The organism is Sphingobacterium sp. NGMCC 1.201703, from assembly GCF_047784615.1.
Taxonomy (GTDB): Bacteria; Bacteroidota; Bacteroidia; order Sphingobacteriales; family Sphingobacteriaceae; genus Sphingobacterium.
In genome coordinates, this window is sequence record NZ_JBLOHD010000004.1 from 576,713 (window position 1) to 634,383 (window position 57,671).

Genomic DNA, 57,671 nt, shown 5'->3' on the forward strand with positions numbered 1-57,671 from the left:
GTTGAACGCATAATATTCCTGACCGGCCAACACATTCAGGTAATGCAAACCAAACTGTTTCTCGTAAGTCAATAAATTGTTCCAGGTCTGTGCAACAGTTCGCACATTTGAGCGATAAACATAACCGCCAGTATTGACACCATCACCCAATACTGGATTGGTATAGTCATGTGTACTCCCGTTGGTATAATCAACACTGTAGGTCGATTTTAATTTTAAATTTCTGGTAAATAATGCTTCCAAATAAGCGCGGGCAGAAAGATTCTCCCGACGAATATCATTTTTATCCAGCGGTAAAGAAGCTGCCAGATTATTACGCGGCGTTGCACCGCTTGGTCTATACTCCCCAAAATCATACACTTTATTTCCGTTGGCATCGAGCACAAAAGATCCATCCGGGTTTCGTTCATAATACGGATAAAAAGATGGAACCAGTCTCGTAAAGTTGATGATATTAGCCGTATTGCTATCCTCGGATTGAGGGTATTTTTGCTGCGTGCTGCTACCACCGATATTCACCCCTGCATTCAACCAAGATTTAACCTTACTATCAATATTAGCTCTTAAGTTATAGCGCTTAAAACCCGATTCGATCGCTATCCCTTGATCGTTCAGATAACCGCCCGAGATGTAATACGTGCTTTTCGCACTCCCACCGCTAAACCCAAGATCTGCCTGTGTACGCACACCTGTACGCTGCAATACATCTGTCCAGGGATCGTCCCAAAGTGTTTTTGCCCCTGCAACCAGCTTACCATCTTCGCCGACGGGTTGAGGATATTTACTGCCGTAGGGATTGACATTAAGATCAGTCAGCAATGTTTTACTTGCATTTGTAGCGGATTGAGCCGCAGATAATCCATTGGACAGATTTTTATTTCTTAAAGCCTCCCAATAGAGTTGAAAATACTCATCGGTCGATACCTGATCATAATCGCGAACTGCCCGGGTTGAATAACCTTGAGTAAAATTCAGATTAATTTTTGTATTATCAGAGGCGATACCTGATTTGGTCGTAATAATAATTACCCCATTAGCCCCCCTAGAACCGTAAAGTGCACTGGAGGCAGCGTCTTTTAATACCGAGATCGACTGTATATCGTTCGGATTAATGGAATTGATGTCACCGGCATAGGGGTTGCCATCCAATACGATCAAAGGTGCACTGGAGGCATTGATAGATCCAATCCCTCTGATCCGGATAGTCGCCTCGGTACCAGGTTGACCCGAAGAAGCGACCGACTGTAATCCCGGAACCTGACCTTCCAATGCTTTTGTGATATTAGAAACCTGTCTGTTCTCGATCGCTTTACTGCTCACGGTACTAACTGAACCCGTAATATTGGATCTTTTGGACGTACCATAAGCCACCACAACGACTTCCTCCAAACCTGTGCTCGATGGTTTCAGAGCCAAAGAAATATTAGCTCCGGAGGCTCTCAATTGTTGGGATTCGTAGCCTATAAATGAAAAATCCAAAAGAGGAGCATCCTTGCCCGAAGCGCTGATCGTAAACTCACCTTTAGCATCAGTAAGTGTCACCTTATTTTGATCTGATATACGTACACTTACGCCAGCTAGCGCCTGGCCGGTAGTCGCATCAGTAACTTTCCCCTGGACGGAACGTTGCTGTGCATACAATTTATTCATACTGGCACTAGACAATGCTAACGCGACAATAGGAAAGTATTTGAATGTTGAGTGCATATAGAGGGTGTTTTAATAAATTAGTTAAGCATTATACTTATATAGAAAAAATAAATAGACATAGTGTAATTATTCGAGTCAACAGCTCCCTTTTTTGTACAACTCTAAAAATCTACTAAATTGATAGATTTTATTAGAGCGCAAATATAATACAATCTATACTAATTTACTATACATTTTTTATAAAAAAATAAATTACTAAAAATCAAGATATTACAAAAACAACTCAGGACAATAAACTGATAGTAAGCAAGCTAACAGATTGCTATTGATCCAGCCAGCGTTGAAAATTTGGTGAACGCTCTTCACTAACAATAACATCAATCCCCTTTGGAGTTGGGGGAATTAATTCTAATTTAATTCTATTCCGACTTATTTTTAACATAGACTGAATGGAATCAATACGAATAAGAAATTTTCTGTTAATTTGAAAAAAAACAAATGGGTCTACCTGAGTCACCAAGTGAACAAGGCTATCTTCAATGATATAGGCCTCCCCCGACTCCTTTTCCACCGCATATAGTTCTTTATCTTCCGCCATAAAGTAAGCAATATCGGTGATCGCCAAGGACTTTAAAAAGTTACCATATTTCACCAGAAAGCGTTGCTTTAGACGCGGCTCTGTTTTGGGTAACAGTGGCTCAAGACGTTTCATTGTCTGTGCGAGCTCCTCCACATCGAAAGGTTTTAATAGATAGGCATAACCTTGATTTTGAAAAGCTTCCAATGCATATTGTTCATAAGCTGTTGTAAAAATGAGCGGCACATCAATCGATACCTGCTTAAATATTTCAAAACTCAGTCCATCCATCAGATGGATATCCATAAAGATCAGGTCAAAATGATGCTTATTGATGATCTTCACCGCTTCCTGAATCTCCTTTGCATTGGTAAAGGTCAATGCGCCATCCCCATAAAGGTCTGTCAACATCTCCTTTAAGCCTACAAAAGCCCAGTCTTCGTCTTCGACAATCAATATATTCCATCCCATGGTTTGAATGTAATAAAAAATCCATTTCCTAAGAAAGAAAATGGATTAATATATAAAGGATTAAAAAAAATTGACCTTATTTTAATAGATCTGGATTATTATTGATCGCTTCTTGTGGATAACGGATCACATAGCGCGGATCATTTTGCTGCAAGGTCACCGTTCTACCAAAACTCGCATGTGTTATTGCAGGCCTTGTTGTACGTTTTAAATCATACCAACGCAGACCTTCAAGAGCCAATTCACGTTTACGTTCCAGTAATACCGCATCCAGCAACTGTTCTTTGGACAGATTTGCGTAAGCTTTGACTTGCTGTGTATACGCATCAGCCGTAAATCTGTTTTTCTTTAACGCTGACAGATATTTTAAGGCCTCTGCAGTGTTCCCTAAACGCAAATTGCATTCTGCAATTGTCAGGTAAAGATCCGCATTTCTGAAGCTCACGTTGAAACGGTTTTCTCCTCCTTTAAGTGAGACATAATCAGCACCTCTTTTTTGGAAGTAACGTCCCTTTCTCAAGTCACCATCTGAATAAGACGACAATAAAGAGGGTGAAATAAATGAACTTGAACGTACTTCCGGAATGGATACTTTCTCCAGCGCCATAATCATCTCTTCTGACTCAAAATCATTCGGCAGCTTACTACCGGCAACGTTCAGATCGACCAACTTATTATTTATCGCCAGCGCTTTCTCAGCAGCTTCCATTGCCACCTTCCATTCACCGCGATACAAATGAATACGTGATGCCATCGCGTAAGCTCCACGCTTACTAAAGCGGTAATTCACACCTTTCGCCTGATCCTCCACCGTAAGCAATGCCGTCCCCTTTTCCATATCTGATAACACCTGTGCATACGAATCACCTATCGTTGCTGGCACAAAACGTTGCTCCAGATCGATTTTGGTGGACAGTGGAACTCCACGCAAAGCTACATTGCTTGCTGAATAAACTTCACTGTAGCAATTCAATAACTCAAAATGCGCATAGGCACGCATCAGGTAAGCCTCCCCTTTGATCTGATCGACGTTAGCGTTACTGGTCAATTTTTCGTCAATCGTACTAATGATCTGGTTACTGTAGAAAATACTCTTATAGAAGGCCAGATACGGATAAGCAGTGGTTGCTGGATCGGGATTTTGATCGTTCCAGAGATAAATATCTTTGGTCCGGGCAGCATCTGTAGAGCTTTCATCCAACAGCAGTTCGTCGGTACGTAACGACAGATACGATTTATGTGCCGGAAAACTCGTGTAGCCACTTGTCATCAAGCCTCTAAAATCACTTTCTGAGGTAGGAATGACAGTCCCCACCGGTTGTATATCTAAGTATTTATTGCAGGAAGTCAATGCGCCAATCGTCATCATCATTCCAAAATAAATTATGTTCTTCATATTATAATCAATTAAAAGAATTAAAAACTTGCCGAAAGACCAAACGCAAAAGATTTGCTGATCGGCTGCGCATAATAGCTACCGTACGTCTCTGGATCAAAATACCCTTCGTAATTCGCACCAAAAACAAATAAATTGCGTCCTTCTACGTTCACACGTAAATTGTTGGTTCCGATCTTTTTACTTAAGCTTGCAGGTAAGGTATATCCAAGACGGATGCTATTGATACGGACATAACTCATTTTCTTCGCCCAGATATCGTATTGCTTAAATGAACTGATCGGATCATTACTCTCCATCCAGCCATAGGCCATCCAACGGTCATTTAGTTCCGAACCGATGCTTCCCAATGCTGGCAGAGCTGTTTTCCCCTGTAAAGCCATCAAGAGATCCTTCGTATAGTTTTGCCCGCGATCTACCAGTGCCGGATTATAAGTAGGCGTACGGTTTACCCAACGCTCTAAATTGAATACAGCTGAAATCGCCAGATCAAAATTAGCATAACGGAAACGGTTGGTCATACCACCTACAAATTTCGGATCCTTGCTGCCTTTGTATTTAAATTTAGCACGATAATCTGCCGCTGTCATGCTCGTTTGGGAAGTATATCCCGGTAAGAAATCTGCCCAAGGATCGTATAGTCCATAGAATTCTTCGAAACTCGAAACAGAGCCATCCTGATTTCTAAACTGCATCACACCGTCTTTATCCAATCCAGCTGTTTCCAGTACATACATACCATTGATGGGACGGCCTACCTGAGTTTCTGGCGCATAGGCTTTGGGATTATTCATCACCTTCAATAATTTATTATTATTGTGGGCGATGTTAAAATCCGTTGACCAGGAGAATTTTTCGGTCTGGATCTGACGGCTTGATATAGTCAATTCCACCCCTTGATTTCTTGCCGAGGCCCAATTTACCTGGACATCCTGGAAACCATTTTCCATAGGTAAGGCACTATTTGCAATCAGGTCTTTACTTGTTCTATTGTAATAATCAACTGTAATATTCAACCTATTTTTCCAAAGCCCCAAATCAATTCCTGCGTTATAAGATTGTGTGCGTTCCCAACGTAATTTGTCATTGGCAGGCATATCTACCACGACTGTTCCTTCTGGATAGCCAGGTAGTATCGTTGAATTGTCATAGTTTCCAACAATAAACGGATAGGTATTGCGATCCACATTGCCCTGAATACCATAGGAAGCACGGACACGGAGATCAGATAAGGCTGTCCTGCCTTTGATAAATTCTTCTTCCAGCACATTCCATGATCCGGACAAGGACCAAATCGGCAAAAAACGGTATTGCGGATCTACCCCGAACATATTGGAACCATCATAACGAATGCTACCATAGACATTATATTTACGGTCAAAGGTGTAGGTCGCGTTTCCATAAAAAGAGGCATATGAATTCTCTATAAACCCTTTTTTATAGGGATCAAATCGCTGATCGTCTTGATAGTTGCTATTCGGAAAAACAATATTTTGTGTGGTCAAAGTTGACGGATTATACCCGAAACCTTTGGTTGAAACCATTGTATTCTTACTTCGTCTCAGTTCTGTTCCACCCATGAGCTCCAGCTCATGCTTTTCGTTCCAGGTTTTGTTGTATTTTAAGTAAGTTTTCCAGTTGTATTGAAAAATGCTATTATGGTTATTTTCAATTTTACCACCCGTAGGTAAAAAATATTTATACGTTTTACTCGCAGAATCGTAATACCGCGTTGCTGCACGCAATTTACGGGTATTGTAACTTTCCTGATCGGCAAATCGCTCCATGCTATTTTCATCAAACTGCAAGCCAAATTCGGTACGTAAAGCCAATTTCGGGATAATGGTATACTCCAGGTAACCAATCGCTTTTAACGCCCTATTTGTTAATGCATATTTGGTATTTTCCCGTTCTTCGATGGCATTGAACGGAATGTAAGTATCTTTTTCATAGCCTTCAATATCCGGATCGTAGTTATACTTCCCAGCTTGATCGCGTACAGTCAGATACGGATTGACCAAGCGCATGTAATTACTCGGGTTGGTAAATGCATCGTCATCCTGAATCGGATTTCGTCTGTTTGAAACAGAGCCTAGTAAATTGATTCCCGCTTTAAAGCGGTCATTTATATTGAAATCATTGTTTAATGTCAATGAATAACGACGTAGATCTGCTCCTTTAGTTGCTCCTTTTTCGTCGTAAAAGCCGCTGGACAGATAGTAACGATGCGCGTCGTTACCACCTGATATCGAGGCCGAATATTGTTGATTGAGTGCCTGACGATACAGTTCTTTTCCCCAGTCTGTCTGCTGAAGGCGCAATTGATTAATGGACTGCTGCACCTCTGGCGAAAGAGCAGCTAAACCGCCTGAACGGTAGGCTTCCAGTGCATTCGCTTTATCCAGGATACGCATAACTGCCCCCTTGCCTGTGCGATAATTTAAATCAGTACGGTTAGCCATCAATAGCTCAAAATCCACCTTCTCATTGGCATTCATCAAGTTGAGTTTACCAAAGTCCGGACGTTCAGTGACAAACGTATTTGCCGAAACCTGTAGTTTTGCTGGGCCTGACTTACCTCTTTTTGTGGTGATCACTATAACGCCGTTAGCAGCACGCGCACCATAGATCGAAGTTGCTGCCGCATCTTTTAATACCGTGATATCTGCAATATCATCGGGATTGATTCCTGCGATCGGAAGATTATTCAGACTATTCAGGTTATCCTTATCAATCCGATTCGGCAATTCTGTTCCTTCTATAGGTAATCCATCAATAACCCACAATGGATCCTGTGTACCATTGAGTGATACCGTACCGCGGATGCGGATCTGTGGTGCACTATTGGGACCACCATTAAAATTGCTCAATTGTAGACCAGCTACCTGACCAGCAAGCATTTCATCAATAGATGCAACGCCTGTCTGCTTGATATCAGCTACATTGATTTTATTATATGCAGTTGTATTTTTACGTTTTTTGATGTCGGTGTACCCTGTTACGATTACTTCATCCAGTGATTCACCACTAGGTTGTAGCAAAATCGTCCTGTGGTCCTGAAATACCGGAACCTGAATACGTTGGTATCCCACATAACTAATGGTGACGTATTTTAAGTTTCCTGGAACTTTTAGGCGAAATTCGCCCGAAGCATCAGTCAATGATCCCAATGCAGATTGTTGTACCTGATTGGGTACGCCAATGTCTTCCGCTACTGCCGAACTTTCGACAACAACCGTCGCCCCCACGACTGGCTTTAATGTGACCGCATCCAGTACCTTTCCTTTCAGCTCCTTGGATTCCTGTGCATGCGCCATTTGCACACACATAAAGGTCAGCGGTATTAAAAACTTATTCATTTTGGTAGATGTTGATATAATAGATGTTAATATATTAGTTCAATTCCAGGGTATTTGCAATACGCAATTGCAGATCCATATAATGCGCCTTTGTTGTGGCATCCCCTGTCCGTTGTTTCTGTTTCAACAATTGGTAGATCTCATACAGTTCGGCCCTTTTATAGGTCAGCATATCCGATGTACGAATCATTCCGGTGACATGTACATTACGTAAACCTGTTTGAGCAGAAGCTGCATGATGTTGATGCAAGCACAGATTAGGCTGAGTTCCTTCGATCAATTGTTCGACCCCAGCTAATTTCTTGGCATTTAATTTCTCCATGGACTTATTCGTAGAGACCATCAGTACATCCACGTAATTCTGCTGCAACATGCGTGTTTTAAGATCCAATGCCTGTGCACTGAGCGTTTTTGCGAAGATCTCTTTGCGTACCGATGATAAAAATGATGGTGCACTCCATGCCTTCTTGTCGCCAAAGAGGTTTTCCATTTCGACCATGCGCAATAGGCGTTCATCGTTGACCAATTTATAGAGCATGGCATATTGAAACTCACGCTGCAGATTATAAGGTGCATATTCAAACGGTCCCATAGGTGAATCTCTTAAAGGGAAAGTTTTCGCCATCAACTCCGGAACAAATAGCCACTCCGGCATGTAGAACACATGTTTCTTTAAATATTCCAGTGCAGCTACCTGCTTCTCTTTGGGTACTGGACTATATGCATTTTTTTGGTCGCCCAAAACAGCATTTTCAAGATAAATACCACCAATATTATTGAGCACATGATCAGCGTAGGCATACCATTGACCAACGATGCCCATATATAATTTACCGGCACGATAATAGTCATCCCCCGTATTTGTGGTCCAGTTGATGATATTCGGCATCATGCGACGCAAATTTTTCATCCCATATTCACCAGCTTTCATGGCATCGTCACCTAGATCTTCGGACTGTGCCCTTGGGTCAACAATATTTTTTGAATCCTGTTGTTCGCCGTAATGATATATCGGGTCATGCACATGGGCATCAATTTCTTTGCGCAACAACGGTATTTCACCCCAAGGCTGTGCTTTGCCGTACCAACGGTAAGCCCATCCAATAGCATATTTGTCATAGGCTCCGATCACGGGTGTAATCTGTTCAACAGCATCTTCAGGCTGCGCCACATAGTTGAAGCGCGCATAATCCATAATCGATGGTGCCGTACCGCCCATTTTTGCGGTAAAGCTTTTACTACGAAGTGAATCTACCGGAAAACTTGCCGACGACCCCATATTGTGCATTAGCCCTAAGGTATGTCCAATCTCATGTGAAGAAACAAAACGAATGGCATGGGCCATTTTTTCATCCGAGAATACATTTGATCGCACAGAAGTATCTACGATACCTGTTTGTATCCGCATCCAGCTATTTAGGATCGTCATTACGTTATGCCACCAGATCACATCCGCCTCCAAAATTTCACCTGAACGTGGATCCACTACCGATGGTCCCATCGCATTGGCCTGCGCTGACGCAGCGTAAACAATAGAAGATACATTGGCATCATCCGGATCAAACTTGACACTATCCGCTTGCTGTTTCGCCAAAATCGCATTCTTAAAACCGGCAGCCTCAAATGCTTCCTGCCAGTCGTGAACGCCATCGATGATGGCCTGTCGCCATTGTTTTGGCGTGGCCGGATCCAGATAAAAAACAATAGGCTTTTTCGGTTCTACCAGTTCACCTTTCAGGTAACGGGCTTTGTCCTCATCTTTCGGCTCAAGACGCCAGCGGTTAACCAGATTTTTTTTATCCAGTTCCTGTTGTTTATCGTTAAAATACCAGCGTGGCGAAGTAAAGAAGCCAATACGGGGGTCCGCAAAACGTGCCACCATCGGCGTTTCAGGTAGTTCATAAAGGTTACTTGTAACCTCCAGTGAAACCGGCACCGATTCATTTCCCTCCGTCACTTTTGTCGACAGGACCGATTTCACAACAATATTATTGGGATACGATTTTATTTCTTCGATCGTGGATATGCTGGTTTTAGGCGAAGTACCTAAACCCAAAGCGGTGAAAACATCCGTAAAGCTCTTTTCCGATCCGTCAAACACTTTATTGACTTTGATCACCACGGCACTGGAATCTTTTGAATAACTCTCCACCTTGAACGATTCAATATAAGAAGGACGATAATTATCATAGACCGATGCAGCAATCGCATCCCCTTTAGGCACTTCTACCTGCGGTTTAATTTCCGAAACCCATACCTCTTTCTTCTCTTTGCGCAGGGTAAACCGAATAACCTTATTTTCATAGTTCATTCCCTTATTTACACCTGCTTCATTCAACGCCAAAGGAACGGAAGACAATTTTTGGATCAGGAGAATGTCCTGTCCCATTTTTTTCAATGGAATTTCAAAGTAATAATTATTTTCCTTCCGGATCACAGCAAACATGCCGCTATCCACGCGTGCATCTTTAAACAGTTTGTCATAGGCAATCGTCGTATCTTTCTTGGCGGTAGAATCTTTCGCAGAGGTAACAGTCTCTTTTTTTCGTAAACCTACAGTTTGCAATACAGAACAAGATTGCATGAGGCCTGCCGAAAATAAGAGGCTTAGGGCTAGCTTGGTATAAGTGTTGTTCATTTAGAATAATTATTTCTGAGTGCTGTTTTTCAATAGCATCCATGCATTTGTTGCACCCGCTTTGTTTTTCAATGGCATTGAAGCGACCAGCTGCGCATGATAGGTCTCTTATCAAGCGCTATTGAGCTGAAGATCATTTCATCCGAATAAGATTAGGTTAATCTTGCAATTAAATTCCTAGATCAGGAGCCAAATTTGTTAAAAATATTGTACAGAATCACTTCAAAAGGGACGAGCGCGTATTTCATACGTATGAACACGCGCTTCAAAACTATGAACACGTATCCAGCAGAACTATTCCTGTACTAATCTAACGATCCAATAGGGGTAAATTGACAAAAAAACAGCCCTTTTCTGTTCCATAACCAAAGCCATCCAGTGTATAATGGGAATACATAGACGCTAGGTAATTAAGTCCATATCCCTCCCCTTCCGTTTCAGTCCCTTGCCGCGGCTGCCAATTGTTGCTTACTTGGATGATATTGACCTCCGATAGATAAACAATATGGATCTGAAGTGGATTTTCCGTTGAAATACGTGTATGCTTAATCGCGTTTTCCACCAGCATCTGCAAGGCCAGACGTGGTAGCCGCGCACCCATCACATCCATTGGAATGGAAATTTCCATATCTTTCAACGCTGTTCCAAAACGCACCTGCTGCAAAAAGAAATAAGCTTTTGCCAGTTCCAGTTCCTCCTGTACCGAAGACCAGTCCGACTCGTCCGTACGCAGCATTTTACGATAGACCTTGGTCATCTTACCGACGAATGACTTGGCCAGATCATTATCCTTGCCGATCAGATATTGGAGTGAGCCAAAGGTATTGAACAAAAAATGTGGATTGATCTGCTGCTGCAGTTGAACCAGACGCATCTGCGTATATTCATTTTCCTGTTGCAGCGCCATTAATTTGAGCTGCTGAGTCTTGCGGCGCTCCAGTACATTAAAATAGATAAGCGCTATGGCTACGAGCATCAGGCCTACGCCAAGTAATATACTATAGGTCATGACCCCCTGAACTTCCTCCTCAATTGTCAACAGCAGGGTACTTATTCGAATTTCACCTCCTACAAAAATAATGGAACAGGGATAGGAGGTAACCATCACATCCAGCTTTAGGTAATCCGATTTGACGATCTTGCCCTGAGTAATAATATCCCCGTCTTTCGGACGCCCCCATTTTCGGTTTTCAGGTGAAACGACACAGATCCCTTTATCACTATATATTTCAAAATAAGCTCTTCTTCCAAAATACCGATTGGCGAAATAGGCGTTTAATTTTTCAATATCGACATAGACATGGTATAAGCGATGTTGTATTGTACGCGTTTTGAGCAGTACCCACATCTTATTGTCGACACGGTTCAAGTGACTGGCCGGAATGAGGATAAGTAAGGAATCACGACGGATATCCGCTGATGGTACGGCATCAACCAATCTTTTCTCAGACGTGTATAGCTCCTGTTGTAACAATTCGAGTTGCTTATTCACCAGCAACATATTTTCATCGGCAAAATCTACCAATATTCTTTTATTCAGTCGATCTATTTTATAGTGGATAATACCGAGCAGCCCCCCACCTATCAATAGCAACAAAAGCAAACAGAAAATGAGGATGGTACTATTTTTCTGTTCCGCATTTTTAAATCGAAATTTCACCCCGCAAAAATACAGGAAAATTTCCGAGCTATGCAAAACTACCTGATAAGAAAGGACTTTGCCAGACCATTTGTCAATGAAACTTGACATATTTCAGCAGTAGCCCTAAAATAAATCGGTCAATCAATGGACTTTAACAATAAATTTCGGACTTTTGTGCCACAAAAAAACAGCACTGTGTCAAAAGCAACATTTCTAAAGCTTGCCAAACGAATCTCTATCGGGTTAGTAAGCTTCATAACACTATTCATTCTTTGTATATTATCCATTCCCTATATCTTCGAAAAAGAAGTAAACGACAAAGTCAAGTCGTTGGCAAACGAACATATCAATGGGGAGCTCAATTATACAAAGGTCAGATTGACCTTCTTTGATCAATTCCCACTATTGACAGCGTCAATGGATGACGTGTTGTTAAAGGGCGCTGAGCCATTCAAAAAAGACACCCTGCTTGCCGCCAAACAAGTAAGCTTTGGAATTGACCTCATGAGCCTGCTCAAATCAAAAATCATTATTGACAAGTTTATCGTTAACCAGGGGAAGATCAATATTTTGGTCGATTCCTTAGGTAATGCAAACTACAGCATCTATAAGTCCAAAGCAACGGATTCCACAAAGGCAAAAGATAATTCTGATGGCGGTGCGCTGGCCTTTCAGCTGATTAAATTTGAAAAGACCAACTTGCATTACGAAGACCAGTCTATTCCACTGTGGATTGACGCAAAAGATCTGGACTATGAGGGTAAAGGTGACCTAATGTCGAATATCTTTGATTTGAATACCAGAGCCAAGATTGCCGCGTTTTCTTTTTCTTTTGACAATGAACTCTATGTTGATAAAAAATCAATTGATGCCAATTTATTGACGCGTATCAACACCGACAACCTATCATTTATCTTTGAACGCAATGATATCAAGATTAACCAGTTACCAGTAAGATTCCGGGGATTATTGTCCTTTATATCGCACGGTTATCATCTAGACTTCAAGTTAAAATCACAGGAGAGTACCCTGAGTGAATTGCTGTCACTGGTTCCCAATAGTTACGCATCATGGATAAAAGATCTATCCGTCAAAGGCACTTCCGAAGTTTTTGTAAATTTAATCGGTGATTATATTGTTGACAATAATGAGATGCCCGATTTATCTCTGGGACTGACCATCAACAACGGATATATGGCTTATAAACAATCCAATAATCCATTGACAGACTGGAACGCAAAATTAAAGATTGATCTTCCGGCATTAAATCCCGACTCGCTCCGGATTGACCTGAAACAATTTGACTTTAAAGTCGCATCAGGTTACTTCAACGCAAAAGGACAAATCGCAGGACTGCATCCTGTGACAGTACACGCTGATATGAAAAGCGACCTCGACCTTGGTATACTCTATTCTTCCCTGCAATTTCCGGGCTTCTCCTTGGGTGGACGATGGAATCTTGACGCAAAGATCGACGGAACCTATGCCCGGGCAACACGCAAAGTCGGACTTCAAAAACGTGAGGAGGAATACATCGCTTCCATACCGACATTTGATATCAAAAACACCCTAACAGAAGGCCATTTCAAACTAGCTGATCTCCCTAAAGGTCTTGACAAGATCGCTTATCGTCTGGAAGCAAAAGATCCGGATGGCAAAATGAAAAGCGCTTCCATTTCTATTCACGATATCTCGGTTCAGGCACTCAATAACTATATTAAAGGTTATGTTTCGATAACAGATTTCAACAAAATTGCCGTACAGTCTGATCTGAAAGCCTTATTCAATTTGGCCGATATCAAAAGCTTCTATCCGGTCAAAGATATCGAACTGGCAGGGCTGATCGATGTCAACCTCAATGCAAAAGGTTATGTCGATCTCAAACGGAATATTTTTCCGGAAACCAATACCTCCATTGTGATGAAAAATGGGTTTATCAAATCCAAGGAGTACCCTATTCCAATGGAAAACATACATGTCGAAGCTTTTGTGAATAGCGAGAAGGGATCATTACGTGATTTGAGTGTAAAAATACTACCTGTATCATTCACATTTGCCGGAGAACCTTTTTTCCTGCATGCAGATCTGCGCAATTTCAATAACATCAACTATAATATTCAATCCAAAGGAAAACTCAACCTTGGTCCCATCTATAAGTTTTTCGCCCTTGACGGAACCAATGTCGATGGCTTTATCCACACAGATTTTAGCCTCAAAGGTCTGCAAAGTGATGCCACCAGCGGCCGTTATGCCAGACTCCACAATAGTGGACGCATCAACATCGGCAAGATCCAAGTACAGACCGACCTACTCCCGCAACCTATTGCAATCAAAAGTGGTGACTTTAGCTTCCATCAGGAGAAAATGAACTTTGACCGGTTCCTTGTCAACTATGGTCAAAATTCCATCTCCATAAAGGGTTACATGAACAATATCATCAACTACCTGACGAATAACAATGCCGCTTTACAGGGACAGTTCACACTCAATAGTAAAAAAATCACCGTTGATGACTTCATGGTTTTTGCAGATACTCCTTCAACAGCATCCTCTTCTTCTGAGACAGGTGTGGTCCTTTTGCCTAAAAATCTTGATGTTCAGGTGCTAGGTTTGGTCAACAATGTTTCTTACAACAACATGAACATCAGAGATTTCAAGGGAGATCTACAGATCAAAGAAGGCAAACTGGCGCTCAACAACACCACTTTTGAACTAGCGGGATTAAAAGCAGCTATGAATGGAAATTATAGACCAATAAATCCCCGCAGAGCTGCATTCGACTACGCTGTAAAAGCGGACAGCTTTGATATCCAACGTGCCTATAAGGAAATTCCGATGTTCAGAGAGATGGTGACTGCTGCCAAAAATGCGCATGGCCTTGTATCGCTGGATTATAAATTAGGAGGTTTACTGAACGGTAATATGCAGCCTGTGATGCCTTCCATTGTCGGTGAGGGTAGCCTGACCCTGAACCAAATTAAGTTCAGAGGTTTCAAATTACTGAATGGCATCAGCGAATCCACCTCAAAAGAAAAATTGAAAGACGGTGAGGTAAAAAAGGTTGTCATCAAATCGCATATCAAGAACAATGTCATGACCATTGAACGTACCAAAATGAAGATGATGGGATTCAGGCCACGGTTTGAAGGTCAAGTTACACTGGATGGGCGGATGAATCTTGGGTTCAGACTCGGACTGCCTCCATTCGGAATCTTCGGAATCCCGATGCGCATCACCGGTACGGCTGATAATTTTCAACTCAAAATGGGAAAATACAAAGAGGAGGATCTCGACATGGACATGGACGATGAGGACAGCAAAGTGTACAAAGAAGCGCAAAAAGAAAAAACAGAAACTACAAAATAAAATATCTTAAAGATAAATACAACCCCATCGCATCGGTGCCATTTCATGAAACAATGACATCCATGCGATGGGGTTTTCGGTAGAATACAGCCGGTAAAAACAGAAAAGCACAAAGGTAATACAGATTTAATATTGGGATTACTCAACTATACGTTGAATCATTTAGTTTCGTAATCAGCTTGCAAACCATTTGCAATGTGGATTGTATATGATTACATAAACCTTACAACGATGATTCAAAAACGGACACTTGGACTGATTTTTATGCTTGCCATAGCGAGCATCGGCTGTCAGAAAAATGAACTGGCTCCACCGCCCACTGAAAATGAAACAGCGTCAAAACTCAAAGCAAGTTCAAGCACTGCAGCGGTGAGCGTCAACAGTTATGTCAATACCAGTAACTACATCAATTCAGGATTCAGTTTTCTAAACCCAGCCCAGGTAAACAAAAACCGTCAGGCCATCGGCGGGAGCGCTTACACCGAGGTATATGGATTCAATATTCCCGAAGAAAATCGGGTGCGCGGGATTCGCTGGAACAGCGATGATGAAACCACGGCAATCTGGCGTCCTCAGGGCATTGCTGGTTTTACAAAAAACGGCGTGCGTTATCTCTTAGTTAGCTGGTACGCCCGCAATAGTGCCGAACATAAAGGCTCACGAATTACGTTGATCGACATTAGTCCAAGTTCAAGTACTTACCTGACTTACCGCCATATCCTCCTTGTGCAACCTGATATCCCAAGTAGTACGACAACCCATACACAATATGGCACTTATGCCCCACTCAAAGTACATGCAGGTGGAATTGCTTACTTCAAGGGCAAAATCTACCTGAGCAGCACGAATCTGGGACTCAGAGTTTTTGACCTTGACAAAATTATTGAAGTCAGCACCGGCGACGATACGAGTGAAAAATGCGGAAAAGATAGCAATGGTAATTTATTTGCATTCAACTATCGATATATACTACCGCAGATAGGTTATCAAAAAATCAATAACGCCAGTCCCTTTTCAACCGTTCAGGTCAATGATGAAGGCACCCAATTATGGACAGGCCAATATTACGCCGGCAGCGCTGATGCCGCTATCGTACCCCAGGTTTTTGGATTTCCTATCAATACGGAAGGGCAGCTCCAAAATTCAGGCATTATTACCGTCACTCCTAAGAATAGTCTATTTACAGATAACCATGCACACGGAATCCAGGGTGTATTCCGCAAGGGAAATCGGACATGGCTGTCCTGCACAGGATCTCCGAGCAACTCTTATGGCTCCAATGCTCGCTTGGCGCGCTACACGGATGGAGCAGATGATACCGTCCGTTATAGATGGCCTTATGGTGCCGAATCCCTGTATTACGAAGCAACTTACGGTTACCTATGGAGCTTGACCGAATTCGAACCCAACGCGGGGGCACAGAATGGCAGTCAAGTCAATCGCTGTATATTTGCCGTAGATTTTTCTAAGTATGAATAGTCCCTCTTAACAGGTTGATGAGCAAAATATAAATATCGTAATTTAAGAATATAACGAGATTTATTATCTTTAATACTGTATTTAGATCAATCGAAGCTATGCGTTATTTAACAAATATACTATTTGCATTACTGGCCATCTGTAGCTGGTCAAGTTTTAATACCCCCCAAGACCAGAAAAATCCATTATATGGAAAAATATTTCGGGAGATTAATGAAATTCCTGGACTGGCCAGCTATGCCCATGCATCAGGTGCAGTAATAGACGCAAACAAAAGTGCGACTGGTGACTATCGCTTTGCGGCTGGCTATTATACCAGCGATAAAAACGGGATCTGTATTTTAAATGAACTGCTTGATGACAAGGAGAAGGGAAATGGTCAAGTGAAATATAAGATCCTGGATACAATCAATATTCGTAAACTCAAAGCCAACGAACAACTTAGCCTTTGCAACTGTAGGGTAGGCGACAAATTTGACAGTGAGATCGTTGCTATTAGTGTTGTCGAGGAAGACAAAGAATATTTCAATAAGACCCTTCAAGCTTGGCGGCTGAACACCAGGACCGGAAAAATAGACCCCATACAAAATACCAAAACCATCAATTGTGCAAACGAGGGCTATGGTATCTAAGTATAGTTATCGTCCTTAACTTAAATCAAGCCATCGGTTTTCAATTTATCAAAGACATGCAATACACCGATCACCTGAATAGGTTCGCGTAAATAATCTTCATGGGAGAAGTACTTCACTTCTCCTATTTCGTTACTTGGTTGTATCGTTTCCGTAAGTGGATACAGAAAACAGTCCTGTTCCATAATCACTTCGGGCACCATCCCATAAGCCGGAGCAGTAATATGACAGTAATAGGAAATCTTTTGGGGATCAAGGTCGATGTTCAGTTCCTCCGAAATCTCGCGACGGAGTGATTGTAATGAATCCTCCCCGGCATCTATTTTACCTCCTGGCAGGTACCAGGCTTTTTTATTATTGCTGTAGGCCAGTAATATTTTGTGATCCGCTATACTAATCAATCCGGCTGTTGGTAAACCTTTCGTAATTGTCGACATCTGTTTCCGTGTATCTATCTAATTAAAGTATCCTGTTGTGTTGAAGTACCTGTTGTGAAATTACTTTTTTAATAGCATTAATACAAGAAAAACGCTAAACTCTCCAATTCCAAAAGCGATCCAGCTCAGATACGATTTATCAATAAAACACCGCACAGGACGGCTAGATACTGTCTTCACAATACTGCTCTTCACGAATTAAAACTGATAGGTCATTTTTTTTTCGCATAGAAGACAGCAGTGCACAATTTTCCGCTAACTATCCCATGTGACAAAAATGATTTTGGAAATAGTGAGTATCCGTCCCTATCAATTTTTTAAGGCTCTTTAAAAAAGTCTGTGCATGCTCCATCGTAAAGCTTAACGGCGGCAGCAGCCTTAAAGTATAAGCACCGGCATATCCAGTAAAGATATTCTCGTCAAACAGCAGTTCCTGTCGCAGTTGTTGTATATCGTAATCAAACTCCACTCCGATCATCAACCCTTTTCCCCTCACGTCAGATACCGCCGTTAGATGTCTTAATTCATTCATTAAAAAAGCACCTACCCGCGCCGCATTATCAATCAGCTTCTCATCCCGGATAACCTCCAATACCGCTATTGCAGTGGCGCAGGCCAGATGGTTACCCCCAAAGGTCGTCCCCAATTGCTCCATGAGTGGATTGATAGTCGGGGAAATAATGGTCGCCGCCATGGGGAAACCATTGGCGATACCTTTCGCTACAGTAACTAGATCCCCTTTTATTCCGGCATGCTGGTGTGCGAAAAATTTCCCGGTACGGCCATACCCCGACTGGATTTCATCGAGAATAAGCAAGGTGCCTGTTTTTGTACAGATCGCTCTGACTTCCTGTAGAAATTCATCTGTGGCTAGCTGAATTCCGCCTACCCCCTGAATCGGTTCCACAATCACGGCACAATATACCTCCGTTTCGAGCTGTTTTCTCAAACTGGACAACTCATTGAAGGGGCTGAAAAAGTAATGATCATTATCATTTACAGCAGCACGCAGGTTCGTGTTATCGGTCGCTGATACGACACCAGAGGTTCTGCCATGAAAAGCATTAGATAAGGATAGAACCTTTTTTCTTCCTGTAAAAAACGAAGCCAGTTTCAAGGCATTTTCATTTGCCTCCGCACCTGAATTCGAAAAAAACACCGAATAGTCAGCATATCCACTCATCAGGCCCAATTGTTGTGCCAGTTGATGCTGCAAATCATTGTATACTGTATTCGAATAGAAACCAATATTGTTCAACTGCTGCAAGGTGCTTTCGACAACATGCGGATGCGTATGTCCCACAGCGACAACAGCATGTCCGCCATACAAATCCAAATAGGCCTTTTGCTGATGGTCATATACGAAACAGCCAGCTGCACATTCTATCTGGATATCCAATTTTTCAAATACAGGAAATGGTTTCATCAAATGGTCGAGATTTAGTTAAGCCCAAAAATCGGATTAAATTCTACCTCACAGGTAGTCCAAGATCAATTTAAAACAAATAGTCCAGATACAATCCGTGAAAGTAAACAGCTCATCTCAAACCAAATACCCAGACAGCAGATCGAATCGAATCATTGTAGAGCGTTTCAATCCAAAAGAACAATTGTATCTTTGGGTGAATTACCCGATAAAATTGACCCATGCTCAGACCCTGGAATTTGACAATGGAGATAGACCGATCTTCCACAAAGGCGATTTATTTACAACTGGCAGATAGTATTGCTGCTGATATACAATCAGGCAGACTAGCTCCTGGCACAGCTTTACCGAGCAGCAGAGCTCTCGCCACACAGTTGAAACTAAACCGCAATACGGTTGTTGATGCTATCCAACAGCTCCTAAGTGAAGGATGGGTCGTGAGTCAACAGCGCCGTGGAATTTTTGTGGCCCAGCAACTCCCATCTTTGCTTTCCAACGCTGAAAGTGCCACCCGAAACAAATCCGTATCAACTCATCAGGCACCGTTACGCATTATCTTCGATGATGGAAATCCAGACAGCAAGATTGCTCCGATCGACCAGCTCGGACGTGCGTACCGACAGATTTTCAAACGAAGTGCCCGATGGAAGATGATGGGCTACGCTGATCCGAGGGGACATATTGATTTTAGGCAAGCCATAGCGGACATGCTCAATCAGGAACGCAATATGAATATCACGCTAGATAACCTATGCATCAGTCGTGGCAGCCAAATGGCCATGTACCTCGTTGCCCAATGTTTATTGAAAAAGGACGATTACATCTTCGTGGAGTCTCCGGGCTATCATTCTGCCTGGAAGATCTTTGAGCATACCGGAGCGAAACTTATACAGATACCTGTTGATGCGGAGGGTATCCTTGTCGAAGAAATGATCCCCTACCTAAAGGACAAAAAAAATATCAAAGCGGCGTACCTTACACCGCATCGACAATACCCGACAACAGCTACGTTAAGCCCCCACCGCAGATCAGAGCTTATCCAATTATCCAATGCATATGGATTCACGATTATCGAGGACGACTATGACTACGAATTTCATTTCGACCATACTCCATACCACCCGCTGGCCTCGGCTGCCGAATTACAACATTCGGTCTACATCGGCACATTGAGCAAAGTCGTAGCCCCTGCCCTTCGCATAGGTTATCTTGTCAGCAAAAATGAACATTTATTAAAAGCTATTGCTCAACTACGTTACCTCATCGATATACAAGGCGACAATATCATGGAACAGGCGGTTTTGGAGCTTATTCAGGACGGTACCGTGAGAAGGCATATCCGCAAAGCGACCAACTATTACCGAGGCAAGCGTGACTTTATGATCAAGCAACTGGATCTCCATTTATCAGATCATGTAAGTTACCATTGTCCACAAGGTGGACTAGCCGTCTGGCTGGCATTCAAACATCAGGTAGACTGGACATTACTCTTCAAAAAGCTGAAAGAAAAATCCATTCATATTCCCCATCCCGACAACTATCATAAAGACGACAGGTACGGCGGCCTGCGTCTAGGCTATGGATCTCTTTCGGAAGAACTGATCGAAGAGGGAATCAGGAACTTAGCGGAGCTATTCAAACTTGCCCGGATTTCTGGATAAGTGCGTTAACGCTAAAAATTGCTAGACCGTTTTGACCTTTTGAAAAGATGAAAACGTCAAAAATTTCGACAAACATAACACTAACAGCATATAATTTCGCCTCTTAAAGACCAATTAAAAGAATAGTATAGCCAAAAGGTTAAAAACAGTTAATTTTACTCGAAAACGTAATTATTTTGTCAAAAACCTACTTTTTCACCCTTGAGTTGGACAAATTAACTGTAGTTTTACGGCGCAAAATCACAAATGACTAATTTGTAAGATTTGGCTGTAGAAAAAGAGAGAAAAGAGTACATTATTTTATGACTGAAAGAATACCGAGCAGGCCGTATGCAGCAATAACTGGGGTTGGAGGATATATCCCACCAAAAAGAAGATCAAATACCGACTTAGAACAGTTTTGCGAGACTTCCGATGAATGGATTATCAAACGTACAGGAATTAAGGAGCGAAGGATATTGGATGAAAATCTTGCCACATCGGACATGGCCGTCAAAGCCATTCAGGATCTAGCAAAACAATATAACAAAGATCTGCGGGATGTAGATGCCCTTATTGTAGCAACATCTACACCAGACATGCCTATGCCAGCAACGGCTAATATTATTCTCGAAAAATTGGGGCTGACCAACGTATGGGCATTTGATGTCAATGCCGCTTGTTCAGGTTTCCTTTATGCGTTGGATATGGCTTCGTCGCTCGTGGAGACACAACGTTACAAAAATGTGCTTGTTGTAGGTGCGGATAATATCAGTACCTATGTCGATCTAAAAGATCGCTCCACCAATATTCTTTTCGGCGATGGCGCCGGTGTCATATGGTTGGAACCATCGCTTGAAGGTGGCGTTATGGACGCCTACTTGCGTAGCAATGGTGCTGGACGTGAATTTTTGAAGATCGAAGCCGGTGGCTCCCTCTACCCGATCGATAGCAACCTTCCAGTAAATGACAACCGTTTTCTCAAACAAGATGGCAAAACTGTCTTCAAACATGCTGTTCAATCGATGAGCGATGCCTGTAATACCGTTTTACAGCGCAACAACTTACAAATTGAAGATATCAACTGGTTAATTCCGCATCAAGCCAACCAGCGTATTATCGATGCCGTTGGCCGTAGTCTAAATATCCCCGAAGATAGAGCACTTAGTAACATCGAATACCTAGGCAATACCATTGCCGCAACTATTCCTTTGTGTATCTGGCAAAATATCAAAAAACTGAATACCGGAGATTTGGTTATGCTAACTGCTTTCGGAGCAGGCTTCTCTTGGGGCGCGAGCATCTTTAAGTGGATGATTTAAACCATCAAAACGCACGCTGTTTAAAAAACCGGAACAACATAAAGAAAGCGCCAGAAACTGACAATTTCTGGCGCTTTTTGTTTAGCTCTTTTGTGCCGAATAGTCAACAATGACATAAATGATCGGCTTTTGCTCGTTCTTATCTATGTAAATTTAAAATGTACATAAATTTGTTCGTGGCTCAAATCTACGACAGCCTGCTGGCGAAAATGGGGTAAAATCGGCCAACTTTTCGGCGGAACACGACTTTCTGCTGCCGATTTTGCCCCCTTCATTGGAAAATAGACCAAAAATCATAGCCTGTTGCCCATCAAAGCCGCATTTTAGTGGTAAGCAAACACTTACTGTTGGGATCCTGCTTTTTGTCAAACGCATTCAGCTTTTCATCAAATGATATAGCTGATGGGCAAAATGATATTGGTGATGAGTAAAATGATATCAGCGATGAACCAAATGATATCAGCGATGGACCAAATGAGTTCAGACCTGACAAGATTTTGATCTCGTTTGGACAAAAAGTTAATCCATTTGGATGTTCGCTGATCTCAAATGCACCAAAGCAGATCTGTTTTGAAGGAAATGTGATCAAGGTTAAGACAAACGATCTTACTGTTTGCTCAAATGAAGACAGTGTCGAGCTGAAGTTAAACTCGTTTGAACAAAAGATGAACTCATCTCGATCATCACAGATCTCGTTTACAACGACAGCATCTTCATTTGAAGTATCCCTGCTTACATTTAACACAAATCAACTCAGGAATTGGAGGGATTTGGCTAGTAATTCAACGACAATCCTACACCAAATCCCATATCGCTATCGTAATGCGTTCTGAATGCCATATTCTTCGTGATGATATAATTCAGTCCAGCCATGTATTCTAGGTCCGAGTTGACCATAAAATCAGCTCGTACTCTTCGTGAGATTGGGATATCCTCACGCATCATCTGCAATCGGACAATACCATCATGGTACACTTCAGCCTGAAAATTCACCAGCATCGGCAGTGTATACATAAAACCCAGACTCACCGCTTTACGGCTATCTTTTTTATTCGCCTGACCGAAGATGTTCTTTTCATGTTCATCATCGCCCATTCGGCGGTAACGGTAATCAAAACCTACAAAAGGCATAAACCACTGCATTTTTCCGAAAAACCGGCCCAAGTGTGTCTCCACCTCATAACCATGCATGTCGTTGTAACCCAATCGCCATTCCGATCCCAGTTGCCAGCGCGCATTCTGGAACATTGCCTGACCATCATTTCCGTTGGTCGCAAAGTCATTCTGCGCCATAAAATGCGTCATATTGCTTTCATGTTGCAACTCCTTATAAGCCTTGGCTTTGTCCGGTAAATAGGGATTTTTGTAGTCATCCACGGCAAATACACGGTTCATTCCGGCCATCATGTGGTATAAGATATGGCAGTGGAAAAACCAATCTCCTTCTTCGTTTGCCAAAAATTCGATGGTATCTGTTTCCATGGGCATGATATCGACCACATTTTTCAATGGAGCTTTGGCTCCCTTACCATTCAGCAGTCTAAAGTCAAAACCATGCAGATGGATTGGGTGGCGCATCATGGAGTTGTTGTAGATGTTAATCCGCAGTACTTCCCCTTTCTTCACCGGAATCTTATCCGTTTCTGAAAGGATTTTATTATCCATGCTCCACACATAGCGGCTCATGTTTCCCGTAAGGGTAAATTTAAGATCCCGCACAGGAGCATTCTTCGGCAATTCGGTCTCATGGGGAGATTCCAGCATCGCATAATTCAATGTGACAATATCACCCAGTGCATTCGCATTGTAACGGTTCGGATCCTCATCCGCCTTCATCTTACCATGATCCATACCACTATGTTTGCTGTGATCTTCTTTTTTCTTTCCATCTCCGGTAATTTCCGAATACATGACCACATTCATATCCATCTGATTCAGGCTCATATTCATGCCCATATCATTCAGATTACCATCCATCTTCATCATGTCATTCATCATCTTCATTCCCTCAAAATATTTGAGACGAGGGAGTGGTGAAATCAACTGCTTGATGCCATTACCGACAAAATAACTTGCCGATTGCGTCCGATCCTCCGTTGTCGCCATAAACTCGTAGGCCGTCCCTTCATTCGGGATCGTCACGACCACATCGTAGGTCTCCGATACAGCGATCATCAATCTGTCCACCTCTACAGGTACCACATCATTCCCGTCGTTTGCAACTACGGTAATTTTCCCACCCGCATAGCGCAACCAGAAATAAGACGAAGCACCGCCGTTGGAAATCCGCAAACGTATCTTATCCCCCGCTTTTAATTTCTTTCCATCTACTTCCTTTAGATCCGTAGAATGGGCACCATTCAGCAGGATCTTGTCGTAGTACACATCGCTTACATCCATGGCGAGCTGACGCTTCCATTCATTGGTAATTTTCGTTCCAAACTTGCCCGCTTTGATCGCCTCCGCGTAAGATTGGGTAGCCCCTTTCTTAATAGCTGCCCAGTCATTTCCTGTATGGAGCATCCGCTGGATATTATCTGGATTATAATTTGTCCATTCACTTATGATTAATGGAATAGTCGGTAAATCATCTATCCCTTTGCGAAAAGTCTTATCATCCGCACGCTTGTTCAAAATAAGGCTACCATACATACCGATCTGTTCCTGCAAACCCGAATGCGAATGATACCAGTGCGTTCCGTGTTGAATAATCGGGAAACGATAGATATAAGTTGAATTCGGCTTAATCGGCTCCTGCGTTAGATGCGGTACACCATCTTCTTTGTTTGGCAAAAAGATACCATGCCAGTGCAGCGATGTACTTTCTTTCAACTCGTTGTGAACCACAATTTCCGCGGTATCCCCCTCAGTAAATGTCAAGGTCGGCATAGGGATCTGCCCATTTACGGAAATGGCCCGTTTTGCTTTGCCCGCATAATTCACGATGGTGTCCCGAACATACAGTTCGTGACGTACCACCTTCTGTGCAAACACAGCAGCCTGTGTCATCAATAGTAAAACAATTATTAATATATTTCTCTTATTACTCATTTTCATGCAATTACTTAATTAAAACTCCATTACTTTTAGGTCCCACACCATACTGATAGACCAGCCGTGCGCCATGGTGTCCCGCGATAAATAGTGTCACAGACAAACTTATCAACAAAATCACGATCAAATAGTTTGTCCAGATGACTTTACGCCATCGCAATGCCACGAAGCGTACAACTGTGGTTATCCCCGCCAGCCAGAAGCTGATCCAGGCATAACGTTGGTGGGTATCAAACACGGCAAAGGCTTCTTCATCCGCATCTCCCGAAATATGGGATGCTGTCTGGATTGCTGCAAAAGCCCCTATTGTTCCCAAAAGCAATAGGACAAAAGTCACTATATTTAACTCCTGCCGATAGCGGCTATAGCTTACAGCCACCGCCTGACTGAGCAAAGCTAATAGCAGCAGCACTATAGGGAAATGAACCACCAAGGGGTGCAAGCTGGGAAACCCTTCAAACAATTTCTCCATCACGCTATTGAATTGTTTCTACAGTAGATCCACAGGTCGGCATTGATTTGCCCAAATAAGGATTGTCAATTGCCTTTTGTTTGCTCAACCAATGCGCGCCTTTACCCTCATTATACATTGGACAGTGTTGATAATAGACCGGAGCATCAGGCTTTACTACTTTTAGCAATGCGTACATATTTTTGGATAGCGTCACAAAATGCTCACGTTGATGTCCATTTTCATCAATCCCGGCGATATGTTCTGTATCAAAGGCCAATTTCCGTTGATACTGTTTCCAAGCAGCTGCGGTAGCGGTCTCCAGCTTGGCGGCATCAATTTTTGCAACCACAGCCTGCATCTTTTTGGCAGCCTGCTGTGCCACCTGCCCATTATCTCTTGCCAGCGCATCTTTTAATTCAAAGTAAGCACTGTACACCTCATCAAGAGATCTATCCTTTGCGACCGGAGCATCGGCTTTTGTATTAGCAGCGGTTTCAGTAACCTCCGCTTTTGATGCTGTATCGGCTACCCCAGCTGTATCTGCTTTCGTTTCATGCGTAGCTGCGCTTGTCTCCTCATCTTCCTTCGCCGTATGTGCAGCATGCGTATGATTCGGTTTTGAGTTGTTGCAGGCAGCAAGTGTCATTGCTGCAACTACAATCAGTATTATTCTTTTCATTTTAAGTCTATTTATTGGTTTATATTTTCAACGTATTTCCGATAATTTTCTTCGTTTTCAAAGTAGGAAACCTCACCCTGATCACCCGTTATGGCAATCGCTGCATTGGCCTTATCAACCTCTTTCTTGGACAAGGGATCAATAGCAACACGAACGGCGGCCTCTTTAGGGATTCGTTCCTTACACATTTCACAGCAGCCATAATAAGCCCTGCCCTCATGTTTGACCAGCAGTTGTTTCTTGGCCATAAAAGCATCGTTGACCATACATACCTCTTCAGTAGGTACGAGATCCCCTTTTTTGTACTGCTTTGCAGCGGTTGTTACCTGCATCGTTGTATCTTTTTCAGAACTTTTATGCGCTGCTTTCGATTTGCTTTGCGGATTGGTGCATGCCGTCAATGTGAGGACAAACACTGCTATAATAGCAACTAGATATTTCATGGGGTCAGCTATTAGTTAAGCGTTTCAACTGTGCTTCCACAAGTGATCATTTGCGCTCCGTAGAATGGATTTTTAACGGCCTTTTCCTTGCTCAACCAATTTGCACCTTTCCCCTCGTTAAACATCGGACAATGTTGATAGTAGACAGGGCTCCCGAAAGAACTCACTTTGGCCAGTTCATAGAGCTTCGTCGAAAGTGAGGCAAATGCAACACGTTGTTTGGTCACATCCTTGCTTTTCGCAATGGTTGCAGCATCAGCAGTCAGATTGTTCATCACCTTCATCCAGACAGTATGTTCAGCGGATGCAAGCTTATTCATATCCACGGCCTTGATTGCTTCCTGCAATGCAGCTGCCTTGGTAGCTGCCGTCTGGGCATCCGTCTTGACCAGCACATCTTTTAAAGCAAAGTATTGATCGACCACATTTGTCAGCGGCGTTACTTTTCCGGTTACCGCAGCTGCTGCCGTAGTATTTTGGTGAGCTGAATGATCTGTTTGCCCCGACTGATGTTGTCCACTAGGTTCTGTAGCTGTTGCAGTATGCGATTTTGATACTGGTTTTAATGTCCGTGTGTATTGATCTGCTTTGGGCAACTTGGCATAAGCATCGTCTGGTGCCAGAAACTTCTCACTGTCAAATCCTGCCAAGGCAATACGTTTTAAAACCTCATCTTCATTGGTTTTTGAAGCATCATAGGTGATGGTTGCAATTTTAGTTTCCTGGTTCCAGTCTACTTGGGCGGTCTTTCCGGCCCTGCCTTCCTGCTCGATGACAGTTTTTGCGGCCGGGGTATTTCCAAAGACTTTTACCGTTGCTGTTTTCGCATTTTTGATCTGTGCCTGTATCGTGTTATTGGTCAGTAATACTAGGGTTACTAAGCCAATTATTGAAATGGTTTTCATCTGTAAATATTTATTTATTCGTGTTTATTTTAATTGTATTCATACACATACAACGTTCGATTATTGATAGTGTTTGTTTTCATTGGTCTCAATGAACTCGTTACACTTGGATTGTATTGTAATAACGATGGGATATCCCCCAAAAATTTGATTCATATTTATGCTTTTCAAATAAGAGTACCTGATGGCGCATAAATTTCTGATGAATAACTATGAAAACTCCGCTAACAGCTAGCCAGTGAAAGCTAGATACTGTAGACAATCAACGGATCATATGATCCAATGGGTATTTTTATTTCATACATTAAGAGGGATTTGGGTCGCGGACGGCGATCCAACAAGACGTAGCATGGGCTACGATCGATTACTAGACTAGCTTAGGCGGCTGCCAGATCGAAAAATAAGCATCCGGGCAAAAAGGTTGCTTATACAGTGTATACAATTTGAGCTGATCGTTATCTGACATCAATATAGAATCTGCTTCTTCGAAAGAGATCAAGGGATTACATTGCATCGAAGTACGGCATGATTTTTCGGCACAGTGTTTCCCACAGTCATCCGCCTGATCTCCTGAACTCCCCGAGTCTTGCTTTTTGTCTTTACAGCAATCTTTGGACGCTCTATCCTTTACATCTTGCGTCTTGCCAGTAGGATTTGGCTCCTGAGCTTTCTCAATATGTTTTAGATCTCGGACCTGCTCGCTTTCTTTTACATCCTGACTTTTTTCGGAGCAACAGGACTTTTGCTCTTGCTTCGGCTTTTCCGGCAATGAATGGCAAGCAAAACCCAGACTTGGCGCTAAGAATAGCCCCAAAATACTGATGACCAACAAGATGTTGACTTTTGCCCACATAAGATTCAAATTTTATATTTTTTAAGCTATAATACCTTCTTTACCAAAGAGAACTCCGATTGCTGATATTACGGAATAAAGATCGTCACTATTTTCTAAATAATGGTTGTAATATTTTTTAATTTATTTATAATATTTCAGTTCAGCTTTTCCTGGGCATTTGGGGTAATTATATTTCCATTTTCCCACTAATTGGACCTAACAGGGCAGCAGTAAGGCAATCGGAACATAGTCAGCAGCCTGATTATTGCGCCGCTACTTTTCTAATTCCTTTATCCAGTTCAGCAATAACAGGCATCCCGGTGCGTAAACAGCCCCATGATCAAAGCCCTGCAATTGATATAAAGACGTTTTCGCATGGCCGACCTGTTTTAATATGGCTGCAAGGTGTGCATTTTCTTCATACCGGGCAGGCAGTTCCAATCGGGCATCGCCTGTAATCAGTACAATAGGCGGTGCATCCTTCCGTGCGAAAGAAATAGGTGCGTACTGATCGATCTGTGGAATTATCATGGACTGCCCGCGTTCCTTTTTGATGGTATAATGTGTATTGGTCTGACCACTGATCGGTGCGAGTCCTTTTATACTATTCGCGTTGATACCCTCTTTTTGCAGATAGCTGCTATCAAGCCCTACCATAAAAGCCAGATATCCGCCAGCAGAATGCCCCGATACATAGATTTTCGCTGGATCGCCGCCATAAGAAGCGATGTTGGAAAAGGCCCAGGCAACCGCTTCCGCGGCGTCTTCAATGTAACCTGGAGCTTTTACCTTGGGACTTAGCCTATAATTGACCGCAACCACGGCCACACCTTTATCCTTCAATTCTAAAGGAATAAATTTGTTCCCCTCTTCGAGTCCACCACCATGAAACCACACAATCGTCGAGAAATGCTTTCGGTCGGTCGGCACGTACAGATCGAGCTTGCAACGTTCCTTTTTATATGCATCGGTATCAGTAATTTTACAATAGCTAATATCCGCTATTGTACGGTATTTTTGAGCAAAAGTGAGGTTGGATGAAATGAATAAAAAGAATGCGACAAGGAACTTTGGGGACATAATAAATGAGTTTAAGGATTCACATTCATAAAGTTAGCAAAAACCCTTCAGATCCCCATCTTTCGAAACAAAATTGTTGCCGCAATGCCATCAAGCAACAGGCCAACAGCCTCAGCTTATTTTTTTCAGGAAAAACCAGGGATTATATCAGGGACGACATAACAAAAGATAAATTTTCCTGTTATAAGTAAGGGAACTATAATTACTTTAGAAAAAATTATTAACGCAATATGGAGCAGATAAAAATACAAGCGCATATCGATGTGCGCGTAGAGATCATCTGGAACGCCTATACCTCAGCCGAAGACATTATGCAATGGAATCAAGCGTCAGATGATTGGCATTGTACGGATGCGATCAACGATTTGCGCATTGGTGGAACATTCAAAAATCGTATGGAAGCCAAGGACGGATCCATGGGTTTTGATTTCACAGGAACCTATACGGCACTCGAACCTTTCAAAAAAATAGCCTATGTGATGCCTGATGGCCGTCAGGTCTCGATTACTTTCAATGAGAAAAAATCGGGAACTGATGTTATCGTTATTTTTGACGCGGAATCCGAAAACCCGATAGAAATGCAACGTCAGGGCTGGCAGGCTATTTTGGATAACTTCAAAGCGTATGTAGAAAATACCTATGGCAGCTTATCCTAACGGAAAAACCATTCCATATGCAGTTGCGGGTTATTCAGCTGAAGATAATCACCTCTAATAGTAGATATATAAATAAGAGACATACTTGGATTGCCAACGACAATGGTTATCTTTAGGCAAAATTTGATATCCCCGTATGTAACCGACGGAGCAAATTCCAACGAAAAGCGATAAAGACATAACATATGACAATAATTAACAATTATGAAGAGTACAAGGCCTTTGAAGGAAAGTCATTAGGCGAATCTCAATGGCATACGATTGACCAAAAACAGATTAACCAGTTTGCCGACGCAACCTTAGATCACCAATGGATCCATCTTGACAGTGAAAAAGCAAAAACAGAAAGTCCATTTAAATCGACCATTGCACACGGCTATCTGACGCTATCCCTTATTCCTTATCTATGGAAACAGATTGCAGAAGTACGGAATGTCAAAATGGAAATCAATTATGGTATCGAAAACCTGCGCTTTGCACAACCGGTCCTGGTCGATAATCAAGTGCAGCTGCATACACATGTAAAATCGGTTACAAACCTTCGGGGGGTTATCAAAGTGACCATTGAAGCAACATTAAAAATTAAGGATAGTGCCAAACCAGCCTATGTTGGAGATGTTATCTTTTTATACCACTTCAATTAAATCGAATTCAATTCGAGCAGTATTCATGTTAACAGATTCAGATAAACTACTTTCATGTTAGCTGAGATCGAAATACAACAGATCACAAATCATAAGGACTATCCTTATGATTTGTTGCTTCTGGCCGACGAGACTGTCGCTGCCATCAATAAATATGTTTTTGACTCCATGGTCTTTGTTGTGCAAGAAAAACAACGGCCTATTGCGGTATTTTGTCTATACCCCATTGACAGCAATACACTGGAGATCAAAAATATTGCTGTCGCTGCTTCACATCAAAATAGAGGACTTGGGAGCAAAATATTACAATACATCCAGGAGACTTATTGCACACAATATCCGAATCTGATTGTTGGAACCGCCGATTGTGGTTTCGATCAGATCCGATTTTATGAACGTAATGGCTTTGTTCAATACGGCGTCCGCGCGAATTTTTTTATAGAGAATTACGAACAGCCCATTTATGAAAACGGTCAGCTGTTAAAAGATATGGTTCTGCTAAAATATCAGTCCCAACAGTCCTAACGACAATCATTCGTCAATGGCTATTTGATAGATGCTGTCTTTGTTAAAGAAAGTAGTAAATATAGAGTAATACGGGAACGGCAAGACATAACCACAATAGCAGTCCCTGCAGAATCGCCTTATAGCCTACCGACAGTATTACATCCTTTGAGAGGCTAGCTCCGATTAAAAAGAGCGTCAATGTAAGCCCGATCTTGGAGATGTGGACCACATGGGTACCTATTTCCTGAAAAAATGGAATATAACTATTCAAAATAATAGCCAGTATAAATAACCCGATAAAATAAGGAATCTTTATCCCTGCTCCCTTGGTATTGAAAGCAAAAGCACTCAATAGAGCTATAGGAATAATCCACAATGCCCGCGTTAATTTAACAGTCGTTGCCACCTGTAGGGCTTCGGTTCCATACTTACTTGCCGCACCGACTACCGAACTGGTATCCTGTATTGCAACCGCGCACCAAAGACCAAATTGAGTCTGCGAGAGATCCAACGCACGACCGATAACCGGGAAAACAAACAAAGCAATTGCATTCAGTACAAAGATAGTTCCCAAGGCCACACTAATCTGTTTTTCATTGGCTTTTACTGCCGGTGATACAGCTGCAATGGCACTGCCTCCGCAAATAGCTGTTCCCACAGTAATAAGATAAGCAGTCAGTTTTTCGAGTTTTAAGAATTTGGCCAATACAAAGCCCAGCAGCAATGTCCCGATAATGGAAATAACAGTCAGCAAAAATCCGTCTCTACCTGTCTGGATAGCGGAGTCAATATGCATACCGAAGCCTAAGCCAACAACAGAAAACTGCAAAAGAATTTGCGTGGCTTTGTGGTTAACAGCCAAAAAAGGATGCCCGATCCATTGGGCAACAAGAATACCCAGTAACAGGGCCAAAGGAGCTGACACCATCGGTGTCAGGCATAAGATAAAAAGGAGGATAAAAAGGATTTCCCTGACGGAAACCTTCCTGTTAAGTAAATAGTTATAGCGCGCCGTGAAGCCAGCTTTTTTATACATGATTTTGTGTTTTGATCTGCCACAAATTTGAATAACTTTTACTTATTACTAAAACTACAAAAACAAATAAGTCATAACCACACGTTATACAAAACCTCATAATCCTCACCTCTTGGTAATTATAAAATTACCCCTACAACATACCTCCCTTAGAGATCTTTAAGTACTTAGGCGAAAAAATAGGATTTACAGCTAGGCTAGAATAAAAATAAACCCTTATATTTCAGCAAGATTCAAATAAAAAGCAATACTTGAAAAAATGAAACTAACTACAATACATCCAAAATTACCCATGCGTAATAAGGCCATTACCAAGGATTTTTATGTCGGTCAACTTGGCTTTGTGGCCTGTGGGGCCGCAGACTATGAAGATTATCTGATGATCAAAAAAGATCAGGTCGAAATCCATTTCTTTTCTTTTAAAGAACTGCTGCCTCAAGAAAACTACGGCATGGTTTATATTCGTACCGATGATATTGATCAACTCTATCAGTCTTTTTTAGAAAATAATATTGCTATCCATCCCAATGGTAAATTGATGACCAAACCTTGGGGACAGCGGGAGTTTTCCATACTCGACCCGGATAATAACCTATTAACCTTTGGAGCCGGGGAATAGCATCGAAAAATGGTCTAATCTAACCTGGTGGTGTAGTTCAGCCCAGGTATAGCGCAGTTCCTGCCCCTTGGCCGGAAACTGTTTTTATTGGATCGATATCCTGAGTTAAACGTCGGGCTATCTGACGGAAAACAATACCACTGATAATGTGGACAATCCGCATTGACAAAAATAGATACAATAAGAGAAAAAAGAAGCCAGTCTTTATTACGCTTTGTTTTCGGGTAATAAAGATTGGCAATATTATTTAATTAGCAATCCTTTAAGCGGGACTAACCAAATAAGTCTGAGCTCAGGTAGCGATCGCCCCGATCGCAAGCGATAAAGACAATAATACCTGCCTCAATTTCATTGGCAATTTTAAGGGCTCCGGCAAATGCTCCACCCGTACTCATACCGGCAAATACCCCCTCACGTTTAACCAGCTCGCGTGCCAGTTCGGTCGCTTCCTGTTGTGAGATATCGATCACGCGGTCCACACGGCTTGGATCAAATATTTTGGGCAAGTAGGCTTCTGGCCAGCGTCTGATTCCAGGAATAGATGACTCGGGCGTAGGTTGACAACCGACAATCTGAATGGCTGGGTTTTTATCTTTGAGGTAAATAGAATTCCCCATGATCGTTCCCGTGGTCCCCATTGCGCTCACAAAGTGGGTAATTTTTCCATCTGTATCACGCCATATTTCTGGTCCCGTCGTTTTGATGTGGGCTTTATAGTTATCCGGATTGGCAAATTGGTTTAAGATAAAATAGCCTTCCTTTAACGCTTTTTCTTCGGCATAGTCCCGGCATATTTCCATCGATTCCAACAGTGTGACCTTAGCACCATAAGCTTCCATCGTAAGTGTCCGCTCGCGGGTAGAGGATGCCGGCATGACCAGTTCCAAACTTAAGCCATATATTCCAGCGATCATGGCCAAGGCGATCCCTGTATTACCACTTGTCGCTTCAATCAACTTGCTTTCTTTCGAAATGTCGCCACGCTCCATGGCCGAACGGATCATATTTAAGGCCGCACGATCTTTGACAGAACCTGCAGGGTTATTTCCCTCCATCTTTGCAAAGATCCGTACATTGGGATTCGTATGAAACTGAGTGATCTCCACCAATGGCGTATTTCCGATGGTATCTATAATATTTCCCATATTGTGTCTATCTATATGATTGGTTTTGAATCTATGAATTTTGCTGTTGCCTGATGATACACAGTCGTGTAAGGTTCCACTGAACTTGTCAGCCAAACATTACCTCCGATCACGGAATGATGACCTATACGTGTCTCACCGCCCAAAATCGTTGCGCCAGAATAAATAATGACATGGTCTTCAATCGTCGGATGACGTTTTACATTTGAAAACACTTTGTCCACACTCAAGGCCCCCAAAGTGACACCTTGGTAGAGTTTAACGTAATTACCTATCGTACAGGTCTCCCCAATGACTAGGCCGGTACCATGATCGATGTGCAGGTGATGGCCAATGGTCGCTCCCGGATGAATATCGATACCTGTTTTGGAATGTGCATGTTCGGTCAATATCCTTGGAATGAGGGGCACACCTAGGCGGTGGAGTTCATTTGCCATTCTAAAAATACAGATCGCAAAAAAGCCGGGATAGGTCCGTACAACCTCACGTTTATTCTGCGCAGCCGGATCTCCATCCATCAAGGCATCAGCATCCCAGCACATCAGCTCATACAAGACCGGAATACGTTCAAAAAACTGATGGGCCACTTGTGCATGATTGCAATCACCACAGGCTTTTGACTTGCTCAGCAGCTGTTCCAGCTCCAATTCAAATTGTTCAAAAGCAAGTTTTACATCCTCTACCGATTTCATTTCGCCAGAATTTCGCTCCGGAAAAAGCACATCCAAAATTTTGGTTGCCCAACCGCAGATCTTCTTATTGGAAGGCATTTCTAAAACAGCCAATTGCTGCTCATAGATATGTTGATAAAAATCATGCATCTTCAAAAGTAAATATTAAACAAACCCAGATAAAGTAAGCATCCTAAATAAAGTAACCATTATATACGATCCTAATTGAGTAACATTCAAATCTAATGTCTTCTCCTGTTCTTCAAGTACCTTATCTTTAAACAAAGATACTATACAATATTGATAGATTAAGCCTTATTATCCTTAAAATCTATGATTAAATCATTTTTTAGTGTTAGTTTGGATCCGAGGACAACAATAGATTTTTTACCTACAGTACCGTATAATCATCACTTCTTCATTTTATTGGCACAAATACCAATCTGGTTTTTAATTATGCTGATCAAAGCACTAAGCGCTCAAACAGGTTCTGCAACGTAACCTCAGGATCTTCACAAAGTCCGGGATGTGAAGCCGAACATTGGATGACCGTGCTTCGCTTGGCGGTAAGCCAACGAAAACGCTCTGTGATATCCAGCGCAGCCAGCTTTCCGGCATCTTTATCGCCGTTACAGATCCGTTGAAACGAAGCCAAATGGTTTTCAATCAGTTCCAATTCAATTTTAGGGCAGAGCGCACGGACCTTCTGCTCATCTACGGCATAAATCATTTTGGCAAAACGATATTTGCGGCAATAGAGTGCAATACCTACGTTGATAAATTCCTCACGCTCTACACGTGGTACCAATCGTACCACAGCATATTCATATAAGGTTCTTTCTGGCATCTGCTATCTGTTTTACAAAAATCGACGAACTCGCTACACGTTGTTTCAGGAATGAAACGTATACTTCTCTCGCATCGGCTGCTGACAATTCACGTTCGGAATCCGCCAACCATTCGTCCGGGACCACAGCGAGTATCTTACGGAAAACGTCTTCGGTAAAAATAGGGCTAAATTCCGCATCTATTTTTTCGACGATGTCCGCATTTTTTAACAGGACATGATCTTTGATCTGCACGAAGGGTTTGACCGACTGTTCTTCCCAATTGTCCCAGCTGTGATGGAAATATAGGGATGCGCCATGGTCGATCAGCCATAGTTCTTTATGCCAGATCAGCATATTGGTGTTCCGTACCGTACGGTCCACGTTCATCAATAAAGCATCCAGCCACACAATTTTTGAAGCCTCTTCTGCACCGATCACGTCGACATTGGCATCAAAAGTAATCGCACCGCTCAAAAAATGGAGCCCGAGGTTTTTCCCCACGCTAAATTTGAGTAGATCCTGTATTTCTTCATCTGGTTCCGAGCGTCCGAAAGATTCATCAAGATGTGCAAAGACGATTTCGGGAACTCTTAATTTTAAAAGTCGGGCAAGCTCTCCTCCGATCAGCTCCGCAATCAATGCCTTACGGCCCTGTCCTGCTCCTCTAAATTTGATGACATAACTAAAGCCGTCATCTGCATCGACCAGCGCAGGTAGAGATCCGCCCTCCCGAAATGGCTGAACATATCGGATAATTTCTACCTCGCGAATTATAGGTTGTTGAAAAATCATGAATTTCTATTTTCTTGCTATTCAAAGTTGGCAACCAACTCTGCGCATAATATCAAACTAGGATAAAGTTACCTTATTTACAGATTTGTTCAGCATATCCGATGCTGATTTATTACAGCCCCGCTATCGTCTAACCTTTTAACGGTCGAAATATCTCAAATATTTATTTAAATTTTAGCAAAATAGCGCAAATTGTACATTCATTTGACCATCAGAAGTACTATTTTCTAATTATATTTGTCCTATAATCTCGACTTGTCTCATCAAGTTCTTTTCAAAAGCAATATGGATACTATTCAGGAATATAACAGTGTGATCAAGCGCTGTCAAGATTTATTTATTAAAAAAACAAAAGACTATGGCACGGCATGGCGGATTATGCGTCTATCCTCCATTACGGACCAGATTTATATTAAGGCACAACGTATACGTACCCTTGAAGTCAAAAAAGTATCTAAAGTTGGTGAAGGTGTGGTGGATGAATACATCGGCATCATTAACTATTGCATTATGGCCATGATCCAGATCGATCTGGGTGAAGATGGGGAGGAAAACCTTGACCCTACCTTCGTCAATCAGAAATATACCGAGAAAGTCACCGAAACCAGAGATCTTATGCTGGCCAAAAATCATGATTATGGAGAAGCCTGGCGCGACATGCGGGTATCTTCGATGACAGATCTTATTCTCATGAAAATTCACCGCGTCAAACAGATTGAAGACAACGATGGTCAGACCATCGTTTCGGAAGGTATTCATGCCAATTACCAGGATATGCTCAACTACGCAGTTTTTGCGTTAATTAAGTTAGGACTCGCACAACAATAATCGGATGATGACAGCAGCACAACAGACAACAAAGACAAACTACCTCTTAGGTTTTTGCCGTATTTTCACTGGACTTCTTTTTATTTTTTCTGGATTTATCAAGGCCAATGATCCTACAGGTTTCGGTTATAAATTGCAGGAATACTTTGAGGTATTTCACCTGACTGCATTCAATGAATACGCAACGGCCATTGCTGTGGTGATCTGTGGTTTTGAAATCTTATTAGGGGCCCTTTTGTTGTTTGGTGTTTATGCCAATCTGGTGGCCTGGGGACTACTGCTATTGATCCTGTTTTTCACCTTTCTGACATTCTATTCCGCTTTTTTTGAAGTCGTCACTTCCTGCGGCTGTTTTGGTGATGCCATCCCACTGACCCCTTGGCAATCCTTTTCCAAAGATCTGGTGCTCCTGGCCCTGATTCTGATCATCTTCTTTAACCGCAAACAGATCCGGCCTATCATCAAAGGGTCCGGCAATCAATTTGTCGTCACCTTGATTACTGCCGTGGTTTCATTGGGTATTGGTATATATACGGTTAATTATCTTCCTTTTATTGATTTCCTGCCTTATAAAATCGGTAATAATCTTCCTTCGCTGATGGTTCTTCCAGAAGGGAAACAAGGCGATGTCTTTGAACAGCTCTATACCATGAAGAACAAAAAGACGGGTGAAACCAAAAAAGTGAATGACAAAGTGTATATGGAGGATAAATTATGGGAGGACGAGTCATGGGAAATCATCGGGGAACCGGAAAGTAAACTTGTTAAAAAAGGATATGATATTCCTATCCCTGACCTATTGATCACAGATGCAGACGGTGCGGATCATACGCAGGAGATCATTTCCAATCCATATTATAACGTGATCATCGTCGCCAAAGATCTTTCAACAGCCAATATCGATGCCCTCCAGAAAATCAATCAGACGGTGACGCAGATGACCAAAGATTATAACGGTCTTCGTGTCGTTCTGTTGACGGCTTCGGCGTCCAAAGATGCGCAATATCTGAGCGACAAAATGCAATTGATCGCCGAAATCTATTATGCGGATTTAATTCCGTTGAAAAGCATGGTCAGAGCAAATCCGGGGGTAATGCTATTAAAAGGTGGAAATGTAATGGGCAAATGGCATTACAATAATTTCCCCGATGCCAAGACGATTGAAGATAATTTTTTAAGTAAGGACAAATAATACAATATGCCTAAACCTATATTTTTGATTGGCTATATGGGCAGTGGAAAGACCACGCTAGGAAAAAAGCTTGCCAGCAAATTAGACTTACCTTTTATTGATACTGACGAGGAGATCGTCAAGCAGATCGGCATGAGTATTACCGAATATTTCGGCCAACATGGCGAGGCAGCCTTTCGGAAGCTGGAGCGCGAACAGTTACGCAAATTTGCAGGCAACTATGCTGTCATCTCTACCGGTGGTGGTGCGCCCTGTTTTTTTGACAACATGGAATGGATCAGAACCAATGGCTATGCAGTCTATCTCCAAATGACGCCTAAAGCCTTATTTGATCGTTTGTCGCAATCAAAATTACACAAAAGACCTATATTGATCGGCAAATCGCCAGAAGAATTAAGGGCCTTTATCGAAGAAAAATTAACCGAACGCGAGCCCTATTATACGCAGGCTCATCTAACAATAGATCAGCTCAATACCCCAGTAGAAACTTTAGTAGACCTGATCAGCCAGTATAATTTATAATCGCACAATAGTCCATCATGAGAATTCGTCTGTACTGTTTCATTTTAATTCTGACCTGTATAGCTGTTGGCGGTTGTTTTCGCCATAGCGGCGACACAGAGGGATTACCTGTGGGCAAGCGTATCCAACTGACCACGGTAGAGGATCTTTATCAGTTTTTGACCTATGATGACAACCGCTATCCACTGGTCAGCCTGCATCGTGGTGGACCGTCCTCCGGTTATCCAGAAAATGCCTTAGAAACCTTTGCTTATAATGCCAGTCTACAACCCGTTATTGTGGAATGTGATGTCAGGCTCAGCAAAGATTCAGCGCTGGTGCTCATGCACGACAATACACTAAACCGTACCACTACAGGCCGTGGATCTGTCAGTGAACGCACATTGGCCGAACTTAAAAAACTGCGTCTGGTGGACAATAACAAGAAAATAACACCTTACAAAATCCCGACATTGGACGAAGCACTTGCTTGGGGAAAGGGAAAGGTCATTTTTACACTGGACATTAAAAATGAGGTGCCTTACGAATCTGTGATCAATGCTATCCGTAAACAACGTGCCGAATCCAGCGTTGTTATTATCACCTATAGTGCCGGCCAGGCAGGTAAGGTGCACAACCTAGCAGGAGATCTGATGATATCCGCTTCGGTGAAGAATCTGGATGATCTCGCCCGTCTCAACGAAAAAGATATCCCTGACAATAAGCTGCTAGCCTTCGTGGGCACACGTGAAGCCGACCCTGAGCTGACCAAAGTATTGCATGATCATGGGATTATGTGTATCCTGGGTACCCAAGGCAATCTCGATCGGCAAGCTGCCAAGAAAGGATTCCAGCTGTATGCCAGTTTTATTGAACGTGGTGCAGATATCCTGAGTACCGACCAGCCAAAGGAAGCTGGACGGGCGCTGAATTTTTATGTCAAAAAAAGGGGGATAACGTCCAAATTTGTGCAGTAAAATACCTCGAATCAATATCCTCATACCCACTGAAACCCATCCTCAGCCGAGCGAAATCTTTCATGATCAGCCGTATGTTTAATAAAAAAATCCGCAGCCATCTATGGAAGAAGAAAGCTACGGATTTCAGTAGATTTACGTTGTTACCGTAAATTTATGCTATTGTCTTGGGTCATTTACCCCTTTTTTGCCAATTCGATCTTGGTTGAGATTTCCTTGACAATTTTCTCTACATCAGCATCACCGCCGGATGACTGGAATCGGATAAAACCTTCTTTATCAATAATGACCTTAGTCGGTATACCTTTGATGCCATAGGCTGTAACAACCGCCTTATCCCTGTCTTTCATTTCATCAAATAAAACATGGAAACTATATTTATTTTCATTGATAAAATTATCAACCAGCTCTTTATAGTTCGCCTCTTTTTGCCATGTATTGATAAATAAAAAGGCTACATCAGGATCATTTGCGTATTTGTTTACCGCGGCCTGCATTCCTGGGAAAGATATTTTGCATGGGCCACACCAGGTCGCCCAGAAATCAAGTACAACAACCTTACCTTTCATACTTGCTAGAGAAACTTCTTTACCCGAACGATCTACAAGTGAGAATTGTGGTGCATCCCTTTTTACCATTTCACCTTTTAGCTTGGACAGCAGCGTTTCATCAATACGTGAGTTCAGTCCCTTTAAATAACTTGTCGTATCTGATAGGCCATTGTTCAATTTACGATACAAAGGCAGCAGTTCGGCCATTAATTTAGGTTCTTTTCCATTCTTGATTACTTCAGTCTCCAGGAGCTGAAAGGCATCCAGGCTTTTTCCTTTTGCTTCCAGGGCTTTAGCGTAAGCTATGGTCGCTGTTTCTGACTGCAGTTCCCCATGTACTTTCGCTAATATTTCCAGCGCTTTGTCTACCTGTTGATTGCCCAACAAGGCCTCAGCATATTGTAGACTGATACCACCCAGATATTGTAAGCCTGCATTATTTTTTTGTTCGTTAGCGGCAGCTTTTTGCTGGCTCAGCTTTAAATATACCGGTTCAAGCATCGCCTGGGTATAGGCATATTCCTTTTGTTGGTTTAACGTCCGACCAAGCGCGAAAACAGCATTCGCATAATTTTCTCTGGTTTTCAATAAATCCAGATAATAGCTCACCTTATCCAGATTTTTCTCGCTCGCATATTGTTGTGCAATAGCACTCATTCCATAGCCATAAATACCTTTGTTCTTTTCTTCAAAACTCGCTTCGGGGAACTTCTTGATCAACTCGGCATACAAAAGCTCCGTCTGTTCGGCAGGACGCTCCATTTTTTCAAAAATCTTGCTAAAGGCATCATTTCGAACTGTTACTCCTTTGGGAAATTTTTTGGTAATGCTCTTTTTTATGGCTTCCGCTTGAGCTGTTTTTTGCAGCCCTTTATAAATCTGTCCGGCCAGTAGTAGATCTTCCTCCTTTTTTGACTTCGCCAAAAAGTTGGCTTCTTTTAGCACCTCGGCCTTAGATTCCTCCGTATCCTTTTGAAATAACTCATTCAGATGTTTGTAAAGTTCATCCTGTGTAACTCCCTTTTTTGCCGCCAGCTGGCCGAAAGCAACCTGACCACTCAACAGCAGTAAAGGAACGGCTAATTGTATTGATTTTATATTCATTTTTTTAGATTTATTATTATTTTACTACATATTTATACAGCATCTGACCATCTTGTTAGTCTGCCAGAATACCCAGATGTACATCAACAACCTCATCGACAACATGCTTGTGCGCCTGTTCCAATACCATTGTATTGGCGTTGTAGATATAGATCGAACCAGGTCTGCTCGCTGTAAGATCATTCGTAGCGACCATTAATTTACCATCCAAAAGTTTAAATTTGACAATATTACCAGGGGCATCAGCAGGCAGCTGTACGAACTTTTGAAACTCAGTTCCTAGGTATGAAGCCATATAAATGGTATTGCCAGCAGCCATATACCAACGGCTTATCCGACCATCAAAATAAACAGAGCTTATGGGGGCAGATGTAGGCATAGGACCATCTCCCAACAAATCAAAAGATGCAGGTTTATAATCCGCGCTATAGTTCAGACGATAAGCGTATAGTTGATTATCCTTTCTAAAAAGGTAAATCTGATTGATTGATGGAATATTAGCATAACTGCAGGCCAAAAATGCTTTACCATCCATCATCTCCTCACCAACAATCTCCTGATAATCGTTAACATACACATATTCGTTTCCCGTCATACCGTTATCCCATACCCTGACCTTTTTATTTTTTTCATCGTAGACGCTCATAAAAAATCGACCATTACCATAGGGTGTTGCAATACCATTCGGCGCGACCTGATAATCCAGCGAATCTTTTGCAAAAGCCGGTAATGCAATCGTCCCTTGCCGCAGCACATGAAATTTGCCGTTGTTGATCGCATAAATGATCTCAAAGTAGGGATCTGAAATGACCTGACTTGGGCGGAAGGTGAAATTATTGCCACCGACATAACTTGATGAATTATAATACAAGGCTGGCGTAAACTCACGCGAATCAATCACCATCACGGGATTTGCAGCATCCTGTACGCCAATGGTAATCACATTATAAAAATCGGAAGCAGATGCACCATATTTTTTCACGCCGCTTATGGATAAGGGGTTATGCCCTAAGGTCTGCATGTGGGGAAACAGCACCTTCTCCCACAGATGGTTTTTTGCAATGGTAGAAAGGCAATATACGGAAGCATCTTTAGCTTTATTCTGTGTCAAAACGTAGTATCCCCATTTATAGGGATTAACCACATTCAAAAAACAATTGTAACTGGTCACTGTACCGGTTGATTTATCCGTTACGCTAAATGTTGCCGGAATTCTCCCATAGCGTTTATTCGCTACATAAAACAAGTTTTTAGTTTTGCTAACTGTAATAGAATCCACCTTCCATTCGAAAATAAATGCACTCGTATCCGTACCCGATAGCGAGCCGCTAACAAGCGGATTGAGCCGAACAGTATCTTTAAACGGAACCTCATAAATTCGTCCGGTTGGATGACTATTCTCCAGCAAACCGCCAATTGTAATCGCATTGATATCCTGATAATTATAATTACCAAGATCTTTGGAGCAGCTTTCAAACATAAGAAGCACAATCACCAAAATAGAATATAGGTTTTTCAATTTCATCAGATTCATGATTTATTAGGGCAATAGAATACGTTCTTTTGTACTGTCCCCTCCGGGATATACCTCATTATCCAGAAAGTACTGTTTGAGCACCTGTATATAAGTAATGGTGATCGGATACCAGCTTGGACTAGCACTGCTTGGCATATTATTCCAATAATAAATTGGCCCCGGTGCATTCGTGATCAGCTCGGGCGAAGGATCCGCCCCGAGATAGTAAATCTGTATCCATCGTTGAAAGACTTCTTTTTGATAAGGTCCGAAATAATTTTTCCAAGTACTCCACCATATGGGTTCATTCAAGATATCGTCAACAATCACTGTGAGCTTCTGATTGTGCAAATTGCCCGGCATAAACTCATCGTTTCCTTTCAAACTTAAATATAAAACAGTCTGTTCAGACAACATCTTAGCTGTACGCTGTAGACTGATATACAAGGTGTCTATATATTTGTCCGCGCCGATAACAGTTTTTGAGAACTTCACAGCACCTGCATCAAAACGGGAAGAATCTTCGATCACCAAATTGTAAGAACGATCGGCTGCTTTTGCAGATCCGCCGATCCGAATAGGGATCGCAATCGTCTTCTCTTTGATCTGAACATCTGGATCCAGGGCAAAACCATAATAAATGCTGTCGGCGTATCTTTCTATGGCTCTCTTATTCGGATTTGAATAAGCAAAATACACATAGCTGCTTTCCTTGTCATATTGGAGTATATTTTCATTTTCTTTACAAGCGTTCAGCAGAAACAATACGCAAAAAAATAAAATAAATTTTCTCATTTTAGCTTAATTTTGAGGGTTATACAACAATTCATCATCGGGAATGGGCAACCTAAAAATTTCTCTTTTAGGCAGTACTGCCGTGCGGCGGTCAATTGCCCTAAAAAGACGCTTGTATTCCGTAAACAGGTAGCCTTCACCAATATTCTCCTTCCGCATTTCATCAAATATCAAATCTTTGATCCGTTGGCCCGTCATGGCATCACTCATGGAAATATTAGTCGTAATATTTCTTGAGTTGCGCACCAGATTTAAATATTCCAGAGCTTTTGCCGGATTGCTGACCGCGTAGTTTTCTGCTGCAATCATATAGATGGTATGGAGTGATATTACCTTGTTTTCAAACAATGGACGATAATTTTCATCAGAAGGTAACCTAGTCTGATCAAATAAGTACTTTGATAGTTTCCAAGGATAAGATGTATTGGGTTGTACAAACCAGTTTGCCAGACGATAATCATTCAGGGACCCATGGTCGGCAGCATTATACAAACTATTCCGCAACCAGGAATAATTGGGAAATAGAAAAGGTGAAGTTGAACTCGAAATAGTTGCGTCTGCTGGAACATACACACTACTAATCAATGCGGCAAGTCTATTGGAAAAAAGGGCGAATATATTTTCCATTGGCATGCGTGTATTTCCTATTTGGCCCATCTCACTGGGCAGCGCAATCCGGACACTATTGCTTGTTTTAAGTTCAGCGATCAGCTCCTCCGCATATTGCCCAGCCTTTTCCATATCCCCCTTCCACTGCGCGACCATGGCCTGCATAGCTAAAATCGCATAATAATTCATCCGGATACCCCGATAGTCAATCAGGCTATTGTAGCGTTCATAAGCAAACTGATTGAGATTAGCATCACGGGGATTTGAACGAATGGGATCCTTGTCCAATAATATTCGTGCTTCCGACAAGTCTTGTTCCAACAAATTGATAACTGCTGTGGTAGTCGAAAATTTAGTCCCTGTATAGGAAACTGATGTTTTATAAGGGATTGCCTGTGCATTGATCCCCTCATCTGGAATGGATGGTCCGAACAGTTTTAGCAATTGAAAATGGCTGAATGCCCGCAGTCCGACTGCCTCGCCTTTGATCAGGTTGTAATAGGGGTCATCTTTTACACGGTCTACACTCGCAAGGATAATATTTGCCTGATTGATACTCTGATACAATTTACCCCAGATATTTGCGATAATTTTCTTCGGGTCTTCAAAATTATATTGATGCTCATAAGAACGGTAATATTTATGTGCCTCGTTGGTGACATTATAGGACCCGACCAAGCTCTCCACAAAACCATATTTCATTTCCCGCCCATAAAGCGTATCGGTATTCAATGTTTCGTACACCCCGGCCAAGGCTGTAGCAAAACCGGTACGGTCCGTCAACAGATCCTCTTCGTAGGCTTTATCAATAGGGTTTACATTTAAAAACTTTTCGCAGCCCGATAATAGAACGAGCATAACGAAGGCTATTAGTAACTTTTTCATGTTTTAAAATTGAACCATTACACCAAAATTAAACTCGCGTGCATAAGGGTAGGTTATCCCTCTTTCCATGCGTACGGTACTCCATCGGAGCACGTCGTTCATTGAAAAATTCAGCCGCAGCCGTTCCAGTTTATATTTTTTCAGAATCTCATTACTAAAAGAATAGTTGACATTGATGGTCGAAAGCCGCAGAAACGATTCCGTCTGTACAAAACGGCTAGAAGGCTGTGTCGCGGACAGATCACCAATAGCTTTATATTTGGTGAGATCACCCGGCTGTTTCCAACGTTCCTCCAACACACGGCGGTCCGCATTCTGATAAGCATCATTATTCTCGATTTTATCCATCAACGTTTGATTATAGGTATCAGCGCCCAAGGAATAATTTCCGATCACCTGGACGGACAGTCCCTTATAATTAACGGTAGTCCCTACATTGCCATACAGTGTTGCTTCCGAGTTACCCACCACCTGTTGGTTATTGGCATTCCAGGTGTAAGTGACATTGCCGTTTCGGTCACGATAAAGTTCACGTCCGTTGGCGGGATCAATTCCCAGCGACGGTACAGCACGGATAACACTCAGGGACTGCCCCTCCTGGTAGAATTGTCCCGGCTGAATAACATTACCATCTTTGTCTTTTGTCACCAGCGATTCATTTAAGGCACGAAGCTCATTGGATATTTCTTTGAGCTTGCTACGGTTCTGTACTGCACCGACTGACAGATACCAGCTGAGATCTTTTGTTGTATTATTGAGCACCCGCCAGTTGGCCATCGCCTCAAAACCTTTGTTCTGCACCTTACCAAAATTTTGGAAAAATCTGTCTTCATAAAAACCAAAAGATGGCGCCACATCAATAGTAGAAATCATGCGGTTGGTCGTGCGTTCATAAAAGGAAAGATCCAATTTCAACAGATCGCCCTTGATACCAAACTCTCCACCGGCACTCCGCTGCTGCTGCTCAGGCCAACGTACTGCCGGATTACCCTGTCCTGTGTAAATCGCCGCATACTGGTTATAGTAGTTACGGCCTGTAATAAAATTATAGGAAGTACTGACCATACCCACATTAAAATTACTCACCGTACTCGATGTCCCCGCATTTACATACCAGCGCATCCGTGTCAGAAAATTATTTTTAAACCAGGTTTCATTGTGCATATTATAAGAAAAACCCGCACTCCAGAATGTCCCAAAACGATTTTGACTACCATAAATCGACGCCCCGTCAGACCGTAGTGTACCACTGACATTGTATTTATTATCGTAAGTATAAAACAGGGAACCCAGAAATCCGACCGAACGTACCGGTAATGAAGTCGATCTCGGCAATGACCCCACCTCATACTGCAAGGCCATCTGTGGTGTCATAAAGCGATCATCTACATAACCGGTAACGGTATTGCTGTTACCTACCGTGTTTTCCGACCGGATTTCTGCGATGGCATTGGCGACAAGCTGATGTTTATCAAATTTGTTGGAATATTGCATATCCAATTTCCCCTCATATTTCGTGAAATTTTGATTTCCGAAAGTATAGGATCCCTTTAGGTTCGCGTCGATAACCGTGGTATAATCCGTGTGAAAAGGAGATTTGTAGCGGTCAGTCTCTCTCATTTCCCGCACGATCATACCCGATGCTCTGACAAGCAGTTTTGGCAACGCAAACCATTCGATAGACATATTGTTTTGCAATGTTTGGTTTACCTCATCATCGCGGAATCCCAGACTGGCATTATACAAGGGGTTAAATAACGTCGGTCCCCAGGTGTACCATTGACCAAGTTCGCCAAACCGAACGTTGTAGTTCCCCTGCCCATCGTATATTTTTTCATAGGGATTCAGCAGGGTATAAGTTTTAAATTCTCCATAGGGACTCTGATAGGCTTTACTATACAGGTAGGTCGCCACATTGCGGAAAGTAATCACGTTCGGTATACGGTAGATCAGGGTAAAACCTGCATTACCACGTTTTCGGCCAGAGTCTTTCATAACCCCTTTGCTATCAAAATAACCACCTTCGAGACTGTATCGCACACCATTGCCGCCCCCCTCCATCCGCAGACTGTGGTTAATGGAAAATGTGTTTCGCACGGGCTGCTTCAACCAATAGGTATCCGTCCCCCCTTGTATATCCTGCTCCCGTTTTGCCAACAAATTATTGTAAAACTCCTGTTGAATAAGGTTAAAACTGCCATCTTCACTTTTCGAAGTATATAAACCCGCTAATTTTTCGTATTGCAGTTTCTCCCTCGCATTCATCAGATTGTAATCCGATAGATCCACCATGGAAACTGAAGGTTTCATATCATAGGTTACCGTAAACTTACCATCTTTGGGCAATCTCGTTTCGATCACGACCACACCATTACCGCCACGGGAACCATATAAACTCGTTGAACTGGCATCTTTTAGGATGGATATGGATTCGATCCGATTCACATCGATATCATACAATGTCGTCAGTGGTACCTCAAAACCGTCCATAATAATCAAGGGCGCATTCACTGCATATTCTCCGACACTGGAAACTCCCCGAATATTGATCTGTGGCATCACATTGGGATTGGAACCCGCTGCTACACGCTCATCGACTTTAAAAGAAGGGTCTAAAGATTGTAACACGGTAAAGATATTGGTCGAATTGAATTTCTCCAGTTCCTGACGTGTCACCATCGTCGCCGCACCGGTAAAATTCTCGCGGCGTACTCTGTTGTAACCCGTGACCACAGTTTCTTCTATTCTATTGTCCACTTGACGCATCGTCACCACCAGTGGTTTATCTGAGGTAACCTCCAGTTCCTGACTTTCATACCCCACCATGGAAAACCCCAAATCCAAAGACTCATTGAGCAGCACCACATAGAATTTGCCATTCGCATCAGAAAGTACCCCATTGCGCGGGCTCCGCAGCACCTTGATCGATACCCCCGCCAAGGGTTTCCCTGCAGCATCCTGCACGCGCCCCTCAACGGTAATCTGACGCTGTTCTGTTGTCTCAGTTTTTCGTCCAGCAGGTCGTTCATTGTTTGTTTTTCCGGGAGTAGGTTCTTTGCGGCGCACCAAGATCGTGTTATTTCGAAAAACCAGATCCACATCCTGACCGGCAGCAATTTCCCGCAACACCAGCTCGATCTCCTTATCTTTTACCTGGATACTGACCGGCTTACTATTTTTGAGCAAAGCTAAGTCACCGATCAAATCCGCATTCGCCTGCTTCCGGATTTTTTCCAAAACGGTATATATGGAACTTTTATGCTCTTTCAGCGTAATCCGCTGCGCCATTGCCGTACCAATGAAACCCGATAGCAACAGACCACTCAGAACAAGCTTCGATACGCATTTACCGACATCTTTGGGCAAATGGGTAGCTGCCACTCTTTTTTCAAAAGGGTAAACTTTCATTTTCATAAGGTTAGTTTTTGTTAGTTCGTCGTTCCTCTATTTGATGTATATGTAATTATTTTTCATAGTGTAGTTCATAGGATGTACCTGCCCCAACAGGTCCAACACCTCTTTGAGGCTTTTGTCACGTCGCACACGTCCGAAGAGCCGTACTTGTGCCAAACTATTATCTACTCTGATCTCTACCCCATACCAAGCGCTTAATTTTCGGGATAGCTGCCCTACATTCAGGTCGTTCAGATCAAAATAGCCTTCTTTCCAATCGATATAACGGGAAATATCTCTAGCCTCGATAATCTTCCTTCCATCGTATACCTGATTCGGTCTGATTCGTACAGAAAACCGGTCCTTTTTGGTCTGCTCTAAACTTGATCCCTGATTGGAGAAAGCTACCGCGCCCTCGAGCAAGGCTGTTTCATTATTGCTCGTAAAATCCGCATTGAACTTGGTCCCCAGTACTTGGATTGTCTGCGTATTCCCACGTACAAAAAATGGAACCCTTCTACCCGCTCGCTCTTGTTTGGCAACTTCAAAATAACCCTCGCCCCGTAGCGCTACCTCTCGAATTTCAGCCCCAAAGGAAATCGGATACCGCAATTCACTATTGGTATTCAACCATACTTTAGTACCATCAGCAAGCTGTACATGCGCCGTACCACCAGTTTTCGTACGAATTGTATTGTATACAATTTTTGATTGCTGCGCAGGATCGGTGAGATAGATGATTTCATCATCCTGTGTCCGCACGATGCGGTAGTTACCAGTATTTAAGGTGTCATTACGTTTTAACTTATCCAGATCGTATTCCGTATTATTTTCCAGCACGACAATGGCATTGGATTTTATAGGTGCGTGGATCGCATCGATACTTGCATATCGACCTTGCTCGACCCTTTGGCCCCAGTAGATATAGACCGTCGTCGTCAGCATAACGATAATGCTCGCCGCAGCCAGCCACTTCCATCCAAACTGTCTTCTACGTTTTTTGATAAAAGGCATTTTGCTATCCAGATTCTCCAATAGTGTTAGCATCTCCGTATCGACGGGTTCGGGAAAACGATCCAATTGGTCCAACCAACGTTCGACCAAAAGCTGTTCCGCTGCGGAACATTTCCCAGCCTGATACCTCGCGAAAATAGAATCGTCGATCTTCATAATAATAATTGTTAGTCCAGCCCTTTTGGTGCTATACTAAGGTAAACGGCGCTACCGAACGATTGTCCCTTAAAAAAATAAAAAAAGTAAAAAAGACGAAAAATTAGAACGTATGATTTTTAAGGTAGATGAATATTGGTTGCGTACGGTCTTCTCTGAAAGCCCCAGTAGGGTTGCGATTTCGGGATTGGAATAACCTTGCAGGCGCAATTTTAAAATCGCCTGATATTGTGGCCCGTAGCGGTGGAGTACCTTGAAAATGGAATCACGAAAGGACTGGGTGCGGATCTGCTCATCAGCTTCATCAAAAGCAAATTCACTGGCATAGGTTCTTAGATCCTCCAAATAGCCCTGCGCATTGTTTTCTTTTGCGAAATAATCAATAATACGTCGTCTCAGCGCCGTAAAAAGATAGGCTTTAAAATCGTCTTGGTAGTCGATGGAATACCTATTATTCCACGTACGGATAAAGACATCCTGTACGAGATCTTCCCCGGCATCTTCGCCGACCCGCTTGACCGCATAGACGAGCAGTGCTGCTTTGTATCTCTCATACAGCAGATGAAACGCCCCATCTTGGTTCTCTGAAACCAAAAGGAGTAGTTCCTCGTCGCTCAAACTTTCCAATTTAGGCATGATGCATTGATTTGGACAAAGATAGTTTTTAGATTTTTTTAATCCAATAAGATTGGACCACCGTAAACAGCTATTCCCCGAAAGCTCTTCCCTCGCTAGTTTAAATCATTTAAATATCCGAAGTAATTTTTAATTATTGTAAATACCAGATACGCATGACTTCCTCTACATGTGATAACAGTTGTTCAAAAATAGTAAAATCAAAATAAAGACTACCAACAAAGTAGATTATTTTTTTATCAACGCGGCAACTAAAGCAAACTTAGTGATTAGCCAACTTTCAAATAATAGCTATGTCTCCTTTCGTTTTAAATACCTAACAATTGGAAATCAGAATAAGATATGAAATACCTATTAATCGAACAGTTCGTTATTTATTGTAACTCGAATAATATACTCCCAATGAAGCGATTAACCAGTTTTCTTTTGTTAAAAAAAAGTTAAAAAGCAATTTGCTAGTTTTAAGGATATGATTACCTTTGCGCAAAATTTACCTTATTTAGATCAAAACTAAATAAAGAAAAACTGTCTATAAAAATCATATGTATCAATTTTTTACTTTTTTGAGCATCACTTTGCTTTCCTGTTTTGCCGTTCAGGCGCAAAATATCGAAGGTATCGTAAATGACAAAAGCACCGGCGGGATCGTGCCTGGAGCAAGTATAATCATTAGGGAGCGTCCTCAGAACGGCACTGTTGCAGACGCAAATGGAAAATTTAATCTTGTACTTCACAATGGTGAGACCTTACTGGTTAAGATGGTCGGTTATAAAAGCTTCCAACGTCATTTCCCCAAGATACAGGAAGGACAACAGGTTGAGATCAGTCTTGAATCTGGTGTTGCACTGGACGAGGTATTAGTCACAGCAAGTTTGGCCAATTCTCGGAGTAAACGCGCAATAGGTACCAATGTAGATCATATTGATGCTGCAGATATCGTCGCAAAAAGTAACCCTTCTTCCTTAGCAGAACTGGTAAACGGAAGAATTAGCGGTGCCCAGGTATACAATACGAATGGAAAAGTGGGTATGCCCATCCGTTTTGATATTCGTTCGGCAGCAACTTTCAGCATGGAACGCGATCCGCTGATTTTTATCGATGGGGTACGCTATGGCAGTAGCAATACTGCTGACGTAAACTCGGCACAGGAAGCAATGAGTGCACTGAATGATTTACCGATGAACGATATTGCTTCTATCGATGTGATCAAAGGTCCTGCTGCTGCTGCATCTTATGGGGCAGAGGCGGCCAATGGTGTTGTTATTATCCAGACCAAGCGTGGCTTAAGTGGCAAAAAAGGCGTGTCTGTCAATGTAAAATATACGGGCGGTTTCAGCGAACTGGCTAATAAATACACAAAATATGTCAACAACGACGCACTGAACAATTTTTTTGACCGCGGCCACCAAAATCAGTTCTATGCTAATTTATCGGCACAATTTGACCAAGCTAATAGCCTATTCTTTTCGGCCAACTCCAATACCACCTCAGGTATTGTTCCGGGCAACAAAGACAATAGACAGACCTTTCGTGCAGGATATGATTTTACGAAAGACAACTTCAAACTAGGTTTCACCGCTGGCTATGTCAAAGGTAAACTGAGCATCCCACAGTCAGCTTCGGGACGTGATGATGCTATCTGGAATCTGATGCGTGATCAGACACCATGGCCTTTTATTTCCGAAGAAACCTGGCGTGCCATTGAGAAAAGCTATTCCAATGACCGCTTTACAGGAAGTGTCAAATTAAACTATACACTTCCTTTTAATATCAAGCTGGAAAGTCTTGTGGGGCTTGACCTCAATCGGATCGATGGGTTGAACTATCTTCCTTATGGCTACTTACAGGGCACAAACAGTACCGGTGCCAAACAGGTCAGTGACCGTAAAAACCAGAATATCAACTGGGACGTCAAGTTGTCGCGCAACTTTGCCCTAGCCGATAAATGGCAACTGAATCTGGCCTTACTATCGCAGTTGACCAAGTCTACCGAAAAAGTGAACGGTATCAGTGTACGCAACTTTGCTGTACCGGGCATCAGTAATATATCCTCAGCAGCTGAAATCTTAGGTACAACCGATACCTATTTCGAAAAACGTACCCATGGTATCTATGGTGAGGCATTTTTAAGCTACAACAATCAGTTGTTTATCAATACCGGGGTCAGAAGGGATGTGTCCAATATGATCGGCCGGAATGTAGCGAGTATCTGGTACCCCACAGTGAGTGTTGCCTACAATGTGAAACCGTTTGAATTTATGCAAGGCAAAATCGACGAATGGAAAATAAGAGCGGCTTATGGTGAGTCTGGTCGTTTACCTTATCCAAATGATGCACAGACGGCCTATCTTGTTGAGAACTCTTCCTTCGGGCCTTTGGTAAGACCTTCACGCAAAGGTAATCCCAATATCAAACCTGAACGTACCGGTGAGTTTGAGATCGGTACAGATATCAGCTTTTTCAAACAACGTTTGGGCTTTACCTACTATCTGCAAAACACACGCGATGCAATTGTATACACCACATTATTACCCTCTTTGGGCTGGCCTTCAAGCTTAAGCGGCGACTATCCCGAAAATGTGGGTAAAATCCGCGGTAAAGGGATAGAAGTGACTTACAATAGCCGCGTATTTACCAGTGGTAATCAGAAAAACAGCCTAGATATCTTCGTCATCTTCAACCATCAGTCCAATAAAGTCATCAGCTCAGGTGGCCATGATATTATCAACACCGTGAATCTGATCCGTCCGGGACTACCTGCATTCTCCTTCTATACAGGTATATCCGAGGGCGCCAATTTCAACGACAAAGGTGAATATATGGGACCCAAAGAGAGTGCTCCACAGGTATTGGGAAAACCTTTCCCAACCTACAATGGCTCCTTTGGCTTCAATCTACAACTGGTTAACAACCTGCGCATCCAATCTTTATTTAATTATTCTAAGGGCGCTAAAGTATATAATATTTCCAATCGAAACGTAGCCAGCCAGGGGAATAACTTCAAGGCAAGCGAGGATCTCAAAGCATTACTTGCTACACAAACTCCAGGTACGCCGGAATACATCGCAACGGCGAACGAACTTTCAAAATATGCCGGCCCACGTGGTAATTTCATTGAAAAGGCTGATTTCATCCGTTTGAGTAATGTGACTATTTCCTATGATTTGGGTGCCTGGGCCAAGAGACAGACAAACGGCCTATTCAAAAGCTGTGTGCTGTCATTGACGGGCAACAACCTTTGGCTGACAACAAATTATGGTGGAGTCGAACCACAGATAGATTCGCAGGGTGGTAGTAAACGTAACCGTGGTATCAGCTATTTATCCTCCGACTGGACTGCAGTACCTGCCCCGCGTAGTTATGCCATGAGTGTAAATATTGGTTTTTAAAAAAATGATGATTATGTCTATCAAAATAAAAGATTTTTGGAAAGTAGGATTAGCCTGTATGGCAGTACTTATCCTTTCCGCCTGCGACAAGTGGGTAAATGACACCAAATTGCCGGACAACACCATTGATGAATCACAGCTAAACAACATCGCTATGCTTGGTCGTATTGAAAAAGGTGCTTATGTCTATGGTCCTGTCATCGCCGGAATATGGCGTGCCGGAGCAACATCCGCATCGGATCTACTGGTCGCTTCGGGGGCTATAGTGGATGAGATCGTTCCTACCGCAGTTCCAAACTCTCCTTTCTATAAGGAGCTGGATGAAGATAAATTAACGCCGGACAATACCTCGCTATTTAGTATATGGTCCAATGTGCAAAATTACCGTGCACGTGCCGAAGATGCAATTGCCAATGCAGAATCGTTAAATCCGACAGATGAAGATGGTATCAAGATTAAACAAGCGGCATTGGTAAATGCCCGGTTACACGCCGGCTATGCCTGGATGCTGATGGCGGATTATTTCAGTGTTAGCAACAGCAGCCACTCTGTCTATGCGGATCATAAAGAAGTCAGTCATCAGGAAGCCTATACCAAAGCGCAAACCTACTGGCAGCAGGCGCTTCCTTCCGCCACCGATGTCGAGAAACGACTGCTTCACGCGCTACTGACAAAGTTGGGAATCCATACCGGCAATTATCCCCTGGCCGTACAGCATATCAATCAGTCATTTACCGCAATGGAAAACTTCAGCTTTCTCAATACCGTAGGCAATGTCAGTAACGGTTTCTTTAATGCATTGAATATTAACTCCAGAGATGCAGCCGTTGACCCGACTTTGGTTGCCGCATCAAAAACAATCGCTGATAAAGCCCGTGTTCTGGTAGTAAAAGCTGCCAAAGGACATTGGTCGCTGAACTTGTTCAAGGAAAGAGATCCATTACTTGTCAGCGATTTTGATGAGATGCAATTGATCCGGGCAGAATTGGTCATTCGCGGACTGATGACAGGTGATGCCGTGCAACTTGTTAATTCGGTGATTTCAAAATATGATGCCTCGGGATCCTCAAACTATGCCGCGTCGACGACGCTAACGCTTAATGACATCGTTGTTGTCCGTCGCATATTTTTATCCTGGCGTGGTACACGTATCATTGATCTGAGAAGGTTTAAAATTGATGGCGATGTCAGTCCTGGTTTCACCCAGCGTAAATGGCAATGGATCGGTATACCCGAAATTGAAACACAATAATCAAAAATATACAATAGGAACACTTTGGCTCCTAGAAAACTGAAGCACATGATTTTTACATATGCTAGCTTGGCATGAATCAGACAAATAATAAGGCCGTGAGAATAGGGTATCCTACACGGCCTTTGTACTTGTTATAAAATAAACCTAAACTACCCCACAGCTACCTATTGAAAGAACATTCCCTATCTTACGGTGAGATGCGCAATTGTCCCGAAATAGCTCAAATTATCTTTCATGGCTTCAAATAATGTAGACACCTGCCTTTTTCTTAGGATAGTCGGATTCCTCCCAGAGTTATTATTTAGCTGAATTTAAAATCTTAAATTAGCGTGTCAAACACAATAACTGAACATGCTCAATTTTTTTAAAAATACCTCCAGGTTCCCAAAAGAAAATGATAAAGATCGCGTCTGGCTGGATGGAGGAAGTTTACATTACCTCAATTACGGTAATGAAGAAGAGGTAAACTTAACTAAATTGCGCTACGCGTATGTTCAATTATTGGCTGGAGAGCCCTATTTATTTCTATTTGACCATCAGCAACATTATATATCAGCAAGGTCAAAAGGTTTTTCGAAAATCTACCCCAAGCTATCTGGACAATTTGGATTTGACGATGCACTATTCTTCCGTACCATTAATCAAAAACAGGACTGTAAAGCCAAAATCTGGTTCTTGCACCAAGACCGCAATTATAAAATTCTATCTGGTGATTTTGATGATGATCATAGCGGTTTCGAAATCTATTCAGAACCCAAACTATTTATCTCTTGGGATATCACATATGCTGACATCGAAAAACTAGGTATCGGACAGCAATATGCAAGTGAATATGGGACAATCTATTTCAAAATACACTACCCGGTTCGGATCGGCAATCTCTGGCTGAAAGAACTTGAAATTTATTATGACGATGTTCCCCTGCATATACCTATTCAAGAATATTTCACGACCATTTATGATGAATCCAATACAGATCGAAGCTATAAAGATCTGCGTGATCTCTGGTTAAATGGGGAAGATTACGATGCAGAGGATTATGGTTACGAAAGAGAAGACCAATGCTATTTATCATTTGACTTTGGGAGTCAGATTTCTTCCTCCATCTGCTACACCTATGAGGATGAAAACAACTATGACGACGGCGGCACGTCCCTGCATTTTTACAACCAACGGGATTATCCGTATCTTTTGGAAAATGCAGAATACGATCAGCTCATTGAAGTGACCGAACTCGTTAAACTGAAAAACAAATGGGACATTAATGCGGATTACCGTAAAAATGCTGCTGTAAAAAATATTCCGCCAAACGTGCAACAACGACTGGGAAAGTCAAGCGGTATCTGGCTGGACAGGAAAAATAATAAAATTGGTTTTGCGGGAAGGAAAACGAGCCTAATTTACGACATTGAGCTTATTGATTTCTTTGAAATCGAAAACGTATTACCTGCAAAGGGCCCGGGATATGCTATACTTCGCGTAAACTTAATCGGTGGGAACTATCACTATATTTTTGAGGCCAATACCTACGAACTGGATCCCTATGCAACCACATTGGAAAATTGGACCCATAAAAAGGTAGTTATACCTGAAGCCTATTATAATTGCTGAGCATGCTAGTTATTCTCCTTCCAAAGCTTTGAGTTTACGTTTCATCAATGCAATTTCACGGCGTTGGGTTTCAAGTATCTGACGTTGCAGCTGAATCAATTCTGGATCGGTGAGACTCGCCTTTTCGGCCATTAATATTGCAGCAGCATGATGCGGAACCATCCCTTTCACAAATTGTTTATCATCTACATTGATCTGTTCCCGAATGCCAAACCAAGCAAAAATTGCCAATGCGAGCACAACCGACGCAATACCTAAATTTAACTCTCGTTTAGGATACATCGTATGCATAACAGCCAGTTCGACGAGCAGCATTATAGCGGTCATCAACAAAGTCATGTGCAGGTTATTAATATTTGGAATCAGATTTTCGAATTTATCTATCATAGCAAACATCGAGAAATACATGGCTGCAAACATCAAAATTGCCATAAGAATAAATCGGATATACACCGCTGTTGCGTGAATATCATTTTGCTTGTTCGGAGCCGCAGTCAGTCTTCCGAACGGATCTTGTGAATTTTTCATAATCAATAAAATTACTCCACCTCATTAAAACAACTTTAATAGATAGATTCCACAAAATTTATCACTAAAGTGCTATTGTCGCACTATTACAAGCTATTACCATATTTTACGATTAGAAGCTGTTAAGCTATCACGTATAAAGTTAGCAACTTCATCGCTGTCATCAGTACTTTTTAGACGCTTTCGTAGCATTTTCAACCAATCTTCAAATGCGTCAGACACCGTTTCACCATTCCCTAAAATTCCATTTTCTACATCTGGCCCCAAGAGACACCAATAGGATGTCTCTTCCTTAAATACAACGGGGCGTAATTCCCTAATTTCGTAGGGAAGCTCCTCAGCATCA

At 42.3% G+C, this 57,671-nt stretch carries 45 protein-coding genes (2 of these 45 running past the window's edge); 16 read left to right on the forward strand and 29 right to left on the reverse strand.

The window, feature by feature from the left end; all coding sequences use genetic code 11:
- From ACK8HY_RS10765 to ACK8HY_RS10790, 6 genes are all read right to left on the reverse strand, one after another.
- A protein-coding gene (locus tag ACK8HY_RS10765; RefSeq protein WP_416133634.1) for a SusC/RagA family TonB-linked outer membrane protein crosses the window boundary here: on the reverse strand, positions 1-1,707 show its 5' portion. It extends 1,404 nt beyond the left edge of the window; the window shows 1,707 of its 3,111 coding nt (coding positions 1-1,707); the start codon lies at positions 1,705-1,707; its stop codon lies beyond the left edge, outside the window.
- 265 nt (positions 1,708-1,972) lie between these two features.
- The gene (locus tag ACK8HY_RS10770; RefSeq protein ID WP_416133635.1) at positions 1,973-2,698 is read right to left on the reverse strand and encodes a LytR/AlgR family response regulator transcription factor; all 726 of its coding nucleotides are present in this window, start codon (positions 2,696-2,698) and stop codon (positions 1,973-1,975) included.
- A gap of 76 nt (positions 2,699-2,774) precedes the next feature.
- The gene (locus ACK8HY_RS10775) at positions 2,775-4,094 is read right to left on the reverse strand and encodes a RagB/SusD family nutrient uptake outer membrane protein (protein ID WP_416133636.1); all 1,320 of its coding nucleotides are present in this window, start codon (positions 4,092-4,094) and stop codon (positions 2,775-2,777) included.
- A 20-nt stretch (positions 4,095-4,114) separates the two neighbouring features.
- Complete coding sequence (locus ACK8HY_RS10780) at positions 4,115-7,453, reverse strand: SusC/RagA family TonB-linked outer membrane protein (protein WP_416133637.1); 3,339 nt, start codon at positions 7,451-7,453, stop codon at positions 4,115-4,117.
- 34 nt (positions 7,454-7,487) lie between these two features.
- Positions 7,488-10,091, reverse strand: a complete 2,604-nt coding sequence (locus ACK8HY_RS10785; protein WP_416133638.1) for a zinc-dependent metalloprotease — start codon at positions 10,089-10,091, stop codon at positions 7,488-7,490.
- A 310-nt stretch (positions 10,092-10,401) separates the two neighbouring features.
- On the reverse strand, positions 10,402-11,841 hold the full coding sequence (locus ACK8HY_RS10790; protein ID WP_077438717.1) for a sensor histidine kinase: 1,440 nt from the start codon (positions 11,839-11,841) through the stop codon (positions 10,402-10,404).
- A gap of 87 nt (positions 11,842-11,928) precedes the next feature.
- On the opposite strand from ACK8HY_RS10790, the gene ACK8HY_RS10795 reads away from it, so the two are divergent.
- The 3 genes from ACK8HY_RS10795 to ACK8HY_RS10805 all read left to right on the forward strand — a co-directional run bounded on the left by ACK8HY_RS10795 (position 11,929) and on the right by ACK8HY_RS10805 (position 17,210).
- On the forward strand, positions 11,929-15,099 hold the full coding sequence (locus ACK8HY_RS10795; RefSeq protein WP_416133639.1) for an AsmA-like C-terminal region-containing protein: 3,171 nt from the start codon (positions 11,929-11,931) through the stop codon (positions 15,097-15,099).
- Between the two features lie 231 nt (positions 15,100-15,330).
- Positions 15,331-16,578, forward strand: a complete 1,248-nt coding sequence (locus tag ACK8HY_RS10800) for a hypothetical protein (RefSeq protein WP_139351262.1) — start codon at positions 15,331-15,333, stop codon at positions 16,576-16,578.
- 98 nt (positions 16,579-16,676) lie between these two features.
- A complete protein-coding gene (locus tag ACK8HY_RS10805; protein WP_077438714.1) occupies positions 16,677-17,210 on the forward strand; it encodes a hypothetical protein in 534 nt (177 codons plus the stop codon).
- Positions 17,211-17,230: 20 nt separating this feature from the next.
- Here ACK8HY_RS10805 and ACK8HY_RS10810 read toward each other — a convergent pair whose 3' ends face one another.
- Positions 17,231-17,647 (reverse strand): NUDIX hydrolase, encoded by a 417-nt coding sequence (locus ACK8HY_RS10810; RefSeq protein ID WP_077438713.1) that lies wholly within the window; start codon positions 17,645-17,647, stop codon positions 17,231-17,233.
- Between the two features lie 259 nt (positions 17,648-17,906).
- Positions 17,907-19,073 carry an aspartate aminotransferase family protein gene (locus ACK8HY_RS10815; protein ID WP_416133640.1) on the reverse strand — a complete coding sequence of 389 codons (1,167 nt, stop codon included), beginning with the start codon at positions 19,071-19,073 and terminating at the stop codon, positions 17,907-17,909.
- Positions 19,074-19,294: 221 nt separating this feature from the next.
- Between ACK8HY_RS10815 and ACK8HY_RS10820 the strand changes: the two genes are divergently transcribed.
- Both ACK8HY_RS10820 and ACK8HY_RS10825 read left to right on the forward strand, forming a co-directional pair.
- Positions 19,295-20,734, forward strand: a complete 1,440-nt coding sequence (locus tag ACK8HY_RS10820; protein ID WP_077438711.1) for a PLP-dependent aminotransferase family protein — start codon at positions 19,295-19,297, stop codon at positions 20,732-20,734.
- A gap of 302 nt (positions 20,735-21,036) precedes the next feature.
- Complete coding sequence (locus tag ACK8HY_RS10825; RefSeq protein ID WP_077438710.1) at positions 21,037-22,035, forward strand: beta-ketoacyl-ACP synthase III; 999 nt, start codon at positions 21,037-21,039, stop codon at positions 22,033-22,035.
- A gap of 774 nt (positions 22,036-22,809) precedes the next feature.
- On the opposite strand, the gene ACK8HY_RS10830 is transcribed toward ACK8HY_RS10825, so the two are convergent.
- The 7 genes from ACK8HY_RS10830 to ACK8HY_RS10860 all read right to left on the reverse strand — a co-directional run bounded on the left by ACK8HY_RS10830 (position 22,810) and on the right by ACK8HY_RS10860 (position 29,485).
- Entirely contained in the window at positions 22,810-25,086 is a 2,277-nt protein-coding gene (locus ACK8HY_RS10830) for a multicopper oxidase family protein (RefSeq protein ID WP_416133641.1), read from the reverse strand.
- A gap of 10 nt (positions 25,087-25,096) precedes the next feature.
- Positions 25,097-25,561, reverse strand: a complete 465-nt coding sequence (locus ACK8HY_RS10835; protein ID WP_077438708.1) for a DUF2231 domain-containing protein — start codon at positions 25,559-25,561, stop codon at positions 25,097-25,099.
- Between the two features lie 4 nt (positions 25,562-25,565).
- The gene (locus ACK8HY_RS10840) at positions 25,566-26,222 is read right to left on the reverse strand and encodes a DUF3347 domain-containing protein (RefSeq protein ID WP_077438707.1); all 657 of its coding nucleotides are present in this window, start codon (positions 26,220-26,222) and stop codon (positions 25,566-25,568) included.
- An 11-nt stretch (positions 26,223-26,233) separates the two neighbouring features.
- On the reverse strand, positions 26,234-26,665 hold the full coding sequence (locus ACK8HY_RS10845) for a hypothetical protein (RefSeq protein ID WP_077438706.1): 432 nt from the start codon (positions 26,663-26,665) through the stop codon (positions 26,234-26,236).
- A gap of 11 nt (positions 26,666-26,676) precedes the next feature.
- Entirely contained in the window at positions 26,677-27,570 is an 894-nt protein-coding gene (locus tag ACK8HY_RS10850; RefSeq protein WP_416133642.1) for a DUF3347 domain-containing protein, read from the reverse strand.
- 367 nt (positions 27,571-27,937) lie between these two features.
- Positions 27,938-28,423 carry a hypothetical protein gene (locus ACK8HY_RS10855; protein WP_077438704.1) on the reverse strand — a complete coding sequence of 162 codons (486 nt, stop codon included), beginning with the start codon at positions 28,421-28,423 and terminating at the stop codon, positions 27,938-27,940.
- A gap of 255 nt (positions 28,424-28,678) precedes the next feature.
- On the reverse strand, positions 28,679-29,485 hold the full coding sequence (locus ACK8HY_RS10860) for an alpha/beta hydrolase (RefSeq protein WP_416133643.1): 807 nt from the start codon (positions 29,483-29,485) through the stop codon (positions 28,679-28,681).
- 230 nt (positions 29,486-29,715) lie between these two features.
- Here ACK8HY_RS10860 and ACK8HY_RS10865 point away from each other — a divergent pair, with 230 nt between their 5' ends.
- The 3 genes from ACK8HY_RS10865 to ACK8HY_RS10875 all read left to right on the forward strand — a co-directional run bounded on the left by ACK8HY_RS10865 (position 29,716) and on the right by ACK8HY_RS10875 (position 31,310).
- A complete protein-coding gene (locus ACK8HY_RS10865; protein WP_077438702.1) occupies positions 29,716-30,141 on the forward strand; it encodes an SRPBCC family protein in 426 nt (141 codons plus the stop codon).
- A gap of 185 nt (positions 30,142-30,326) precedes the next feature.
- The gene (locus ACK8HY_RS10870; RefSeq protein ID WP_077438701.1) at positions 30,327-30,785 is read left to right on the forward strand and encodes a MaoC family dehydratase; all 459 of its coding nucleotides are present in this window, start codon (positions 30,327-30,329) and stop codon (positions 30,783-30,785) included.
- Positions 30,786-30,839: 54 nt separating this feature from the next.
- Positions 30,840-31,310, forward strand: a complete 471-nt coding sequence (locus tag ACK8HY_RS10875) for a GNAT family N-acetyltransferase (protein ID WP_077438700.1) — start codon at positions 30,840-30,842, stop codon at positions 31,308-31,310.
- A 43-nt stretch (positions 31,311-31,353) separates the two neighbouring features.
- Here ACK8HY_RS10875 and ACK8HY_RS10880 read toward each other — a convergent pair whose 3' ends face one another.
- Complete coding sequence (locus tag ACK8HY_RS10880) at positions 31,354-32,328, reverse strand: YeiH family protein (protein WP_077438699.1); 975 nt, start codon at positions 32,326-32,328, stop codon at positions 31,354-31,356.
- Between the two features lie 259 nt (positions 32,329-32,587).
- Between ACK8HY_RS10880 and ACK8HY_RS10885 the strand changes: the two genes are divergently transcribed.
- On the forward strand, positions 32,588-32,947 hold the full coding sequence (locus tag ACK8HY_RS10885; protein WP_077438698.1) for a bleomycin resistance protein: 360 nt from the start codon (positions 32,588-32,590) through the stop codon (positions 32,945-32,947).
- A gap of 272 nt (positions 32,948-33,219) precedes the next feature.
- Here ACK8HY_RS10885 and cysM read toward each other — a convergent pair whose 3' ends face one another.
- From cysM to ACK8HY_RS10905, 4 genes are all read right to left on the reverse strand, one after another.
- Positions 33,220-34,092 carry a cysteine synthase CysM gene (gene cysM, locus ACK8HY_RS10890; protein WP_077438697.1) on the reverse strand — a complete coding sequence of 291 codons (873 nt, stop codon included), beginning with the start codon at positions 34,090-34,092 and terminating at the stop codon, positions 33,220-33,222.
- 11 nt (positions 34,093-34,103) lie between these two features.
- Positions 34,104-34,913, reverse strand: a complete 810-nt coding sequence (locus ACK8HY_RS10895; RefSeq protein WP_416133644.1) for a serine O-acetyltransferase — start codon at positions 34,911-34,913, stop codon at positions 34,104-34,106.
- 313 nt (positions 34,914-35,226) lie between these two features.
- Positions 35,227-35,610: a DUF3037 domain-containing protein gene (locus ACK8HY_RS10900; protein WP_343565626.1), complete on the reverse strand. Its 384-nt coding sequence runs from the start codon at positions 35,608-35,610 to the stop codon at positions 35,227-35,229.
- On the reverse strand, positions 35,588-36,385 hold the full coding sequence (locus ACK8HY_RS10905; RefSeq protein WP_077438694.1) for a HipA family kinase: 798 nt from the start codon (positions 36,383-36,385) through the stop codon (positions 35,588-35,590). The genes ACK8HY_RS10900 and ACK8HY_RS10905 overlap by 23 nt, the downstream gene beginning before the upstream one ends.
- A 285-nt stretch (positions 36,386-36,670) precedes the next feature.
- Between ACK8HY_RS10905 and ACK8HY_RS10910 the strand changes: the two genes are divergently transcribed.
- From ACK8HY_RS10910 to ACK8HY_RS10925, 4 genes are read left to right on the forward strand one after another with little or no spacing between them, the layout of a single operon-like run.
- Entirely contained in the window at positions 36,671-37,213 is a 543-nt protein-coding gene (locus tag ACK8HY_RS10910) for a DUF1599 domain-containing protein (RefSeq protein ID WP_416133645.1), read from the forward strand.
- Positions 37,214-37,217: 4 nt separating this feature from the next.
- Positions 37,218-38,405 (forward strand): BT_3928 family protein, encoded by a 1,188-nt coding sequence (locus tag ACK8HY_RS10915; RefSeq protein WP_416133646.1) that lies wholly within the window; start codon positions 37,218-37,220, stop codon positions 38,403-38,405.
- 6 nt (positions 38,406-38,411) lie between these two features.
- Positions 38,412-38,927 carry a shikimate kinase gene (locus ACK8HY_RS10920; RefSeq protein WP_416133647.1) on the forward strand — a complete coding sequence of 172 codons (516 nt, stop codon included), beginning with the start codon at positions 38,412-38,414 and terminating at the stop codon, positions 38,925-38,927.
- Between the two features lie 17 nt (positions 38,928-38,944).
- Positions 38,945-39,883: a glycerophosphodiester phosphodiesterase family protein gene (locus ACK8HY_RS10925; RefSeq protein ID WP_416133648.1), complete on the forward strand. Its 939-nt coding sequence runs from the start codon at positions 38,945-38,947 to the stop codon at positions 39,881-39,883.
- Positions 39,884-40,059: 176 nt separating this feature from the next.
- Here ACK8HY_RS10925 and ACK8HY_RS10930 read toward each other — a convergent pair whose 3' ends face one another.
- The 7 genes from ACK8HY_RS10930 to ACK8HY_RS10960 all read right to left on the reverse strand — a co-directional run bounded on the left by ACK8HY_RS10930 (position 40,060) and on the right by ACK8HY_RS10960 (position 50,542).
- The gene (locus tag ACK8HY_RS10930) at positions 40,060-41,538 is read right to left on the reverse strand and encodes a redoxin domain-containing protein (RefSeq protein WP_416133649.1); all 1,479 of its coding nucleotides are present in this window, start codon (positions 41,536-41,538) and stop codon (positions 40,060-40,062) included.
- A gap of 55 nt (positions 41,539-41,593) precedes the next feature.
- Positions 41,594-43,063: a PKD-like family lipoprotein gene (locus tag ACK8HY_RS10935; protein ID WP_416133650.1), complete on the reverse strand. Its 1,470-nt coding sequence runs from the start codon at positions 43,061-43,063 to the stop codon at positions 41,594-41,596.
- Positions 43,064-43,078: 15 nt separating this feature from the next.
- Positions 43,079-43,849, reverse strand: a complete 771-nt coding sequence (locus ACK8HY_RS10940) for a DUF4843 domain-containing protein (protein ID WP_416133651.1) — start codon at positions 43,847-43,849, stop codon at positions 43,079-43,081.
- A 6-nt stretch (positions 43,850-43,855) separates the two neighbouring features.
- The gene (locus tag ACK8HY_RS10945; protein ID WP_416133652.1) at positions 43,856-45,343 is read right to left on the reverse strand and encodes a RagB/SusD family nutrient uptake outer membrane protein; all 1,488 of its coding nucleotides are present in this window, start codon (positions 45,341-45,343) and stop codon (positions 43,856-43,858) included.
- Between the two features lie 3 nt (positions 45,344-45,346).
- Positions 45,347-48,757, reverse strand: coding sequence for a SusC/RagA family TonB-linked outer membrane protein (locus ACK8HY_RS10950; protein ID WP_416133653.1), 3,411 nt, complete (start codon positions 48,755-48,757; stop codon positions 45,347-45,349).
- Positions 48,758-48,787: 30 nt separating this feature from the next.
- A complete protein-coding gene (locus tag ACK8HY_RS10955; RefSeq protein WP_416133654.1) occupies positions 48,788-49,906 on the reverse strand; it encodes a FecR family protein in 1,119 nt (372 codons plus the stop codon).
- 69 nt (positions 49,907-49,975) lie between these two features.
- Positions 49,976-50,542: a sigma-70 family RNA polymerase sigma factor gene (locus tag ACK8HY_RS10960; protein ID WP_416133655.1), complete on the reverse strand. Its 567-nt coding sequence runs from the start codon at positions 50,540-50,542 to the stop codon at positions 49,976-49,978.
- A gap of 542 nt (positions 50,543-51,084) precedes the next feature.
- Here ACK8HY_RS10960 and ACK8HY_RS10965 point away from each other — a divergent pair.
- The 3 genes from ACK8HY_RS10965 (at position 51,085) to ACK8HY_RS10975 (ending at position 56,797) form a co-directional block, all read left to right on the forward strand.
- Positions 51,085-53,931 carry a TonB-dependent receptor domain-containing protein gene (locus ACK8HY_RS10965; protein WP_416133656.1) on the forward strand — a complete coding sequence of 949 codons (2,847 nt, stop codon included), beginning with the start codon at positions 51,085-51,087 and terminating at the stop codon, positions 53,929-53,931.
- Between the two features lie 13 nt (positions 53,932-53,944).
- On the forward strand, positions 53,945-55,183 hold the full coding sequence (locus tag ACK8HY_RS10970; RefSeq protein ID WP_416133657.1) for a hypothetical protein: 1,239 nt from the start codon (positions 53,945-53,947) through the stop codon (positions 55,181-55,183).
- Positions 55,184-55,537: 354 nt separating this feature from the next.
- Entirely contained in the window at positions 55,538-56,797 is a 1,260-nt protein-coding gene (locus ACK8HY_RS10975) for a hypothetical protein (protein ID WP_416133658.1), read from the forward strand.
- 9 nt (positions 56,798-56,806) lie between these two features.
- Here ACK8HY_RS10975 and ACK8HY_RS10980 read toward each other — a convergent pair whose 3' ends face one another.
- Together ACK8HY_RS10980 and ACK8HY_RS10985 are read right to left on the reverse strand one after the other, a co-directional pair.
- Positions 56,807-57,325 carry a DUF305 domain-containing protein gene (locus ACK8HY_RS10980; protein WP_077438686.1) on the reverse strand — a complete coding sequence of 173 codons (519 nt, stop codon included), beginning with the start codon at positions 57,323-57,325 and terminating at the stop codon, positions 56,807-56,809.
- 96 nt (positions 57,326-57,421) lie between these two features.
- Positions 57,422-57,671 carry the 3' portion of a hypothetical protein gene (locus ACK8HY_RS10985; protein WP_416133659.1) on the reverse strand. It continues 38 nt past the right edge of the window, so only the last 250 of its 288 coding nucleotides appear in the window; its start codon lies off the right edge, out of view; its stop codon occupies positions 57,422-57,424.

What these genes read in the sequence shown, in the direction of transcription:
- ACK8HY_RS10855 (WP_077438704.1), bottom strand. Translation starts at nt 28,423, where the DNA reads ATGTGGGCAAAAGTCAACATCTTGTTGGTCATCAGTATTTTGGGGCTA.
- ACK8HY_RS10770 (WP_416133635.1), bottom strand. Translation starts at nt 2,698, where the DNA reads ATGGGATGGAATATATTGATTGTCGAAGACGAAGACTGGGCTTTTGTA.
- ACK8HY_RS10775 (WP_416133636.1), bottom strand. Translation starts at nt 4,094, where the DNA reads ATGAAGAACATAATTTATTTTGGAATGATGATGACGATTGGCGCATTG.
- ACK8HY_RS10930 (WP_416133649.1), bottom strand. Translation starts at nt 41,538, where the DNA reads ATGAATATAAAATCAATACAATTAGCCGTTCCTTTACTGCTGTTGAGT.
- ACK8HY_RS10830 (WP_416133641.1), bottom strand. Translation starts at nt 25,086, where the DNA reads ATGAGTAATAAGAGAAATATATTAATAATTGTTTTACTATTGATGACA.
- ACK8HY_RS10980 (WP_077438686.1), bottom strand. Translation starts at nt 57,325, where the DNA reads ATGAAAAATTCACAAGATCCGTTCGGAAGACTGACTGCGGCTCCGAAC.
- ACK8HY_RS10840 (WP_077438707.1), bottom strand. Translation starts at nt 26,222, where the DNA reads ATGAAAAGAATAATACTGATTGTAGTTGCAGCAATGACACTTGCTGCC.
- ACK8HY_RS10920 (WP_416133647.1), top strand. Translation starts at nt 38,412, where the DNA reads ATGCCTAAACCTATATTTTTGATTGGCTATATGGGCAGTGGAAAGACC.
- ACK8HY_RS10875 (WP_077438700.1), top strand. Translation starts at nt 30,840, where the DNA reads ATGTTAGCTGAGATCGAAATACAACAGATCACAAATCATAAGGACTAT.
- ACK8HY_RS10975 (WP_416133658.1), top strand. Translation starts at nt 55,538, where the DNA reads ATGCTCAATTTTTTTAAAAATACCTCCAGGTTCCCAAAAGAAAATGAT.
- ACK8HY_RS10900 (WP_343565626.1), bottom strand. Translation starts at nt 35,610, where the DNA reads ATGCCAGAAAGAACCTTATATGAATATGCTGTGGTACGATTGGTACCA.
- ACK8HY_RS10955 (WP_416133654.1), bottom strand. Translation starts at nt 49,906, where the DNA reads ATGAAGATCGACGATTCTATTTTCGCGAGGTATCAGGCTGGGAAATGT.
- ACK8HY_RS10970 (WP_416133657.1), top strand. Translation starts at nt 53,945, where the DNA reads ATGTCTATCAAAATAAAAGATTTTTGGAAAGTAGGATTAGCCTGTATG.
- ACK8HY_RS10925 (WP_416133648.1), top strand. Translation starts at nt 38,945, where the DNA reads ATGAGAATTCGTCTGTACTGTTTCATTTTAATTCTGACCTGTATAGCT.
- ACK8HY_RS10895 (WP_416133644.1), bottom strand. Translation starts at nt 34,913, where the DNA reads ATGCATGATTTTTATCAACATATCTATGAGCAGCAATTGGCTGTTTTA.
- ACK8HY_RS10860 (WP_416133643.1), bottom strand. Translation starts at nt 29,485, where the DNA reads ATGTCCCCAAAGTTCCTTGTCGCATTCTTTTTATTCATTTCATCCAAC.
- ACK8HY_RS10935 (WP_416133650.1), bottom strand. Translation starts at nt 43,063, where the DNA reads ATGAAATTGAAAAACCTATATTCTATTTTGGTGATTGTGCTTCTTATG.
- ACK8HY_RS10845 (WP_077438706.1), bottom strand. Translation starts at nt 26,665, where the DNA reads ATGAAATATCTAGTTGCTATTATAGCAGTGTTTGTCCTCACATTGACG.
- ACK8HY_RS10910 (WP_416133645.1), top strand. Translation starts at nt 36,671, where the DNA reads ATGGATACTATTCAGGAATATAACAGTGTGATCAAGCGCTGTCAAGAT.
- ACK8HY_RS10810 (WP_077438713.1), bottom strand. Translation starts at nt 17,647, where the DNA reads ATGTCGACAATTACGAAAGGTTTACCAACAGCCGGATTGATTAGTATA.
- ACK8HY_RS10880 (WP_077438699.1), bottom strand. Translation starts at nt 32,328, where the DNA reads ATGTATAAAAAAGCTGGCTTCACGGCGCGCTATAACTATTTACTTAAC.
- ACK8HY_RS10865 (WP_077438702.1), top strand. Translation starts at nt 29,716, where the DNA reads ATGGAGCAGATAAAAATACAAGCGCATATCGATGTGCGCGTAGAGATC.
- ACK8HY_RS10780 (WP_416133637.1), bottom strand. Translation starts at nt 7,453, where the DNA reads ATGAATAAGTTTTTAATACCGCTGACCTTTATGTGTGTGCAAATGGCG.
- ACK8HY_RS10835 (WP_077438708.1), bottom strand. Translation starts at nt 25,561, where the DNA reads ATGGAGAAATTGTTTGAAGGGTTTCCCAGCTTGCACCCCTTGGTGGTT.
- ACK8HY_RS10870 (WP_077438701.1), top strand. Translation starts at nt 30,327, where the DNA reads ATGACAATAATTAACAATTATGAAGAGTACAAGGCCTTTGAAGGAAAG.
- ACK8HY_RS10940 (WP_416133651.1), bottom strand. Translation starts at nt 43,849, where the DNA reads ATGAGAAAATTTATTTTATTTTTTTGCGTATTGTTTCTGCTGAACGCT.
- ACK8HY_RS10945 (WP_416133652.1), bottom strand. Translation starts at nt 45,343, where the DNA reads ATGAAAAAGTTACTAATAGCCTTCGTTATGCTCGTTCTATTATCGGGC.
- ACK8HY_RS10805 (WP_077438714.1), top strand. Translation starts at nt 16,677, where the DNA reads ATGCGTTATTTAACAAATATACTATTTGCATTACTGGCCATCTGTAGC.
- ACK8HY_RS10800 (WP_139351262.1), top strand. Translation starts at nt 15,331, where the DNA reads ATGATTCAAAAACGGACACTTGGACTGATTTTTATGCTTGCCATAGCG.
- ACK8HY_RS10825 (WP_077438710.1), top strand. Translation starts at nt 21,037, where the DNA reads ATGACTGAAAGAATACCGAGCAGGCCGTATGCAGCAATAACTGGGGTT.
- ACK8HY_RS10965 (WP_416133656.1), top strand. Translation starts at nt 51,085, where the DNA reads ATGTATCAATTTTTTACTTTTTTGAGCATCACTTTGCTTTCCTGTTTT.
- ACK8HY_RS10950 (WP_416133653.1), bottom strand. Translation starts at nt 48,757, where the DNA reads ATGAAAATGAAAGTTTACCCTTTTGAAAAAAGAGTGGCAGCTACCCAT.
- ACK8HY_RS10820 (WP_077438711.1), top strand. Translation starts at nt 19,295, where the DNA reads ATGCTCAGACCCTGGAATTTGACAATGGAGATAGACCGATCTTCCACA.
- cysM (WP_077438697.1), bottom strand. Translation starts at nt 34,092, where the DNA reads ATGGGAAATATTATAGATACCATCGGAAATACGCCATTGGTGGAGATC.
- ACK8HY_RS10960 (WP_416133655.1), bottom strand. Translation starts at nt 50,542, where the DNA reads ATGCCTAAATTGGAAAGTTTGAGCGACGAGGAACTACTCCTTTTGGTT.
- ACK8HY_RS10815 (WP_416133640.1), bottom strand. Translation starts at nt 19,073, where the DNA reads ATGAAACCATTTCCTGTATTTGAAAAATTGGATATCCAGATAGAATGT.
- ACK8HY_RS10790 (WP_077438717.1), bottom strand. Translation starts at nt 11,841, where the DNA reads ATGTCAAGTTTCATTGACAAATGGTCTGGCAAAGTCCTTTCTTATCAG.
- ACK8HY_RS10785 (WP_416133638.1), bottom strand. Translation starts at nt 10,091, where the DNA reads ATGAACAACACTTATACCAAGCTAGCCCTAAGCCTCTTATTTTCGGCA.
- ACK8HY_RS10905 (WP_077438694.1), bottom strand. Translation starts at nt 36,385, where the DNA reads ATGATTTTTCAACAACCTATAATTCGCGAGGTAGAAATTATCCGATAT.
- ACK8HY_RS10885 (WP_077438698.1), top strand. Translation starts at nt 32,588, where the DNA reads ATGAAACTAACTACAATACATCCAAAATTACCCATGCGTAATAAGGCC.
- ACK8HY_RS10915 (WP_416133646.1), top strand. Translation starts at nt 37,218, where the DNA reads ATGATGACAGCAGCACAACAGACAACAAAGACAAACTACCTCTTAGGT.
- ACK8HY_RS10850 (WP_416133642.1), bottom strand. Translation starts at nt 27,570, where the DNA reads ATGAAAACCATTTCAATAATTGGCTTAGTAACCCTAGTATTACTGACC.